Here is a 56,980-nt window from a genome sequence, read left to right on the forward strand (position 1 = left end):
CCATGCCAGGGCGAGCACAAACGCCAGCGCCAGTGCACTGCCCAGCACGCTTGCCAGAGGGCCAGAAGACATTGGGGTGCCTGCGTCTGGTGTCGATGTTGTCGCCGTGAGGGCCTGGGTGGGTGTGGAGGGGGCGACCGTGGCGTTTGCCACATCGCCTGCACCGTTGTTTGGGTTTTGGGGGGAGGCTGGGGATGCGTCGTGTCTTGGCGTTGTGGTCATGGCTGTGACGAGGATGGGTTGTGCTGCCGCCAGCGTCGAGGGACGTAGCGGGAGAAATGGTGTTTGCGCCAGCGCGCGCCTTTGGCGGTCTGGCTCTCGGTGTTTGCGGTTGCAGGGCCGTAGCGGGTGAGGTCTTCGCCGGGGGCGGGGCGCTTGGCTGCACGCGGGCCTGTATTCGGTGTCGCGTTGTTTGCGCGTTCTTGTGCCAGCTCCAGCTCGTGGCGCACGTCCTGTGCCCACAGGACCACGGTGGCGATGATGTCGAACAGCTCGGCTGGCACGATGTCACCGGTTTCTGTGTCTGCGAGCAGTTGCCTCGCCAGTTCGATGTTGCGCAGCACCGGCACGCCCGCTTCCTGTGCCGCCTCGCGCATGGCCAGGGCGTCGTCGTCCCGGGCCTTGGCCGTCACTGTGGGCACGGGGCAGCGATCGCGGTGGTAGTCAATCGCAATCGCCACGTGGGTGGGGTTGACGACCAACACGTGTGCGCCAGCGGCGGCCTTGTTGGCGCTTTGTTGGGCCCACTCTTGCTGCAACTGCTTGCGTTGGCCTTTGAGGTGGGGGTCGCCTTCGGCATCTTTCATTTCCTGGCGGATGTCCCGCATGCTCATGCGCATTTTTTTCGTGAAGGTGTAGCGCTGCCAGGCCAGGTCCAGCGCGGACACCAGCAGGAACGAACCGGTGGCCCACGCCAGGAGTGTCCAGCTGGCGTGCCAGAGCGCTGAGCCCACGGTTTCAGGTCGGCTGTTGGCGAGCAGGGGCAGGTCCGGTAGCAAGGTCTTCAGCGCCAGCCAGGCAATGGTGCCAACCAGGGCCGTCTTGAGGATGGACTTGAGCAGCTCGACGAGGTTGTCGAGAGAGAACATGCGCTTGAGCCCGCTGGCGGGGTTCAGGTGCTCTGCCTTGGGTTTGATTTTCTCCATCGTCAACACCGGGCCAGCTTGCAGAAACTCCACCAGCACTCCCACCACGGCAACCGGCACGATGACCAGCGCAACGATGGACAGCAGTGTGACCAGCGCCTGTTGCACTAGGCGGGGCATGGCGGTGGCAAAGGGTTCTCGCAGTGCGCTCAGGCTGATGTCGATGAGTGCAGTCAGCTGTTGGCCGATGAGCGGAAGTGCCACCGTGGCCAGCAAAAGCACGGTTAACAGGGTTGCCGTGGCAGTGAGGTCTTTGCTTTTTGAAACCTCTCCCTTTTTGCGTGCGTCCTGCAGCTTCTTGGGGGTGGGCTTTTCTGTCTTGTCGCCACTGTCGTCGGTACCTGCCATGGCTGTTGTGTCCTCTTGGAGGGTCGATGGGAAGGTTGATAAATCCGGTACATGAGGGGCTGCCTGCGCGCCAGCCAAGACCATGGGATGCCCCCCTGCGGCGATGCTTGCGTCGCGCGTTTTGGGGTCGATGACTCGGCGATGGTGTTCTGCGAGGCCCCTTCGCCGGAAGGTGTCCAGAAGTGTCGGGGAGTCTGACTGGAACGACGGGGATGTTGAAACAAGGTGCAAGCACAAATGCGACAGCACCATTGTGGTGCGAATGCATTTGTGTTTCGTTGCTGACAAATGGATACGGGATGCGGCACGTTTTGCCACAAATTCGACAAGTTGTACGCAAACACTTGCGTGTCTGTACCTATTTCAAAAAGAAATGCCTCCCGTGCGTCACCCTTTGTTTCATCACGTCTCCAGTGCCGCGCTGCGCATGGCTTGCCGACGCTGGGTGGCCCCCTGGGGTTTGCTGGGGGCGGCGTTCGCCAGCGTTGCCTGCGCCGGGGGCGCAGAGGCTGTCCTGGTGGCGCCAGCGGCATGTGCCGCAGGGTGGGACCAACTGCTCACCCCTGCTGAGCGTGAAGAGCAGGTGCGTTTACGGGGGTGCCAGGCGGCTTCGGGCAAGGCAGGTCGGCCTGTGCTGGCAGCGCAGATGGGGGTGTACAGACACTCTTCGTCTCGTCTGCTGAATGTGGGCATTGTGAGCACGCCGCGGCCTGGTGCGCGCGCTGCGCAGCAGCGCCCAGATTCCAAGTCGCAGCCTTCGGTGCGCGCCAGTGAGTCCCTGCAAGTGCGTACCCATGGGCCTGCAGGCCTTGCGCCACTGGTTGACCACGCAGCGCGCGAGCACGATATCGACCCGCTGCTGCTGCATTCGATTGCACGGGTTGAGTCACGGCACCAGCCTGACGCCGTATCACCCGCTGGTGCCCGAGGGCTGATGCAAGTGATCCTGCCGACAGCCCGCAGGTTTGGCGTAGAGGGGGCAGACCAATTGCATGACCCGCAGACCAATCTGCAGGTGAGCGCCAGATACCTCAAGACCCTGCAGCAACGGTTCGGCAATGACCTGGAACTGGTGCTGGCCGCCTACAACGCGGGCGAGGGGGCCGTTGAAAAGCACGGACGCCGTATCCCTCCGTATCGGGAAACACAGGAATACGTGCGCAAGGTGCTGGCGGAGTACGCTGTGTTGCGCAACGTCAGTCGCAGTCAGGTCGGGTTGGCTGCAGCGATCTCAGAGAAAGGCTCGCTGTGAGCCTTGCGAGCTATTTCAGGTCGGCTGCACGGGTCGATCACCGAGGGGGGGGCTTAGCGCGTTACACCGACATCGTTTTGGTGGCGGGCATTGTTGCCATCATCGCGCTGATGATCGTGCCCCTGCCTACCTGGGCGCTGGATACGCTGGTGGCTGTCAACATCTCTGGTGGCGTGTTGCTGCTGCTGCTGGCCATCTATGTGGCCAATCCGCTGGAGTTCTCGGTGTTTCCGAGCGTGCTCCTCATCAGCACCTTGTTTCGGCTGTCGCTGTCGATTGCGACGACGCGCATGATCTTGCTGCATGGCGAAGCGGGGCACATCATCGACACCTTCGGCAACATGGTGGCTGGTGGCAATCTGGTTGTGGGTCTCGTGGTCTTTCTGATCATCACGGTGGTGCAGTTCATCGTGATTGCCAAAGGCTCTGAGCGCGTAGCGGAGGTGGCCGCGCGGTTCTCTCTCGATGCCATGCCTGGCAAACAGATGTCGATCGATTCGGATCTGCGATCCGGCCTGATTGACAAAGATGAGGCGCGTCGCCGGCGGCGGCAGTTGGAAAGCGAAAGCAAGCTCAACGGCAGCCTGGATGGTGCGATGAAGTTCGTTAAGGGCGATGCCATCGCCGGCATCATCATCATCATCATCAATCTGCTCGGTGGTCTTGCTGTGGGCGTGTTGCAGCAAGGCATGCCCATGTCGGCGGCAGCCGTCAAGTACTGCATCTTGGCCATCGGTGATGGCATGGTGACGCAGATTCCTGCACTGTTGGGTGCCATGTCGGCAGGCTTGCTGGTGACGCGCACGACCGATGATGAGCACGACAAGCATTTGGGCGACGCCATTGGGCGGCAACTCACCGCCAAGCCACGCGTACTGTTGGTTGCGGGTGGCTTGTGTTTGCTGTTTGCTGCGGTGCCTGGGTTTCCTGCGGTGGTGTTTGGCTTACTGGGCATGGCCTTCTTTGTCACGGGGGCGATGCTGACCCCGGCCTTGCGTGAGCGCTGGGATCGCTGGGTTGGCCCGAAGGTGGTGGCGGTTCGCCGACGGGCGGCTGATGCTCCTGATTTGATGTCCACCGACGCCATTCCCGCACGCCCTAACGTGCCGCTGCTGCTGGAGTTGCCGTCTGGCCGCCTCACGGCAGAAGCCAGCCGCGAGCTTCTGCATGGACTGGAAGGTGTGTTGGATCACTTTCAACTGCACCTGGGGCTGCGATTGCCCCGCATTGACGTTCATGTCGTGCAAGGCCCCAACGGCCCAGGGACACCCTCTGGCGAGCAGGGCGCGCTGGCTTTGGAGAACCTGGGTGCGCAGGCTCCGTGGCGGCTGATGGTGCATGAGGTTCCCGTCGCCCAGGGCGCCATGGTGTCCGAGGGTGCGCCTGCTGCGCTGTCTATGGCCGTGCGCGAGGCGCTGCGTCGCAATGCATCGCTTTTTCTGGGAACCCAGGAAACCAACCATTTGCTCACACGCGCCAGTGTGGATCTCCCCGACGTGGTGAAGGAAACCTTGCGAGCCTTGCCGTTGGCCCGCGTCGCAGAGATTCTTCGGCGTTTGGTGGAGGAAGAGGTGGCCATTCGCAATCTGCGGGACATTCTCGAAACCCTTTCCGATGCTGCCCAGCGAGAAAAAGACGTCTTTGCATTGACCGAGTTGGTGCGTATTGGTCTCAAGCGCCAGCTGTGCTACCGGTATGCGCCTGCTGGACGGCTGAATGCCTTGCTGATCGATCCGTCTATCGAGGAAATGCTGCGCGGTGCCGTGCGTGTCAATGGCGGAGTGCAGCAGCTGGCGTTGGACCCTGCCCAGACCACGCAACTGATTCAGAAATTCACAGAGGCCGTTGGCCGTCACCAGCCTGCGGCCATCGTCACAGCGGTGGACATCCGGCGACATGTTCGCAAGCTGATTGAGGTGGAGTGCTTTGACACGCCAGTCCTCAGCTACCACGAGTTGATCCCGACCTTGCATTTGGGCGTGCTGGCCCATGTCGGAAAAGACGATGCGCCCATGCTGGAGGCCGCGTCACAAGAGAAGTAGCCAGCGATCCGCCGGCTGTGTGTTTTACCTTTCCATTGACATAAAAAAATGAGTTCTGATCTGGGAGTGAAAAAGAGTGCAGAAGTGCGAAAGCACTTGGCGCATGGCGCCGCCGTACCGCTTGAACGGGGCTGGCGCTTGTGGGTGGCCGGTTGTGCCTTGGGGTTGGCGCTGAGCGCTGGGGCCGTGCATGCCACCCCCATTCCTTTTGAAGACCGGCAGGTTGACATGACGGTGCGCGAGCAGCCGATCGCCGCATTCCTCCAGGACTTTTTCGGCACCATGGATGTGCCCGTCTCTGTCAGCTCCAACGTCAAAGGTGCCGTCAATGGCGTGTTTCGAGGGCCTACCGAGCGTGTTTTTTCCAACATCCAAAAATCCTTTGGCTTGATGGCTTACTACGATGGTTCGGTGGTGCACATCTACACACCCAACGAAGTCACCACGCGCACTTTTGCGATGCGCCAGGGCGATGCACGGCAGGTGATCAGCACTGCCCGAGACATGCAGGTCATGGACTCACGCAATACCCTGCGGGTCAGTCAGAGTGGTGGATTGATTGCCAGTGGCAACCGCCGGTTTGTCGAACTGGTGGGAGAGTTGGCCTCGGGCCAGCAAAGCCAGTCCACTACGCTGGCGCCCGTGGGCTTCAAGGTGTATTACCTGAAATACGCTTGGGCGCAGGATGTGAGTGCGCAGTACGGTGGCACTGTGACTGTGATTCCCGGCGTGGCCAGCATTTTGCGGTCGCTGTTGACCGCGCAGAGAGGCAATCCGTCGCCAGCGTTAACCCAGTACCGGGGCGCTTCAGAGCCTGGCCTGCGTGGGCAGGGCTTGGCGCGCCAGGGAACGCTGGGGGCCTCGGGCGCCAATCCCATGCTGGCCACCGCAGAAACGGTGCAGCAAGCCTGGGGTAACCGCCCTGGTGGCGTTCAGGTCGCTAGTGTGGATGCCTCCCTGCTCGAAGGTCTGGGCGCCTCGTCGGCTGCCAATCAGGCCCGAGTTGAGGCCGATATCCGTCTGAATGCGGTGATCGTGCGCGATCTGCCTGAGCGTTTGCCTTACTACGATGAGCTCATTAAGTCCCTGGACATCGAGCCTCAGGCGCTGGAGATCGAGGCCACCATCATCGATCTGAGTACCGACAAACTGCGTGAGCTGGGAATCAACTGGCGATTGACAGGCGATCGCTACTCCTTCTTGTTTGGCAATGGAACGAGCAGCGACAACAGCCTTCTGGGATCCACGCCGGTGCAAAACATCACTCCGGCAGGGCAGGGTGGCTTCATGTCGTTGGTGCTGGGTGGGCGCAATAACTTTGCAGCCCGCATCAATGCGCTGCAGAACAAAGGCGTGGCGCGTGTCGTCTCCAGCCCGCAGGTCATGACGCTGTCCAACGTCGAAGCTCTGTTCGACACCAACAAGAGCTTCTATGTGCGTGTGGCTGGTCGTGAACAGGTGGATCTGTACAAGGTCTCTGCCGGCACTTCGCTGCGTGTGACGCCCCATGTCTTCCAGGACGGCTCTGATGTCCGCATCAAGCTGCTCGTCCAGATCGAAGACGGTGGCATCAGCGGCGCTAGCCAAGTCGACTCGATCCCGATTGTCGAACGCTCTTCCATCAACACCCAAGCCCTGATTGTGGCGGGGGAGAGTTTGCTGATTGGCGGCATGGTCAAAGAGTCCACCAGCGAGGGCGTGTCAAAGGTCCCCTTCCTGGGCGACATTCCTTTGGCGGGTAGCTTGTTTCGCTCCAACACCGATCAGCATGAACGCGTGGAGCGATTGTTCCTGATCTCGCCGCGCCTGATCCCTGCGCGCCGATCGATGAGTGCCAGTGCTCCGATGGGCCCGCTGCGTCCGGGCGGTGCCGTTGCCGCACCGCCCGTCCCGGCCATGGAAGAGCCATCCTCGCCCGCCCGCCCCGTTGAGCCGGTCAATCCGAGCACGGGTCTGCAGCAGGGCTGGGGTGAGCAATCACAGTGATCACCGTCCGAAAGTATGGGTCCAGGAGTCCCGTGGAATGAACACAGAACCTTTGTACGAACTTCGTGTATTGAGTGGCGAGCAGCGAGGCGCTTCATCGGTAATGCAGCCGGGTCAGACGCTGCGTATCGGCCGCGATTGGTCTAGCGAAGTGGTACTGCAACAGGCGCAGGGCAGTGCCGTCCTCTCGTTCTCGGCTGAAGATGGCCTGGTGCTTCAGGCTGAGCAGGGCGACTGCACCGTGGCCGACCACGCTTTGCTGCCCGGAGGGCGTGATGGGTTGGCGCTGTATGTCCCCTTTTCGGTGGGCGGGGTGCGCATGGCCGTTGGGAAGATGGGAGCATCCCAATGGGCTGGCCTGTTCGACGGAAACGTTGCGCCCCAGGCGCAGGAGACGGCGCAAAACGAGAGCACCCATGCTGAAGAAGTCCAGCCCCCTGAGGCGGCCCCTGCCGCGGCCTCCTCAGGGGAAAAAATGGCACCACTGCCACGGCGCAGCTGGACGTCCCGTCTCATGCTGGCTGGAACCGCTCTGGTCGGCGTCTCTGTTTGTACCTTGACGCTGGCTTGGGCGATGGGGCCTTCTACGCTCAGCCCTCAAGAGCAGGCGGTGAACATTCGCCAGACCCTCTCGCACCTCGGCCTGACAGCCCTGAACGTGGAGTCGCGCAATGGGCAGCTTTTTGTGACCGGGCACCTGGAGTCCCAGGCAGAGCGCACAAGACTGGAAAAAGCCTTGACCGACCGTTCCCCTGCCAGGTTGTCTGTCTGGGTCAATGAACAGGTGGCGGCCAGCGTGGCCGAGGTGTATCGCCTCAACGGAGTCGCTGCTGAAGTCCGTGCCACCGGCCCCGGGGTCGTGCGTGTGCAAACCGCCATCAGCGACTCCAAACTGCTGGAGCACGTGCAGTCTGCGGCCCGGCGCGACGTTCCAGGCCTCAAACAACTGGTTGCCGCCAATGATGCGCCGCCAGCGCCTCCACCAGCGGCCTCTGGCATCAATGATCCAGGCAAGCGCGTAGCGGCCGTTGTTCCGGGGGAACCCGCTTACTTGGTCACTGTGGATGGAACCCGCTACTTTGAAGGTGCCATGTTGCCCAGTGGCCACCGCATTGTTTCCATCCTGCCAGACAAGGTCCAGATGGAGCGCGACGGTGTTGGCAGCGTGCTGGCCTTTTGAGTTGTTAGCGCCCTGCCGCATGTCTGTGCTGCAGCGCCATTTTTCCTGCATTTCAACGTTCCAAGCTGGCGATGTCCGCCAGCGTTTCCTTGAAGGAGTCAACGCATGAGCAATTCCATCAACCCACTGGCCATGATGGCCACCACCGGCATGACCGGCACCCAAAGCCGCAGCGGCAAGGGGTCAAGCTGGTACGAAGTCATGGCCGATGCCTGGGGCAAGACACTGGATGCAAAGGCCAGTGAAATTGAAGCCGCTGGCGATGCGCTGGCCGATGGCAACGACAAGCCTGCCCACATCACCCACATGACGATGCTGGCACAGCAAATGGGATTCATGTCCAACAGCGCGCACACCTCGCTGCAGTCTGTTGGCACGGCCCTGGAAACCATGGCGCGCAAGCAGTGATGTGGTGGTGAACTGATGAACTCCACCCTGTCCATGGGCCTTGGCGCCCCAGGTGCTGACACTTCCGCCTTGCTCGGCAGTGGCGGCGTCCACGCGGGCTACGGCATTTCGCTCACCGATATGTCCGGCTTTCATGAGGCCTTGGCGCGGGCCCAAGCCGGTGGCGTCAGCACCCTCAATGCCCAGCCTGTGTCTGCGCCGGGCGAGGGAATGCAAGCATTGTTCAAGCCGCTGGAGCACATCAATGCCGAGGCTGTCTCGCTGGAGGAGCATGCCCAGGCCGCCATGGCCGCAGGCAACGATATGACCCCCGGAGAAATGGTCATGCTGACCGTGCGGGCTCAAGAGTTCTTGTTCCACAGCCAGCTCACCGCCAACATTGCCAACCGTACATCGGATGGTCTGCAGCAATTGTTCAGGCAACAGGCTTGAGTGGCCAGAGGCCTTCGAATGAGACCGCTTTCCCCCGCAGGATCAAGTGTGAGAACTTTCCGCCTATGGCGTTCCGTCGCCCCTGTCTTGCTCATTTGCCTGAGCGCTTGTTCGCAGCAGGATCTCTATGGTCAATTGAGTGAGCGGCAGGCCAACGAAATGGTTGCCGTGCTGCGCAATGCCGGCCTCCAGGCCGACAAAGCGGCATCGCGTGACGGCAAAGCCTTTGTCGTGAGTACCCGTTCCAGCGACTTTTCCCGAGCGGTTGAAGTTTTGCAGGCAGGTGGCTTTCCCAAGGAGTCGTTTGACACCATTGGCCAGGTTTTCAAGAAAGAAGGCTTTGTGTCTTCGGCACTGGAAGAGCGCGCCCGCTTCACCCATGCTCTTTCGCAGGAGCTGTCGAATACGCTTTCCAATATCGACGGTGTGGTGCAAGCCCGAGTGCATGTGTCAGTGCCAGAGAAAAATCCGCTGTCTGACAAACCGCAACACTCGACAGCATCGGTGTTCATCAAGCATCGGCCTGGTGTGGACCTGAGCCAGCAGACGGGCAAGATCAAGGCGTTGGTTGTCAATGCCATGGAAGGGCTGCCTTATGACAACGTGACCGTGGCCTTGTTTCCCGCAGAACCCATTCCGCCTGCTGCGCCCCAATCGTTGGCATCTGCCCTCTGGTCCCAATATGGCAGCTTGCTGTTGTTCGTCACGGGCCTGGGTTTTCTGATTACCGGGGGCGTTGTTGTCGCCGCTTGGTGGCAACGCCGTGAGGCCGCAGTGCAGCCTTCGCCGCAGAGGGGCTTGGCATCGATGGTGGATGCCGCTGTAGCGCCATTGCGGCGTGCCAATGCCCCTGTGGTCGAGGCAGCACCGACGAGCATGGCCAGTGAGGCCTGAGCCTGAGTGGAAAGCATCGACCATTTGAGCGCAACCGCTATGGCGCACGCCCCCTCGTCTGCATCGACTGATAAGGGTGGGACTGCGTTCGCCCTCGCGCAGGCGGCTGGCAATCGCCGTGCGCGGGCCGTGCTGGCAAAGGAGTTGCGCGGCCTGCCATGGAGTTGGCAGCAATTGCATGAGTGCCCGCTGTGGGTTGTCTGGCCGATCGCTTCGCGCGAAGCCCTGTGTGCCCTGGCTGGCCTGGGTTGGCTCAAGTTGTCGCTGCGATCTTGCATTGATGGGCGGCAGTTGGCCCCCATCGTTGGGCTTGTGGGGCCTCAGGCGCTCAGTGCGGTCCTCAACACAGATACCCAAATTCCGGCGTTGGCTTTGGCCAGCGCCCCCAAACCCCTGCTGCCGCCGCAGCAGAGCATCGCCGCATATGTTGTGGCATGGGGGCGGGCGTTGCTGGTGTGGGGTTGCCCGCATGCGTGTCGTGACGCCTTGGCTGGCCATCTGTCATGGGCCGATGCGCCAGCGTTAGTGAATTCCATTGATGTTCACCCCGAGTGGGCACAGACTGCGCTGCGGCAAGCCCATGCGACCGCAGCGGCCGCTGGGTTGGCGCCTGTCCTGCCTCAGGACCACACCTACACGACAGACACGCCATGAGCTACCAACTCACGCTGCACCACGACGCTCTCTTGTCTGTGGTCACGACATCCCGTGTGGTGCCGCCGCAAGACGTGGCTCCTCTTCAGGACGCCTTGGCGCTGCTCACCACCCTGCGGCAATTGATGGACAGCAGCAGCCAGACGGTGGCCGCTGCAGAGCTTGAGGCCAAAGAGCGTGGCTATCTCGCCGGATATGAAGCAGGCAAGGCGATCGCACTTGAAGAGTCGACGCAAAAGTTATCCCAGTCACTGCACGATCTATCCCGGCAACTGCAAGACCAGCGCGATGAGCTGCGCGACGCATTGGTCAAATTGGCATCAGGGCTGGTGCGTTGCATGGCTGCAGAAATTGCCCCTGAGCAGGTGGTCACAGCCTTGGCCGTGCGGGCTTTGGAGCAGGTTGTTCCACCACAGCCGGTGCGGCTGAGATTGCCGCCGTCCCTGATGGAGGGTGTGCGTGCCCAACTGTCGCTGCGGGAATTGCCTCTGCCTGTGCAATGTCTGCCCGACCCGACTCTGGAGGGACTGACCTGCGTGGTGGAGTCACAAGCAGGCGCCTTGCTGGCGGGACTGGATGACATGCTGGCCTATGCCACTCAGCAGCTGGAAGTGGGTCAGCGGCAGGTGCTCCTGCGGACTGAATGACCGACGTTGCAACATTGCCCTGGATGCCATGACCCTGGATACTTCCCCTCGCCCATTGCTTGATCCAGCCGTGCTGGCATCCCTCAGGTCGCTGCAGCCCGTGGCTGCGCGCGGACGCGTAGTGCAAGCCTTCGGGACCACTTTGCGAGTGAGCGGTCTGCGGGTTTCCATTGGCCAGCAGTGCCTCATACGCGACCCTGCGCAACTGCATAGCCCACCCCTGCGGGCCGAAGTGGTGGGTTTGCGCGAGCACGATGCCATTCTGGTTCCTCTGGGGCACTTGCTCGGAGTGTCCATGGGGGCTGAGGTCGAGGCTTTGGACACTGGCACGTTCGTGCCTGTGGGGGATGCGTTGCTGGGGCGCGTGCTGGACGCATTTGGAAACCCCCTGGATGGACGGCCCCTTCCTGTGGGCTTGCCGCTGCGCTCGTTTCAGTCAGATCCGCCCAACCCCCTGACCCGGCGGCCTATTGACACCCCGTTCGTGACGGGCGTACGTGCTTTGGATGGGCTACTCACAGTAGGTGAGGGCCAGCGACTGGGCGTGTTTGCCATGGCCGGTGGGGGTAAATCAACGTTGCTCGGTATGCTGGCCAAGCTTGCCCAGAGCGATGTCAATGTCATTGCGCTCATTGGCGAACGTGGCCGAGAGGTCAGTGAGTTTTTGGAGGACAGCCTTGGTGCGAAGGGCTTGGAACGTTCGGTGATTGTGGTGTCCACCTCCGACCGCCCTGCCATGGAGCGCTTGCGGGCTGCGCAAACCGCGACGGCAATCGCCGAGCATTTTCGCGAGCAGGGCAAGCGTGTGCTGCTCATGATGGACTCTGTCACGCGGTATGCCCGGGCTCTGCGCGAGATCGGACTGTCCGTCGGAGAGCCCGCCGTGCGGCGGGGCTTTCCGCCCAGCGTGTTTGCTGAGTTACCGCGCCTTTTCGAGCGTGCGGGCAACGATGCGCATGGCTCCATCACCGCTTTTTATACCGTGCTGGCAGAGGATGAAGACGGCTCCGACCCTGTGGCGGAAGAAACCCGCTCTATTTTGGATGGGCACATCGTGCTCTCCCGCCAGCTGGGGCAGGCTGGGCATTACCCGGCGATAGATGTGCTGGCCAGTGCCAGCCGCGTTTTTAACCGCGTGACCGGTCAGCCGCAGCAAGAAGCCGCCCAGCGGGTGCGCTCTCTTATGGCCAAGCACGAAGAGATCCGGTTTCTGCTCCAGGTGGGTGAGTACGCTCCGGGTAGCGACCCTTTGGCCGACGATGCCATCGCGGCGCAGCCCGCACTGCAGGCACTGCTGCGCCAGCGCCCTGACGAAGGCACGGCCTTTCAAGAAACCCTCGCTGCGCTGCAGCAGTTCTTGCACTGAGAACTGCATGACTCTTGCCATGTCTTCTCCATCCTGCCGACCGCCCTCTTGGGCTCCCGGGCACTCTGGACGGCGGCCTGTGACCCTCACTGGGCCTCTGGCGTGCCCTGCGATCCGATGCTGCGGTGAACACGGGGAGGCCCGTGTATGACTGCGGTGAGCCATGCACAGCAATTGGCTGCAGCCAGGCAGCTGCAGCGCCTGCGCGAGCTGCGTGAGCGCAAAGCCCTGCAGGCCTACCAGCGTGCTGAACTGGACGTGCGCAATGCGCAGCAGTTGGTGCAAGAGCGTGAGGCCCAGATACGGGGGCTACAGGACCAGCGACTGGCCCTGCAGCGCAGCTTGATCGGCGAATACGCCGCCCGCCTGGGCACATTGGCCGCCTACGCCAGTGCGGCGCAAGAAGTCCTGGATGACCAACTTGAGCGCTCTGAGTACGCACTGATCGACGAGGAGGAAGAGTTGTTCAATGCCCAGAACCGGTCCGGTGCTGCCCGCGACGCGTGGCTGCACGCGGTGGCACAGCACCAGGCCTGCACCACGCTGCGGGACGATGCCCGCAAGGGCCTGCGGCGTGAGCAAGAGATGCGACTTGATCGCGAAGACCCACCCCTGCGACCAGAACCATGAGGAAACCAGGGCATGAGTGAAATCCGCCAAACCACCTCGTCCAAGGCACGAGAGGTCGCTCCATTGCAGAGTACGCCATCGGCGAACCCATGGGCACAGGCCCCAGTCCAGGCGAGACGTGACTTCGATGCTGCGATCCGACGTGTTCGCGACAGGGGGAATGATGAGCCAGAAGAGGCAGAAACGTCTGAGCAAACGCCCGCCGACGCTGGCCTGCCTTTGCCCGGCCTGATGCCGTATTTGCCGCCTTTGGTGGGGCACAGCGGGCAGACCTTGGGGGGCGATTCGGCTGGACTGGGAGGGCACACTGCCGTCGCACAGCCCGCGCTGCCCACCAGCCCATTGCCGGATGCCATACCTACGGTTTTGCAGACCAGTGCCCTGGGCGTGGGGCAGCCACTGCGCATGCAGGTGCCGCTGGGTGGGGCTGAGGCTGCCATGCTGGCGCTGCGTTTGGCTCAAACCGGCGCGGGCCAATGGCAGTTGCGAGTGGGAGGAGACGCCTCCACCCGGCAGCAACTGGCGCCCCACCTGGAACGGCTGCGTGACCGCCTGCGTGAGCGCAGTGCCGGGGGGCTGGAGGATGTCGGCTTTGACGATGACATCGAGTCCTGAGCCCACGGCCATGGCGCGAGATGCCACTCCATCAAAGGCTCTGCATTTCAAGGGACATCTGGGGGCTGCAGTGGCTGGCTTGCTGCTGCCCATGGATGCCTTGGCCCTTGCCCCTGGGCCATGGACGGGGCCGCAACTGATGTTGGAGATGGCCAAGGCCGAGCCTTTGGTCAGTGCCGTTGAGCAGTGGCAGCTAGCGCCCTGGGACTTGGCACCCGAACCACTGCCTTGCGATGCGTCTGACCCTGCCACCTGGTGCGAGGCTGTGGTGCGCGCGCCTGCGTTGGCTCCTGCAGGCACCAGGCTGAGGTTGCCTTGGTCGGCCTTGCGTACGGCCCCGCCCCCATGGCTACAGGCACCTCATGTGATCTGGCCCCAAGTGGAGGCGGAGGTCTGCATTGACCATTTGCATGGCGATGAACTGGATTGCCTCCCCATCGGCAGTTTGCTTTGGCTCGCCCCCTCATTCGGCACTGACTGGCCCATTACCGCACGCGACCCTCTCCATCGGCTGGCACCGCGCAGCGGTCAATGGAGACGTGGCCAAGTGTCATTGGAGCAGCTCACGCTGGACCCATTGTGTGCCGATACGGGGACGACGCGCGTGCCATGCACGGCGCCGCTGGACGCATCAGAGCAGGCTGATGTCGTGTTGGCAGCCCCTTTGTCTGTACCGCTGGAGCATTGGCTGGGATGGTCACCAACAGCTACGCGGTCGGCTGCGCTGCCATTGCATGCCCAGAACCTGGCAGTGCAGGTGCGCCAAGCCGGGGCCGTGCGCGCCTCGGGCTGCCTCCTGCCGTTAGGCAGAGGCCATGCTTTCAAGGTTGAAGCAGCAGCCCCTCACCCTTTCGAGCCGTCTGGCGAAACCCGCTGAAACCCAACAACAACCCGGGAGAACGGGGTGGCGGCACTGCCGCTGGCCCTCATAGAACGCATGGATCTCACACAATTTACCCCGTCATCGGCACTGATCACGGTGATCGTGGTCTCGCTGGCTCCATTCGTGGGCGTCATGGTGACATCGTTTACCAAAATCATTGTGGTGCTCAGCCTCTTGCGCAATGCCCTTGGGCTGCAACAGGTGCCGCCCAATGTCGTGCTCAACGGCATGGCGTTGGTGCTCACCATCTACGTCATGCTGCCGGTGGGCCTGGACATGGCTGAGCGTGCCCGCAGCGTCTCGAATGTGGGCAGTACCTCCGGCATGCTGGCTGTGGCCGATGCTGCCAAAGAGCCGCTGCGGGATTTCCTGATCAAGCATTCCTCGGCGCACGAACGCGCTTTTTTCCTCAAGACCGCACAGAAAAGCCTGAGCCCAGAACGTGCCGCACAACTGAGCGAACGTGACTTTGTCGTGGTCGTTCCTGCATTCACCGTGAGTGAGTTGTCGGCGGCCTTTCAGATCGGCTTTCTCATCTTCCTGCCCTTTCTCATCATTGACTTGGTCATTGCCAACATCCTCACGGCCATGGGCATGATGATGCTGTCCCCCACCACCATTTCCCTGCCGTTCAAGCTTTTGCTGTTCGTGCTGGTGGATGGTTGGGTCAAGCTCACCCATGGTCTCGTGCTGTCTTACTGACCGGTATGAGCACACCGCGCCTCTTCACCTTGCTGCAACAACGCCATGTTTGAAAGCCAGACCATCCAACTCATGTACCAGGCACTGTGGCTGGTGCTGCTGCTCTCCGCTCCCCCTGTGATGGTGGCGGCCTTGGTCGGCCTGCTTGTCGCTTTGGTGCAGGCAGCCACCCAGATTCAGGAGCAGACGCTGCAGTACGCACTCAAGTTTTTCGCCATCGTGCTCACCATCTTCATCACGGCCTCATTGCTGGGGGGCACCCTCTATCGGTTCACTGACCGTGTGATGACGGAGTTCCCCGCCCTCGTGAAGAAGTGACGCGCTCAAGCCATGGGAGACACCTTTGCCGCCATCCACAACGTCAGCGAACTCGCCATGCTGGCTGCGCTGGCCAGCGTCCGTTTTGCGATGGCGTTCTTGCTCCTGCCGGTCCTGTCGCAAGACACGGTTCCGCAGCTTGTGCGTGGCGCGGTGTTCCTGGCGTTCGGTGTCGTTACTCTGGCCATGCAGCCCGCCGTCAACGTTCTCGGCTGGAGCGTTTCCCATTGGATCGGCCTGTTCGCCAAGGAAGCCTTTCTCGGCTTGGCCTTGGGTATGCTGCTTGCTGCCGTGCTGTGGGCGTTCGCTGCTGCGGGCGAGATCGTCGATGGCGCCAGTGGGCTGTCGCAGGCGCAGGTGACCGATCCCCTCTCGGGTCGCCAGACGTCACTGTCTGGGGCATTCCTAGGCCGGTTGGCGGTCTACGTGTTCATGTTTTCCGGGGGCATGATGCTGTGGATTGGCGTTCTCATGGAGAGCTTCTTGCTCTGGCCCCTCGCGCAGCCAGGACTCTCCGTGCAGCGCGGCGGTGTGGCCTTGTTCGAAAGCGCGTTTGCCCAGCTTGCGGGGCTGAGCTTTATGCTTGCCGCGCCCGCCTTGGTGGTCCTGTATGCGATTGACCTGTCCCTTGGGCTGATGAATCGCTTTGCACCCCAGCTCAACCTGTATTCGCTGTCCACCTCGCTCAAAAGCGTGGCGGCCGTCATGGTCTGGCTCGCCATGCTCTCCACGCTCGTCAAGACGTTGCTGAACCATCTCGCGGCCCTGTTGCCCACGCTGCTACAAAAGGTCCAGGCATTGGGCGGCTGACGGAGGTGGTGGCTCAGGTGGGTTTGAAGCATTTTGTTGCAATCACCTCCGCAAAACTAGGAGCCTTCCCAATGGCGCCCAGCCGAGCACTTTTCTAAGATGGAGCCCACTGCCAACTTCAACCGTTCACAGACATGGTGACCCCGTCTTCCCTCTCGTTTCTGGCCGGCGCCTCTGGTGCGGCGCTGCGGACCCCTGAAGCGAATCTGCCTGCTTTGGGCGGGACTGACAGTGCCAGCCTGTTTGGCTTCACGGGGTCGCACAGCGAAGCCCGGGTGCTGTCGGTGCCGCCTGCCAGCGGCGAAAGTCCTGCGCAACTCCAAGCGCGCTTCGTCGACTGCCTTTTTACACGCGCCTGAGGCCGCGCTGCGGCCCATGTCGATTCAGATCCCCGACCTTGTCCTGAAAGACCAACCCGACTGGTCTGCTGCGGCGGAAGTGCTCATCGAAGGCTGTGCCTATCTGCCGTCACCGGAAGAGCGCGTACGTTGGATGGAACGCTTGTGCCTGTCCCTTGGTGATGCGCTGTACCCGGCCTTCCTGCAGGTGCTTTGCCGCATTGGCGAACATGGCAACCCCCAAGCCCAGAAAGTGGTGGCTGACACCCTTGTGCTGGCCTTGCAGAGCGGCCGCATGCCCTCGGGCCGCCATGCGGCCTGGGGTGCTCAGTGGGACCCCGCCAAGCGTGCTACCCGAACCATCGGGCCCATCGAATACCTGTGTGCCTGGTTCACCCAGCCGGATGGACGCGGCACCTTAGGCGCTGTGTCCTTCGATCAGGGTGCGCGTGCACTGGTGGGCCTCGTCTCGCACAGCGATGCCGCCCGTCGCCTCTATTGCGCCCAGCTGCTCAGCATTGCCGAGGACCCGCTCGAAGGCACGTGGTCCCGAAGCAGCCGCCAGGCCCTGCAGGCCATGGCCCGCAGTTGGGCCAGTGCCGATGCGGACCCTCGCCGGGCGGGTACCCAGGCGGTGGAGGCCTTTCTGGCGGCCACTCGGCAAACTGCTGGCAGCTTGGCCACCCCGCCAGCGCCCGGGGGCTGGATCCCGCCAACCTCTTGGCGTTGAGCTTGCGTGTCCAAAGCCAGCCGCCTATCTGTTGATTGCTTCGCGGTCATCCTTAGATGCCACAACGCTGCGCCATGACGGCCCCGATCCAGCCAGTCATATCGGTCGCAGCATCGGCCCCCATCGCCTGGGTTGCCCTGGCCGCAGTGGGAGACACCGCCTTTGATTTTCAGCGGGACCAACGTGAGGGGCTCGATGGAGTTCCCGAGGCCGAGGCCCTCACCATCCTGCAGCAACTGCGCGGGCAGTCTCCTGCGCAGCGCAATGCCTTGGTTTCTGCCTTGAGCGAGGGGCAACTGTGTGCGCTGCGTGGCCTAGGCCCTCAAGGGCTCTCCTTCGGGGAGCAATGCGAACTCTTTGACTTGCTAGCGAGCAGTCTGGACGGCCATAACCTGGCGCGCGTCAGCGCCGTCTACTTGCATTCGGCTGCTGCCAGGCTGTGGGGCGATAGCCTTTGCCGACGGGCCAGTGCAGATGCAACGCTGGCATTTTTGAAGACCTGGGCTCCGCGCATTGAAGCCGCACCGTCCAGCCTGGAGGTCGCCGCGATGGGTGGGGACACGGTCTCCTCCGCAGTCTCTTTGCTCGCAGCCAAAGCCTTGGCGGGCTTGGCGAACCACACCCGCCAGGTGGATGAGGCGCTGCAACTGCTCGCGCCCCACCCCAGCGAAGCGGGGCGCTTGCCGTCCGTGATCGGCGCGGCCCAGCAAATGCATGTCAGCGTGCCAGCCTTCCCGTGGGGCGGTGTCACCGCCGTCACTTGCGATCCAGAGCCTTTGCTCCGGCTCATCGATGCCAGCGCCTGCGCCACCAGTCCTTGTGCCAAAGCCAGCGTTTTCGAGTGGTCTGCCCAATTGCTCGGCAAGATGGCTGTGGGCCGCAGCGCAGTGCCCGGGCTGGTGGCCCGCCAAGGAATCAATGCCGCTTTGGCGCAGTCCCTGACCCGCCTGGTTTGCAGCGACACGGCAGGCATTCTGGGGGCGCTGGAAACCCACCACGGTGGCGGGCACGGCCTGGCCGCCTATGTGCGAGAGATGGTCCACCAGGGCCGTACCAACGAGTTGCGGGTCATGACCGAACAGCTGCGCTGTGGCCACGATGCTTGCGAAGACCCCGTCCGGCATTTCAACCAGCACGATGCACAGGGGCGATATCGCCACGCGGCTACTCTGGGCTACTACGTGGGTGCGGTGCAAGCCGCCTGCCAGGCATTCTCTTCAGAGATGGCGCCGTGGGCCCATCCTCTGGCTGCCATCTTTGCGGGGGGGCTGTCGGGTGGCCAAGGCATGGAGGGCAAGCTCTGGCTCTCCGGTGGCGCGGTCCGTGCGCTCCAACGCGTGGCAGCCTCCCCTCCCTTGGCGTTGGGTGCTCCAATCGTTGAACGGCTCACCCGTGCGTTGAAGGCAGGCCCTCAGGACGACGCCGTTACCGCACTGGTCTTGCCCCATGCTGCTGAAGGCGGCCCTGTGGAAAAGAAAGAGGCCGCGATCGCCTGCGTTGCAGCCATGCGTCGCGTGATCAATGCCCATGGGCTGTGAGCGAAATGCCGTTCACCCAGTCTCTCTGTGCTCTGCGATGACCGATTCGACCCCCTACCTGTACCAGGGCGCGCGGCTGCGTCTTCGCGAATTTGGCTGGCGCGATGTGCATGCGCTGGTCCAGATGCACCGCGATCCGCGTGTGCGTGCCCACCTGGCAGACGACGTTCCGCTCGATGACGCCCGTGTGGCTCACCAGTTTGTGGAGAACATGCAGCAGTTCTACCGCCAGCATGAAGGCACCGGCATCTGGTGCGCTGAGCGTGCCCACCCTCCCGAGGCCGAGGTGCTTGCCGATGCTCTGCGGGCCCACGCCTGTGGCGAGATCGATGCCGTATTTTTGGACGCCTTGGTGCAGCCTCGGTGGTCCTTTTGCGGATGGTTCAGCTTGGTGCACCTCAGCGATGACCTGCACACCTTGGAAATCGGCGCCCGGCTCACCCCTCAGGCTTGGGGTGGAACGCTCGCTATCGATGGGGGGGAGTGGCTGCTGGAGCACGCCTTTCGCACGTTGGGCCAATCCCATGTCCTGGGCCATTGCAGCCCTACCAATCGCTCCGCAGCCCATTGCCTGCAGGTGCTGGGGTTTCAGCCGCAGGGGCTCGCGCCGTACAACGGGGGGCAAGCCCTGCGCTTTGGCCTGTGCCAAAGCGGCTGGGCTGCCTGGCATGCCCAGCCGCGCCGTGAACGCCAGCGCGCTGTGCTGAGTGCTGGCCGGTGAGGCCCCGCCGCTGCGCGGTTGGCCGCTGGAGACAAGAAAGCCGTGTATTTACACGATGCGCATGCCCGATGATGTGATGCGCAGGCGACTGGCGTCCACCTTCAAAAATCCCTCGATCATCTGCCTGCCCAGTTGGCGCATCTGAGCCTCCAGCGCCGGGTCGGGCTGCCGCTGCAATTGCACCTGGGTCGTTGCCATCAGCATGCCCAGCATCACCATCACGTCGTACATGCGCTGCTTCTCGGAATCGCTCATGCGGGTGAAATCGCTTTGGCTCGCCAGTGCATGCCTGAACTGATCCGCCATGGGCCTCACGTAGCTGTTGCTCAGGTTGTGGTTGTTGTAGGCCATGTAGGCGCCCGCAAGAAACGAGGCAATCCCGGTGGCCACATCGTTCGTGGGTACCCCCAATTGGCGCGCCACCTGCGGGTAGCTGTTGTGCAAATCCAGAAAGCCTTGGCGCATTTGGGGGCGCTGAGAAGGTGGGTAAAAACCGACTAGTGTGTCCAGGCCTGCTGTGCTGTAAGAGCGCGTGAAACGCGTGCGTGCCAGGGCCGTCCTGGGGGCTGTGTTGTACATGCCCCCTCGGCTGGCCCGCGCGGCGCGCTGCACTTGCTCGTTGAGTATGTAGTGCCCCGCGCCAATGGACAGGTTCATTGCTCCATCCGCGCTCATCCAGGCGCTGGCGGGAGACATCGTGGAAAACACAACCGCCGCGGCGATACACAGGTGTTTGAAGGCTTTCATGGAGGTGGTGCTGTGAACGCTGGTAATTCAAACAGGGAATGAGGCATTGGCGAACCCGTGCGCTGGCCTCACAGTGCCGCCGCATCGTATCGGGCGTTTGCAATAAAAACGGGCCGCAGAACGGCCCGTTTCCATTGTTGCAACTGGCGATGATTGCCACGGAGTGGCTGGGGCGGGCTGCGTGGCTTGCCCCAGCCCGGCCCCCTGCTGCCCTTTACCTCCCCTTACTGCTTGCGCGCCATGCTGCTCATGCCTTCGCCCAGCGACTTCAGCGCCGTGTTGAACGCATCCGTCAGCAGCTTGAACTCCTGGCTCACCGCCTGGAACTCCGCATTCGTCGCCTGCATCTCCTTGGCCTGGTCTTGTTCGCTGCCGCCCGAGTTCTCCTTGAGCTTGTTGGACAGCTCTACCATCTTGGAGGCCTTGTTGCCCATGGCCTCTCCCATGGCCTGTGCAATCGCCTGCAACCAGCTCTTGGCACCCGTCTTGCCACCGCCGCCGCATTCCTTGCCCATGTCCGAGGTGCCTTCCGTCATCTGGCGGCGCACGCTGTCCACGATTTGCTTGGCAATGTCGTCCACTGCGCTTTGGATGCCCCCACCTGCGGCGTCCGAGATCGCTTCGTCTGCGCCTTCGCTGGGCTTGTGGCAGTCTTGCAGCACTTTCTCAATGGCCTGGCTGATGGCGTCCTGCAGGAATTTGGGCATGCCGTCTTCGCGCTGCAGGGTTTGCGTGGCCTGCTGGGCGCCGCCGCCCATGATGGTGCTCACCAAGTTGGTGGTGGCGTTGAGGATGTTCACGGGCGAAAAGCCTTCCAGTGTCTTGCCCATGTCCGAGCCGCCCAAGAGCCCGCTGACCATGCCGCCCAGGAACTGCGAGCCAATTCCGCCGAGCAAGCCGCCCATGCCGCCACCACCCATCAATGCGGAACCCACTACGCCTACTGCTGCACCCATGTTCAACTCCTTCAATTGGTTTGGCTCTGTGGCCGTGATCGGTTTCTGTCCTTGCCTGGACCCGCAGGACCCGGTGTTGCTCTGGGGCCTGGGGCCATTGCCAGAGAGCTCCGCAACGTGGATGCGCCCTCAAGCAATGGACGTGATTGAATCGGCTTTGCCCCACCAAAGCTATACAGGCGATTCCCAGCTAGGAATCGCCCTAGCTGGGAAGAACACCTATGCCGAGCGGTTCACAAGGAGCAGGTGTTGAACCAGGGCAATCGCATCTAAACCCTGATGCCCAGGACATGTGCCAGATAGCCCACATCCCAGCCAGCGCGCTTGCGCTTTGCCTGCACACCCACCTTCACCGACGTGTCACTCTTGAGCAACTGCAGCGCCATGCGCCGCAGCAGCGTCTGGTTGTGCTGTCCCTGGTCTTTATAGGACTGCGCCGCATCCTCGCGCATCGCCACATCCAGACTCCAGTGCAACTGGTTCTCCACCGCCCAGTGCGAACGGATACTGTGCGCCAGCACCCGTGCAGGCGTGTGCACTGGCAAGCTGCTCAGGTAGTAGCTGACTTCTTCGCTAGCCTCGCCTCCCGTTTGTTGGCGCTGGCGCGTGACTTGCACCACGCTGGCCAGCCCCGGCCAGTGCACTGCCGCTCGCTGCAATGCCTCGGGCACGGGGCTGAGCCGGTAGCTGCGCAGCTCCTGGCGCCCATGGCCGCTTGAGCGCTCGGTGTAGGTGTTCTCATCGGGCGGCTCTTGGCTCGCCTGCACTTCAAAGTGCTTTTGAACCACTGCGTGCATGTGCCGCTGGTTGCCTTTGAGGGACAGAACATAAGCCGCACCATGCTCGTGAAGCTGCTGGGCGATGCTCTTTTGGCAGCCGATGGCATCGATGGTGACGATGCAGCCTTTGAGGTGCAGCAGCCTGAGCAACTCGGGGATGGCGGTGATCTCGTTGCTCTTGCCGTCAACCTTGCACTGGCCCAGTAGCAATCCCATGTCTGCAGCCCAGGCGCTGACCATGTGCAGTGGCCTGCGAGCGTCCCCTTTGCTGCTGCCGCGCACGCTTTTACCGTCAATCGCCACTGTGCCGTATACCCGGCCCGCCACTTGGGCCAGCCACTGTTAGGCGAAACACTCGCGCGAAGGTGTCGTGCGAGGCAATGCCTGAGGGCAGCGGAATGAAACGAATGAACCAGTCGTGGTGCAACTCGCCGAACTCGGCTACTTCCACCCAGTTGTCTGCGCCTGCGATGGTTGCGCACAGCGCTATGGCCAGGATGGATTGGAGTTCATGGCGACGCGTGCGCTCTAGGCGCGGGTCTGGGATGACTTGCAGGTGCTGCAGCAGCGTCACGGGAGCGTTGGTTGAGTGATCACACGCTGCAGTTTCGCCGCAAATAGCTGCATCTATTTAGATGCGATTGCCCTGGGTGTTGAACTGTTTTGCTATCAAATAAATAGCTGCTTGCGCTTTTTAAATGCGCCTTAGGGCATGGTTTGCATCAATTTCCTCACCCGCCATCAGCTTGGGGCGCTGCTCCAGAACACCATGCACACCGGGCTTCCACAGCCCACCGCATGGCCTGTGGGTTGCGGCAGGCCGGTGGCCGCGTCCACGTGCCAGCATTCCAGCGTGTCGCTGTCTTCGCCCAGCACATACATCCACGGCCCTGCTTCTGAACCAAAGGGCGCAAGTGTGAAGAAGCGGGGCGTGCGGCCCTGGCTGGCGGTGGTGCCGCGCAGGGTGATGCGGCCAGTGCCGGGGTCGATGGCGAATGTGGCGATGCTGTCGTGCCCACGGTTGGATGCGTAGACATGCCGCCCATCGAGCGCCATCTGAATGCCTGCGGCGCGGCTGGGCCCCACATAGCTGTCGGGCAGGCTGGGCACGATCTGGAACGGGGTGAGGGCGCCATGGGTCGGGTTCAGCACGCAGGCGGTCACGGTGTTGTCCAGCTCGTTCACCACGTACACCCAGGGCTGGGTGGGGTGCAGTGCCAGGTGGCGTGGACCCGCGCCTTCACGGGCGGTGTACCAGGGCTGGGCTTCGGCCAGCGCGGCCTGGCCTGCATTCCAGCCCAGGCTGAAGACGCGGTCCAGCCCCTTGTCGGGCACCAGCACAAAGCGGCCGTCGGGCGTGAAGGCGTTGTAGTGCGGTTTGGAAAACGGCTGCTCCTTGCGATGCGGGCCGGGCTCGCCCGGAAAGTGCACGGTGTGGTTGACGGGCGCCAGCCTGCCGTCCGCCAGCACGGGCAGCACGGCCAACGCACCGCTGAGGTGGTTGGAGACGATGAGGTGCGTCTCGCCCGGTGCCAGCGCCAGATGCACCGGGTTGCGCCCGCCGCAGTCCATAGTCTGTAGCACGGTGAGGTGGCCGGTGGTGGCATCCACCGCCAGCACGCTCACCTCGCTTTGGTCGCCGTGCACGGTGTAGAGCCGGTCGCCGCGCTGGTTCAATACCTGGTACGAGGGGTTGACCAAGTCGCCCACCACCTGCTCCAGCGTGAGCTGGCCGGTGGCGGCATCGACCGCAAACACGCTGATGCCGTCGCCACGCGCATTGCGTTCGCGCGTGGTGCGGCTGCCCACGTAGGCCATCCACTTGGGGGACACGGCCGCTCTCTCAGAGGGCTGCAGCGGGTGCCACCGAGGCGCCCTGGATGCCATGGCGCGCCAGGGCTTCGGCCACAAAGCCGCTGGCCTTCATGTCTTCGACAAACTGGGCCAGCGCAGCCTGCGCGGCAGCGCCCCGGCCCTTGGGCGTGCCCATGGCTTGCTGGATGACCATGAAGCGCCCCGGCAGCAGGCGCAGGCCGCCTAAGCGCTGGGCGTCGGCTTTGAGCTGCTGCTTCACGCCTGCTGCCACATCGTGGCCGTGGGTGAGGAAGGTGTCGACCACGGCGGGCGAGGTGGGGGCGCGTTCGATGGTGGCGTGCTTCAGTTCCCGGCTCAGGAACAGGTCATACGCGCTGCCCTTGCCCACCGTCACGGTGCGGCCGCTCTGGTCCACCTCGTCATTGGTCTGCAGGGGCGAATCGGCCCGCACCAGGTAGCTGCCTTCGATCAGCACATAGGGCGCGGTGAACGCAATGCCTTCGCCCCGCAGCGGGTCGATGGCGAAGAAGCCGATGTCGGCCTGCTCGCCGCGCACGGCCTCGACGGACTTGCCTGCGGCGTCAAACACCACCAGCTCCAACCCCACACCCAGGCGCTGGGCAAACGCGCGGGCCAGGTCAATGGAAACGCCCTTGGGCGCACCTTGCGCGTCCACACCCGCCAGGATGGGGTTGCCCAGGTTGATGGAGGCGCGCAGCACGCCCTGGGGGGCCAATGCGCGGAGGGTTTCAGCAGACACAGTCATGGCAGTGATGAAAAAAGAAGTGACGCGCTAACGGGCGCGGGGCCGCCGGACGGGCCGGGGGGAAGGTGTGGGGCTGGCTGGCTGCGTGGTGGCCGCGCCTTGCAGGAGGCCCGAGATTTGCCCCAGGTTGCGCAGCGTGCTTTGCAGGTGGCTTCGCAGGGCCTCTGCCGCTTCGGCTTGGCGTTCGCGCTCCAGCAGATCGAGGATGGCCAGGTGCTGGTCGCAGTGCTCGCGGTAGCGCTGGCGGTTTTGCATCGATCGGTACGACAGCAGCCGCCGCACACGGTTTACGCGGCGGATGGTGTCGATGAAAAACGGGTTGCCCGAGGCCTCGACCAGCGATTCATGAAAGCGCACGCCGCGCTCGTGCAACTGGTCCGCGGTGTCGGTCTCGATGCCGCCGCTGAGCAAATGCTGCTCGGCCGCGCGGCAGCGGGCAATCACCTGCGGATCGAGTCGGTAGCCGGGCTCCAGCAGCGCGGCGGGTTCCAGCGCCAGGCGCAGGCGGTAGGACTGCAGCAGGCTGTCGGATGTGGTGAGCATGGACGAAAACGCCCACCCGTAGCCGGGGCGTTTCTCGATCCAGCCTGCGTTCGCCATGCGTGAGAGCAGGGTGTTGAGCTGCGCAGGCGTGAGGCCGTAGCGCTTTTTGATGGCGGTCTCGGTGAACTCGTCGGGCAGTTGGCCGCGCAGGCGGTCGTCTGCCAGCTGAAAGTACACGGCGGTGACCTGGTCTTCGGCTTCCAGGCCCAGCGATTCGGCCAGTGCCGCCACCGGCTTGTCCACAGGCCGCGCCAAAAAGTAGCCCCGGTTGGGCTCGCGCACCAGCACGCCCTTGTCGTGCAGCAGGGCCAGGGCGTCGTTGACGGGGGAGCGCGAGACGCGCAGCTGGTCGGCCAGCTTTTGCGCGCCCAGGTGGGTGCCCGCAGGCCATTGCTGGCTGTGGGCCATCTCCAGCAGTTGCAGGGGGATCGGTTTTTCCGGAGTCATCCCCAAAGTATGCATGGCGGGCCCCGTGGTGTGCGGTGGCTCAGGCCGCGACGGTCAGGCGCTCGCGCGTCTGGTGCAGGATGCGCGGCATCACGCCGCCCTGGCGCAGCAGCTCCACCTCCAGCCGCGTTTCCACCGCTGCGGTGCAGGGCAGGGCGTCCGTACGTCCATCGGCGCGCAGCACGCGCACCGTGATGGCGCCGCGTGGCTGCAGGCGGTCGGCGTCGGCGTGGACTTCCAGCCGGTCGCCCGCTTGCAGGGCCAGCGTGTCGGGGTGCACGCCCGCAGGCAGCTTCACGGGCAGGATGCCCATGCCGATCAGGTTGGAGCGGTGGATGCGCTCAAAGCTGCAGGCCACCACGGCGCGAATGCCCAGGAGGCGCTGGCCCTTGGCCGCCCAGTCGCGCGAAGAGCCCGTGCCGTAGCGCTCGCCCGCCACCACCACCACCGACTCACCCGCATCGCGATAGCGCTGTGCCACGTCCCAGATGGGTTGCACCTCGCCGCTGGGCACATGCAGCGTGTGGGCCACGGGCAGGTTCGGATGCAGGCGGTTGCCCACGGTCTTGCTGTGGAAGGCCGCGCGCACCATCACCTCCCAGTTGCCCCGGCGCGAGGCAAACACATTGAGGTCATTGCGCGACTCGCCGCGTGCCACTAAATAGTCGGCCACCAGGCTGTCGGGTGGGATGGCGCTGGCGGGCGAGAGGTGGTCGGTGGTGATGTCGTCGCCCAGCAGCATCAGCGACCAGGCCGTGTATGTGCCCAGTTGGCTGCCCTCGCTGAACGAGGCAAAGGGTGGGCGGCGCAGCGCGTTCGATGCCGCATCCCACGGAAAGCGTGGCGTGCGCGGGGCCTCCAGCGCGTGCCACAGGGGGTTCTGGCTGGCGATGGCGAAGTCACGCCGATAGTCGGCAGGCTCAGCCGACAGCGCCAGGTGCTGCGCCATCTCGGCATCGGTGGGCCACAGGTCGCGCAGGAACACGGCGCGGCCGTCGGGCGTGGTTTGCACGGGCTCCTCGCGCAGGTTCACATCGGCGCGGCCCGCCAGGGCAAAGGCGATGACCAGCGGCGGCGACATGATGAAGCTTAGCTCCAGATCGGGGTGCACGCGGCCAGGGAAGTTACGGTTGCCCGAGAGGATGGCCACGGGCAGGCTCTCGCCCGCCGCAATGGCCTCGCGCACCGGCGCGGTGAGCGGGCCGGGGTTGCCAATGCAGGTGGTGCAGCCAAAGCCCACAATGCCAAAGCCCACGGCGGCCAGGTCGTCTGCTAGGCCCGCGCGCTGCAGGTAGCTGGCAGCGGCGGGCGATCCGGGCGCCATCGAGGTCTTGACCCAGGCGGGCGCCTTCAGCCCCAGCGCGCGCGCCTTGCGCGCCAGCAGGCCTGCGGCAATCAGCAACTTGGGGTCAGACGTGTTGGTGCAGCTGGTGATGGCTGCAATGGCCACGGCGTGTTGGGGCAGGGCACCTTCGCGCACCGAGTGGGATAGGGCGCCTTCGCGCAATGTGCGGGGCACAAAGCCCACGGAGGCCAGCGCTTGGGCGGTGTCGCCATGGTCCATCTGGTCTTGCGGGCGGCGCGGGCCGGCCACATGGTGGCCGATGGTGGACAAATCCACCGTGATGCTGCGCGTGTAGCGTGGCGTGGCGGCAGGGTCTAACCACAGGCCCAGGGCGCGGGCACCGGCCTCGACCAGGGCCACCTGCCCGTCGCTGCGGCCCGTGGCGCGCAGGTAGTCCAGCGTGGTCGCGTCGATGGGGAAGAAACCGGTGGTGGCCCCGTACTCGGGCGCCATGTTGGCCACCACGGCGCGGTCACCGGCCGACAGCGTGGACGCGCCCGGGCCGTAGAACTCCACAAACTCACCCGAGACACCGATTTCGCGCAGGCGGCGCGTCACCGTCAAGGCCAGGTCGGTGGCCAGCACAGCCGGGGGCAGGGCGCCGGTGAGCTGCACGCCAATCACATCGGGGATGCGCAGCATGGTGGGCATGCCAAACATCACCGTCTGCGCCTCCAGCCCGCCCACGCCCCAGCCCAGCACGCCAATGCCGTTGATCATGGGGGTGTGGCTGTCGGTGCCGATTAGCGTGTCGGGCACCAGCCAGTCGCCATCGCTGCGCGCCTCGGTGGTGACCACGGTGGCCAGCTGCTCCAGGTTCAGCGTGTGCATGATGCCCGTGCCCGGCGGGTGGATGCGCACGCCCTCCAGCACCTGTGAGGCCCAGCGCAAGAAGCGGTAGCGCTCGCCATTGCGGCGAATCTCGTGTTGCATGTTCTGCTGCGGCGCATCGGGCGTGGCATAGACCTCCACCGCCAGCGAGTGGTCGACCGACACGTCCACGGGCAGGCCGGGGTTAAGCACCGTGGGGTCCAGCCCCGCCTCGGCCAGCGCGTCGCGCATGCCCGCAATGTCCACCAGCGCGGGCGTGCTGGTGGTGTCGTGCATCAACACCCGCCCGGGCTGGAAGGCCACCTCGGCCTCGCTGCGCCCACTCTCCAGCCAATCTGCCAAGGCCTTCGCAGCAGCCGCACGTTCATCGCCCTGCAGGTGGCGCAGTGCGTTTTCCAGCAGCAGGCGCAGCACCACGGGCCAACGCGGCAAGTCGGCCCCCAGCAGGGCGGGCAGGTTCACAAAACGGAGCGTGCGGCCCTGCAGCGTCAGCTGGCCGGTGGCGTGTTCGAGGTTCAAGCGGTGCGTAGAGGTGGGGGATTGCATGCTTGCATTATTGCATTTGTTGTTTATAAAATGCAATGCAAGTCGACATCGCAAGCCCCGCTCTTGGGGCGACAGATCGATGCGGGCCGGTGCCGTGCGCGGTGCTGGTGTTCCTCCACACACCCAGGCCCTGGCGGCCTATGGACGAGACAAATGACCATCACCTCACTGCATTCCCCCACCTTTGCCACGGGCGCCGCAAGCGCCTACGCCCCCCGCTCATCCCGTCGTACCTTGCTGGGCCTGGCATTGCTGGCTGCACTGGCCGTGCACGGCAGCCCAGCGCTGGCCCAAACCGGCGCAGCGGCCTACCCCAGCAAAGCCATCACCATCGTGGTGCCCTTCTCGGCCGGGGGCGGGGTCGATGCGGTGGCCCGCATGCTGGCCGACAAGCTGCGCGCCAGCCTGGGCCAGCCCGTGGTGGTGGACAACAAGCCCGGTGCCAGCGCCATGCTGGGCGCGCAAGCCGTGGTCAAGGCCGCGCCCGACGGGCACACGCTGCTACTGGGCACGGCGGGTGAGACGGCCATCAACCCCCATGTCTACAAAGAACGCATGGCCTACAAGCCCGAGCGCGACCTGACCCCCATCTCGCTGGTGGTGCGCGTGCCCAACGTACTGGTGGCCCAGCCCGGCCTGCCTGTGAAGAACGTGGAAGAGCTGGTGGCCTACGCCAAGAAGAACCCCGGCAAGCTCAGCTACGCCAGCAGCGGCGTGGGCAACCCGCAGCACCTCAACGGCGAGCTGCTGGGCCTGCTGGCGGGCGTGAATATGAACCACGTGCCCTACCGGGGCGCATCCAACCAGTTGGTGGACGTGGCCGCTGGCAATGTGGACCTGACCTTTGTGAGCCTGGCGGGCGCCCAGGCCTTCATGAAAGCCGGGCGCGTGAAGGCGCTGGGCATCACATCGGCCAAGCGCATGCCGTTTGCGCCTGACCTGCCAGCGCTGGCCGAAACCCCCGCGCTGGCCAGCTACACGCTGGAGAACTGGTTTGGCCTGTTTGCCCCCGCCGCCACCCCCGAGCCTGTGGTGCGCAAGTTGTATGACGCGGTGAACGCTGCCCTCAAAGACCCGACGCTGCAGGCCCGCCTGCGCGAGCAAGGCGCTGAGCCATCGCCCATGGAGCCCGCAGCCTTCCGCGACTTTGTGCGCGCCGAATCGGCCCGATTTGCCAAGATCGTCGAAACCGCAGGCATCACGCCCGACAACTGATCGGGCCTTGGCTCAGCACTCACCAACACACCACAACGAGAGACAAACATGAACCAACGTCGCCATCTTCTGGCCAGCGCTGCAGCGCTCGTGGCCGCCCTGTGTGCCCCACTGGCAGTGCAGGCCCAGGCAACCGACTACCCCTCCAAGCCCATCACCATCGTGGTGCCGTTTGCCGCAGGCGGCAACACCGATGTGAAGACCCGCCTGGTGGCATTGCAGCTGGGCAAGCTGCTGGGCCAGCCCGTCATCATCGACAACAAGCCCGGCGCCAGCGGCAACATTGGCATGGAACTGCTGGCCAAGGCCCCGGCCGATGGCTACACCATTGGCATGGGCAGCTTCGGCCCGCTGGCGGTCAACCCGTCGATCTACCCCAAGGTCAACTTCGACCCCAAGGCCCTGGTGCCCATTTACCTGCTGGAGAAAAGCCCACTGGTGTTGGTGACGCCCACTGACCGGCCCTTCAAGACCGTGAAAGACGTGGTGACGGCGGCCCAACAAAAGCCCGGCGTGCTCAGCATTGCCAACGCAGGCCCCGGGGGCGCGCACCACCTGTCGGCCGAGCTGTTTGAGCAAGCTGCAGCCGTCGAACTGCTGGGCGTGCCCTACAAGGGCGGCGGCCCGGCTTCCACCGCACTGCTGGCGGGGCAGGTGGACCTGATGTTTGAGCAGACCGGGGCGGCGTTGCCGTCCATCCAGGCGGGCAAAGTGCGGCCCTTGGCCGTCACCTCGCCCAAGCGCTTGAGCAGCCTGCCCGATGTGCCCACCTTCAGCGAGCTGGGCCACCCCCAGGTGCAGGTGTCCAACTGGATGGGCTACGTGGCCCCCAAGGGCACGCCCAAGCCCATCATCGACAAACTGAGTGCCGCCTTTGCCAAGGCCGCAGACCATGCCGAAGTCAGGGAGCGCATCCTTGCGCAAAGCAACGAAATCGGTGGCGGCACGCCCGCCGACTTTGCCGCCTTCATCGAGGCCGAAAGCCAGAAATGGTCGCGCCTGGTGAAGGAGCGGGGGATTCGCATCGAGTGATGCCTGGGGATTGCCCCGCGCCGGCCTCAAGGCCCAGTGGCCGATGGAAGCAGTGCCGCCTGGGCCGGTGCGGTGGCAGAGGACGGCGGTGTTAGATTGGCTTGGGCCTGCTCACGCAGCCAGGCGCAAAAGGTGTCCAAACGGGGTATGGGCTGGAGGGCGCCGCGCCGCAGCACATAGTGGTAGCCCGAGGCAGCGAACCCCAAGGGGGCCACCAGCCTTCCCGCCTGCACGTCGTCCATCACCAGATGCCATGGCGCCACCGCAATGCCCAAGCCACGCACGGCGGCCTCCAGCGTGAAGTAATAGTGCTCAAACTCCGGGCCGTCGTGATCGGGGGCGGGGGGCGCCAGTGGCTGACCGGTGTGTACCGCCGTCCACCACATCGCCCACGCATTGCTGCGGGTGCGGGTGCGCAGCAGCATGCTGCGCCATGCCGGGGCAAGCAGGTCGGCAGTGGTGTGCAGCGGCCCGCCTGAGCGGAGGGCCAGCTGGGGGCTCATCACCGGCCCCAGGTGCTCTGCAAAAAAGTGCTCCGGCGTGGGCGGGGTGGGGCTGCCTGCTGCGGGCATGGCCTCTGCCGTGATGGTCAAGTCGCTGCGCTGGGGGCTGTGGCCTGGGGGCGCTTCACTGGTGCGCAGCCGGATCTCAATGTCCGGGTGGCGTGCCTGAAAGTCAAACAGGCGCGGCAGCAGCCATTTCACGGTGAAGGTGCTGAAACACGCCACGTCCAAAGGGCCCCGGCTGGGGGCGCTGACTTCATGCAAGGCCTCCGCCATTTGCCGAAAAGCGTTACTGATCACGGGCTGCAGTGCCTGCGCAGCTGGGGTCAGCGTGGGGCGCACCTTGGTGCCGTCAAACAGTGCAATGCCCAGGTGGTCTTCGAGCAACCGGACCTGGCGACTGACGGCACCAGGCGTGACACAGAGTTCTTGCGCGGCAGCCGTCATGCGGCCGAGCCGAGCGGCGGCCTCAAACGCGCGCAGCGTCCCCAGTGGGGGCAGTCGGTGGTTCATTTATTTGAGTTTGGCGCACATAGATCGTGCGCAATCATCGCTTTTCTAAGCACGGGTGTCTGCACAAAATTGCCTTCTTTGTTTGAGCTCTGGTCGCACTTGCCGTGCCGCCATCTCAGGCAACTTATGTGCGTTTAGAGAACATAAAAGGATCTTTCATGCCGTTCATCCGTACCAACGTCCCCCACCACATGCCAGCAACAACCCGCCAGGCCGTCGTCCAAGGCATTCACGATGCGCTGGTGCAGAGCATTGGCATGCCCGTGGATGAGCTGTTCAACATGGTGGCCAGCTACCAGCCTGAGGACTTTGCTTGCAGCCGCACTTTCAATGGGGTGAACCGATCTGCGGACGTGGTGGTCGTGGAGATCACGCTGCGCCGGGGGCGCAGCGACGCCATGAAACGGGCGCTTTACGAACTGATTGCCCGCAACCTGCATACCGGCGCGGGGTGAGCCCTTCAGACGTGCTGATCTTCATGCACGAAAACGACTACTCGGACTGGTCGGTGGGCGAGGGCCGGTTCGCTATGGAGCTGGCCCAGAACCGAGGCACGGCCGCCCGTTAACGCGCGGCGACCGCGCTGCCATCGCTATACACGCGGCGGAACTCCCACAGTGCCACGCAAAGGCAGGCCGCGCCCCAGAAGATGGGGTATTCATAACCACCCGTGTTCCACAGCCAGCCAAAGCCCTTGACCGTGTGCAGTGCATACACCGCAATCGCCAGCGCACTGGCAGCGCCCAGTGCCGCATAGCGGGTGCACAGGCCCAGCACCAGCGCAATGCCGCAACCGGCTTCGGTGAGTACCGCCATCCAGACCCACAGTTCTGGTGGATGGAATCCGGCCTTGCCAAAGAAGCCGAGCGTGCCTGCGGACAACACGCCAAACGATGCGAACTTGCTCAGTGCATGCGGAAACATGAAGGCGCCGCAGATGATGCGCAGCAGATTTTCTGCGCGCGTGAGGTTGAATTTGGATGCGTGGATCCGGAAATCGTCGCGTGTGAGCAGTTGCATGATTTTTTACTCCTTGGTGAGTCTTCATGCTACGGCTGGATCTGAGGCGGCCCGATTGACATACATCAAGATGAAGAATGTTGCGCGAATGTTGCGCAAACACGCCTTTTCGCCCTGCACGGCCGCATGCGGGGTTGTGCCAACGGGTCTCAGCGCGGCCGGTGCATCTTGAACAACTGCTCGGGCCCCACCGTGAAGTAGTCGGCCGGGCCCCCTGCGCGCAGGATGTGGCCCGCGCTGGCGGTGTCGTACACGCCATCCTTGAGCAGCGCGGTGTCGATGTGCACCGCCACCACCTCGCCCAGCACCAGCCAGGTGGGCACCTGCACGCCATCGGCGCCCTGCAGCTGCAGGACCTGGGTGCAGCGGCACTCCATAGTCACCGGGCTTTCGGCCACGCGGGGCGGCTGCACCTGGGTGCTGGGCAGGGGGGTGAGGCCAGCCAGCGCAAATTCGCTCATCTCCGGCGCCACGGCGGCGCAGGTCTGGTTCATGGCCTCGGCCAGGTCGCGCGTGGCCAGGTTCCACACAAACTCGCCCGTCTCCTGCACGTTGCGCAGCGTGTCCTTGGCGCCAATGCTGGCAAAGCCCACGATGGGCGGTACGTAGTTGAAGGCGTTGAAAAAGCTGTAGGGCGCCAGGTTCAGCGCGCCCTGTGCACTGCGGGTCGAAATCCAGCCAATCGGGCGCGGCCCCACGATGGCGTTGAACGGGTCGTGCGGCAGGCCATGGCCCTTGCGGGGCTCGTAGCTGTGCAGGGTGCATGCAGTCATGGGTCCATCCTTGCGTAGCAAACAGTTTGCTATTAAAAATATAGCTGCTTGCGCTTGTATTGCAAGCGCTGGAGGGGTATTTTGCTTGAAATGGGGCCTTCCCGCTTGGCCTCGCCTTCATGCCCGACGGCAGGGCTGGCGGCGCGGGCCACCGGCCCTGCAGCACCCGGCAGGTTTTACAATCCCGCTCCTTCCCAGCCACGGGCCAGCCCACGCCACGCCCCCAGCCGTCCATGCCCATCAGGCGCACCCGTGCGCGCCAGGGCCCCACCGACAGGCTGTGTGCCCGTGCTTTCCCACTACTACCAAGAACTGCTGAACTACTTTGCGCGCGCGGTGCGCAGCCGCGACCGGGCTTCGGACCTGGTGCACGAGGCGTACACCCGCGTGCTGGCGCTGGAGCAATCAGGCCAGGTGGTGGAGCAGCCCCGGGCCCTGCTGTACCGCACGGCGCGCAACCTGCTCATCGACCAGCACCGCCGCCAGGCCGTGCGCGCGCCGCACGCAGCAGGCGATGTGGCCTATGGCGCGCAGGGTGACGGGCCCGTGCCCGATGTGGCCGAGCTGCCCGCGCCCGCTGCGCTGGGCCCCGAGGCCCAGGCCGCCTCGGCCCAGGGCATGGCGGCGCTGCTGGCCACCATTGATGCGCTGCCGCTGCGTTGCCGCGAGGCCTTCATCCTGCACAAGTTCGACGGCCTGCCACAGGCCGAGGTGGCCGCGCACATGGGCATCTCGCGCAAGATGGTGGAACAGCACATCCAGCGCGCCATGCTGGCCTGCCGCCAGTGCCGCGAGGCGCTGGAGCAGGGGCGCACCTTGGGGGCGGCCGCCCCCGGTGCGTCTTCACCCAAGAAGGCCCCCAAGCCACCAACGCTCCCTGCGCGCCCCAACCCGATCACTCAGCCTGAGCCCGACCCCCATGGACCTCTCTGAAGACGACACCCACCTGCCCCTGCCGGAGCAGGCACTGCGCTGGTGGGTGCGCAGCCAGCACGGGCTGAGCGCGCAAGAGCAGCATGCGCTAGACCACTGGCAAGCCCAAAGCCCCGCCCACCAGCAGGCCTACGCCGCCTGGCAGGCCGACTGGCAGGCGCTGGACCAGTTGGGCGCCCCGGCCGTGCAGCACCTGCGCGACCAACTGGCGCACGACCTGGCGGCCGAGGCCAGCCGCCATGTCAGCCCGCCACGTCACCAAGCTCATCAACGCCTCTTGGGCGGTTTGCGCACGGGCGCGCAAGCCTTCCCCCAATGGCTGGGCGCGGCATCCACTCGCTGGGCGCAAGGTGCCGTCGCAGCAGCGCTGGTGTTGGGCACCGTGTTTGGCGTGATGGAAGTGGTGGGCTGGTCGCCCTGGCAAAGCCCGCCGCAGTTTGCCCAGGCCTTTGCCGCGCCCCAGGGGCAGCAAACCCAGGTGCAACTGCCCGACGGCAGCCTGCTGCGGCTGGACACCAGCACTCAACTGAACGTGGCGCTGTACGCCCAGCGCCGCGAGGTGCGCCTGGCGCAGGGGCAGGCCATGTTCCAGGTGCAGGGCGATGCGGCACGCCCCTTTGATGTGCTGGCCGGGCCGGTGCGCATCTCCGTGGTGGGTACCCGGTTTGCGGTGCGCTACACCCCCGGCATGGCGGGCTACGACGGCGTGCGCGTGGCGGTGGAAGAGGGCCGGGTGCAGGTGGCCGCCCCCGGTGCAGCCCCGGTGCTGCTGACGGCCGGGCAGCAGGTGGTGACGGACGCCGCAGGCACCCTGGGGCCCGTGGCGGCCGTGCCGCCCTCAGGCATCGCCCCCTGGCGCGCCCACCGCGTGAGCTTTGACGACACCCCCCTGGCCCAGGCCCTGGCCGAGCTGGGCCGCTACGGCCCCACAGGCATCACCCTGCAAGACCCGCAGCTGGGCGCGCTGCGCCTGACGGGTACCTTCGACCCGCGCCACCTCGATAACTTTGTGCGTGCACTACCGCGTGTGCTGCCTGTGCGGGCGGTGGCTTGTGGTGAGGGCGAGGGCGGTAAGGAGGCCACGTGCATTGACGCGGCAGAGGTGGCGGGCGTGGGGCGGTGAATGTCTCAGAAACTGTGGACGATCCGCTTCGTGCCCGGAGCCGCTTTGAGAGCCACCACCCGGAGGCTGCCATGGAATTGCTGCCCATTGGCCCACAGTCCCAAACGTGCTGATGGCAATCCCGCTCTCCGCCCACATAGTTTGTTGAGTTGAAGCGTGTCGGGTTTCGCGGAATTTTTATACCTAGATTTTTGAACAGACCATCTCCTGCAAACTTAGGCTGCAAGCTCCTTTCAGGAGTAGTCCGTGTCCAGAATATTCCGTACCACCCAATTTATGCCGCAGGTTTTTCGGGAAACCTTACGTTGCGCAGCGAGAGGCCAGTCCATCGCTCGGGAGCAGCCCGGTAGTCGGAGTGCGAGCCTCTTTTACGATGAACACCCCTCGTTATGAATGACTACATCCTCTTCATGTTGAACGATCCCGCTGACGCGGATATGGCCGAAAACCAGGAACTTTGGGGGCGCTACATCAACGCCTTGCGCCAGAGCGGTCGCTTCGATGGTGGCAGTTCTATTGGCTCTGGTATTCGCGTGAGCAAGTCGGGAACTGTCACGATTTCGTCCAGTGAACTGACTGGTTTCATTCGCGTCCGTGCCGAAAGCGCCGAGGATGCGAAGCAGTTCTTGACCGGCAATCCTCTGTTTGAAGCCGGTGGTACGGTCGAGATTCGCGAGCTTCCTCGTGAGTAATTTGCCAGTCGTTTTCGAGTTGACAGCGTCGTTGCGCAACTTTTTGTTGCAGCGGATTGCTACGCCGCCCACTGAGCGCGGACGTTATGCCGCTTAATTTCCTGTGCCGCTCAGCCGTTGGCTTGGTTGCCGTCCAAGCCGCGCCTGTTCTCATGCTGTACGCCTTGGCTCTGTATTTCCAGGCTGCAACAGCCTCTTTGTCCAATACCTATCAGCCCGGCATCAAGCTACTTCAGGCCGTGATTAGCCCCTCAGGTTTGCTTCTACTGGTTTTCTTGGTTGCTTGCCTTCGCAAGTCTTATGCCGCCGCCCGCGTGGCAATGGCTACCAGTGCTGGTGCCATCCTTGTTTCCGCACTCATGCTGGCGTTCATCGCAGGCCATGGCGACAGCCCCAAAACGTGGCAGTTTCCCGGGGCCAGGTCGCTTTCCAGCACGGTTCAGGTGGCCCTCTTTCAACCATCCTTTTCCAATCGCTCTATAGGTTCTGTTGTCGGCAACGGCCTCCTCGCTTTATTGGTTCTTGGCGGGTCAGTCTATTTTTCGCGTCGGCTGCGCATCAATCCGGTCCAGAGGACCGGCCCCCACGGGCCATCGACTGACCTCGATCGTTGAACGTCCGCTTTCATCTGTCACCACAACCCGTTCCTTGCTCCGAGCTTTGGCCTTGCCCCAGGTGCCTTGAGCCAGCTGAGCCATCCCGAGTGATGTCAAACAGGCCCTCAGAAGCAGGGGGCAACTGCGCAGAAATCCCCGCCTGAAAAAATTTTTCCCCACCGACCTAGGGGGCTCGCAAAGTGCCGCGTCTACATGAGAACACTTCTTGTTCTCAATGTTCACCATGCACTCACACCCGAGGGAATTTCCGTCCATGCGCAGCCTTTGCCCCCGCCCTGCACCCCTGGCCCTGGCGGCCTGGTTGGCCCTGAATGCTTTGGCTGCGCAGGCCCAGACCCCTGCGCCTAATCCAGCACCCGCGTCCAACGCCGCCACCACGGCGGCGCTGCCGGTGCAGATTGCGGCGCAGCCTCTGGCCCATGCCTTGAACGACCTGGCCCGCCAGGCGCGGCTGGAATTGGTGGTGCAGCCTGCGTTGGTGCAGGGCCGCCAGGCGCCTGCGGTGCAGGGCACGTTCACGGCGCGGCAGGCGCTGGACAGGCTACTGGCAGGCACCGGGCTGGTGGCGGTGATCGAGGGCAGCCTGGCCACGGTGCAGCGCGACCCGGCCGCCGGGGCAGCAGGCGCAGCCAGCGCTGGCATTGCGCTGGCTGAGGTGCGCGTGCAGGCGCAGGCCGAGCGGGGGCCGCTGACGGAGCACACCGGCTCGTACACCACCGCCCAATCGGGCACGGCCACGCCGCTGGGCTTGAGCCTGCGCGAGACGCCGCAGTCCGTCAGCGTCATCACGCGCCAGCGCATGGAAGACCAGGGCTTGACGCAACTGGCCGATGTGGCCGCGCAGACCGCCGGGCTGGTGGTGAGCCAGGCGGGCAATGCGGGGTCGGACTCATCGCCCATCTACTCGCGCGGCTTTGAGGTGGACACCTACATGGTCGATGGCGTGCGCCAGCTTGACTCCAACTACAGCTCCATCTTCCAGACCAACGACATGGCCATGTTTGACCGGGTGGAAGTGGTGCGCGGTGCCTCGGGCCTGATGAACGGGCTGGGCACACCGGGGGCCGCTATCAACCTGATCCGCAAGCGGCCCACGCAAGACTTTCAGGCCCAGGTGAAGGCCGAGGCGGGCTCGTGGAACCTGCGCCGCCTGGAGGCTGATGTGGGCGGCCCGCTGAACGAGGCGGGCACGCTGCGCGGGCGGCTGGTGGCTGCGGCGCAAGACAACGACTCGTACATCGACCGCTTGAACGAGCGCAAGCAGTTGCTGTACGGCGTGCTGGAGGCCGACCTGGCACCCGGCACGCTGCTGCGTGCGGGCGCATCGTTGCAAAACCACGATGCCACGGTCCACGCGCGCGGGGGGCTGCCCGCCTACTACGCCGATGGCACGCGCGCGCAGTGGAGCCGCTCGGCCTCGGCCGCGCCCAGCTGGGCATATTCCGAGCGGCACAACAACAGCGTGTTTGCCACGCTGGAGCACCGCCTGGCGGGTGACTGGCAACTGCGCGCAACGGCCAGCCGCACGCAAAGCCACTACGACGAATTGGTGGGCTACGCCAGCGGCGGCAACCCCGACCGGGCCACCGGCACTGGCGTCACCATCTGGGCGGGCCGCTGGACGGCCAAGCCCACCCAAGACAGCCTGGACGTGCAGGCCACCGGCACCTACACGCTGCTGGGCCGCACGCACGACCTGGCCCTGGGCGCGCAGATGAGCCGCACCACCTTCAGCGACCCCACGTACACCAACTGGTGGCACGACAACTGGAGCAGCGCCGTGCCCAACATCTACACATGGGACGGCAACAGCCCCGCTGCGCCCAACAACCCCAGCGTGGGCCACTACCAATCGGACGAGCGCATGAACAGCGCCTTTGCCACCACCCGCCTCAAGCCCATGGACGGCGTGGCCGTGCTGGCCGGGGCGCGCGTGACGGACTGGAGCCGCTACAAGACCGACCTGACCTACAGCACGGGCAGCATCGACGTCACCGACCGGTCCGAGTCGGGCGAGGTCACGCCCTACCTGGGGCTGGTGGTGGACCTGGGCGCGCACTGGTCGGCCTATGCCAACTACACCAGCATCTTCAAGCCGCAAAGCAACCGCACCGTGAGCGGTGCCTACCTGGACCCGCAAACGGGCGACAGCTTTGAGCTGGGGGCCAAGGGCGCGTTCTGGGGCGACAAGCTGAATCTGGGGGCCTCGGTGTACAAGGCGCGGCAAGACAACCTGGCCGTGGCCATTCCCAACGCATTTGCGCCCGATGGCTCGCAGGCCTACGAGGCGGTGTCCGGCACCAGCACGCGCGGGGTGGAGGTGGAGGCCTCGGGCGCGCTGCGCCCCGGCTGGCAACTGGCCGCCAGCGTGGCCCGCAACATCACGCACGACCGGCTGCGCAACCGGCTGTTGACCAACGTGCCGCAAACCACCGCCAAGCTGTTCACCAGCTACCGCATTGCAGGCGTGGGCAAGGGCCTGACGGTGGGCGGTGGTCTGCGCTGGCAAAGCGCAATTTATGCGGAGAACCAGGGCCCGCTCAAGGTGCGCAACACCCAGCCCGCCTACGCCGTGGTGGACCTGATGGTGCGCTACGCCGTCACCTCCAGCGTCACGCTCAGCGCCAACCTCTACAACGCGTTCGACAAGAGCTACTACGCCACCACCGGCAACTCGTACTACGGCGCTCCGCGCAACCTGCGCCTGGGCGTGGACGTGCGGTTCTGATGGCGCGCAGGAGCTTGACTGCCATGACCCACTGGATCACCCGCGCCGTGGCCGCGCGAGCGGCTTGGTGCCTGACAGGCTGGGTGTGCCTGACACCCTTGGCCGCCCAGGCCGATGCCCTGTGGCTGCAACCCCATGCCGATGGCGCGCAAGCCCTGGCAGGCACCGTGGCGCAGCCCGCCGCCAGCCTGCCGCCGCTGCAAGCCGTGCGCGCTGTGCAAGGCGATGCGCAGCCTCAGCAGGCGTCGGTGCAAGCCGCCTCAATCCACGTGCCACGCCCTCAGGGCCGCGTGGGTGCGGCGCTGCCTGACCTGCGCCTGCAAGCGCGCCACGTCGATCCCAAGGGTGTGCTCACCTACTACCAGGCCAAGCTGGGCCGCCAGGACACCAAGGCCCAGAGCGATTTGGAACTGGTGCCCACCACCCCGGGCGGCAACACCTTCAAGCTGGTGTGGAAGGGCCAGACCGTGCCCGCCACGCGTGTGAATGTGGACACCAGCGCAGGCTGGAGCCGCACGCTCACCCCCGCAGCCGATGGCACCGTGCAGCTGGAGACCCCGTTTGCGGGCCTGTACGTGCTGGAGGTCTCGGCCCGCATCAACGGATCGGCCATGGTGGATGGCACCAAGTACGAGGAGGTGCGCCACACCGCCACGCTCAGCTTTGAGGTGGTGCGCTGATGGGTGAACAGAGCAAGACCCGGCCCTGGGTGCGCCGCACCGTGCTGGGGCTGACCGCCGCAGCCCTGCTGGGCAGCGCTGCGGCATGGTGGGTGCAGCAGCCCGATGTGCTGTACGACACCACCCCCGTGGCGCGTGCCGACATTGAAGCCAGCGTGGCCGCCATTGGCACGCTGCAGCCGCAGCGCTACGTGGACGTGGGCGCACAGGTGTCGGGCCAGGTGCTGCGCCTGCTGGTGCAGCCGGGGGCGGAGGTGAAGAAGGGCCAGTTGCTGGTGGAGATTGACCCCAGCGTGCAGCAGGCCACGGTGGATGGTGGCCGCGCTGCGCTGGCCGGGCTGCGTGCCCAGCTGGCCGAGCAGCAGGCCCAGCACCTGCTGGCCCAGCGCCAGCACGCCCGCCAGCAGGCGCTGCAGCCGCTGGGGGCCACCACGCTCAACGACCTGCAGGCCGCAGAGGCCACGCTGGCATCGGCCGCTGCGCGCATCGACCACCTCAAGGCGCAGATCGAGCAGACCCAGGCCAGCCTGAAGGCCGACGAGGCGCGGCTGGGCTACACCCGCATCTACGCGCCCATGGCGGGCACCGTGGTGGCGCTGGAGGCACGCGAGGGCCAGACGCTGAACGCCACCTACCAGACGCCCAACATCCTGCGCATTGCCGACCTGAGCACCATGACGGTGTGGACCGAGGTGTCGGAGGCCGACATCCGCCGCCTGAAGGTGGGCATGCCGGTGTACTTCACCACCCTGGGCGGCCAGGCCGACGCCACGGCCCGGCGCTGGCACAGCCGCGTGCGCCAGTTGCTGCCCGCCCCCCCCACGCCCGAGGCCAAGGCCGCTGGCGGAGCAGGGGCACAGGCGGCGGCGAGCAAGGCGGTGTCGTACACCGTGCTGTTTGATGTGGACAACGCCGACGGCGAGCTGATGCCGCAGATGACGGCGCAGACCAGCTTCATCACCGCCCAGGCGCAGGGCGTGCTGGCCGTGCCGCTGGCCGCGCTGCAGCCCCTGCCTGCGGGGGCAAAGCCTGCTGCTGATGACGACCCCAAGGACGGCCCCACGCACAGCGCGCGCGTGCTGCGCGCGGATGGACAGACAGAAACCCGCCCCGTGCGGGTGGCCGTGAAGAACCGCCACCTGGCCGAGGTGCGCAGCGGCCTGCAAGAAGGCGAGCGGCTGGTGACGGGCGAGCGCCCGGCGCGCAGCGGGCAGCAAAGGTTCAAGCTGTGAGTGGGCCCGTGGATGCCACCCACAGCGCTGCCCCGCTGATCGAGCTGCGCAGCGTGCGCCGCCGCTACGGCGGGGGCGAGCAGCCCGAGGTGGAGGTGCTGCGCGGCGTGTCGCTGCGCATCCACGCGGGCGAGTTCGTGGCCATTGTGGGGGCGTCGGGCTCGGGCAAGTCCACGCTCATGAACCTGCTGGGCTGCCTGGACCGGCCCAGCAGCGGGCAGTACCTCTTCCAGGGGCAAGACGTGGCGGGCTTCGGCCCCGACGCACTGGCCTGGCTGCGGCGCGAGGCGTTTGGCTTTGTCTTCCAGGGCTACCACCTCATCCGCTCTGAATCGGCCCGCGAAAACGTGGAGGTGCCCGCCGTGTACGCCGGCCTGCCGCGCAGCGAGCGGGCCGAACGCGCCGCCGCGCTGCTTGCCCGCCTGGGCCTGGCAGGCAAGCAGCACCTGCGACCCACGCAGCTGTCAGGCGGGCAGCAGCAGCGCGTGTCGATTGCGCGGGCGCTGATGAACGGCGGGCGCATCATCCTGGCCGACGAACCCACGGGCGCGTTGGACACCCACAGCGGCGCCGAGGTGATGGCGCTGCTGCACGAGCTGGCCGACGCAGGCCACACCATCGTGCTCATCACCCACGACCGCGAGGTGGCGGCCCAGGCGCGCCGCGTCATCGAGATCCGCGACGGGCAGATCGTGGCCGACAGTGGTGCGGCGGGCCCAGTGCTGGGGTTTGAAGCCAAATTGGCCTCTAGCGCCCAAGGAATAAGCGCTATAAGCTATCAAAATAATAGTGAATCCGCCGGGGCAGGCGCGCTGTGGGCCGAGCTGGCCGAGGCCACCCGAGGCGCCTGGCGCGGCATGCGCATCCACCGCACGCGCACGGCGCTCACGCTGCTGGGCATCGTCATTGGGGTGGCTTCGGTCATTGTGATGATGGCGGTGGGCGAGGGCGCCAGGCAGCGCGTGGTGGAGCAGATGGGCGCTATGGGCACCACCATCATGTACCTGGGCACCACCCACCCGCGCGAGGGCGGGCCGCAGGGCGAGATCACCGCGCAAGACCTGGAGGCGCTGGCGCAGCTGCCTGACATCGGCACCGTCATGCCCGTCATTGGCGACCCCACGCCCGTGCGCTATGCCAACGTGGAGCGCCAGCTGTATGTGTTTGCCGCCAGCGAAGACATGCCCCGCGTGCACCACTGGCAGGTGGCCCAAGGCCGCTATTACACCGCCGCGGAAGACCGCGACATGGCCCCGCTGGTGGTGCTGGGGCACAAGGCCAGTGGGCAGTTCTTCCCCGACACGCCCAGTCCTCTGGGCCGCCATCTGCTCATCGGCAATGCGCCGTTTGAGGTGATTGGCGTGATGGCCGAGCGCGGAGCCGATTCGGGAGCGCAGGACTATGACGACATGGTGTTCATCCCCTTCCAGTCGGGCCGCGCCCGCGTGTACCGCGCCCAGACCCAGCCCGACTACACCGTGGTGGCCGCCGCATCGGTGGCCCAGGTGCAGGCGGCCGAGCAGGCCATGCGCGCCTTGCTGCTGCAGCGCCACGGGCGCGAGGACTTCGCCATTGGCAACCCCGCCGCCAAGCTGCAGGCCGAGGCGCAGACGCGCAATGCCATGACGCTGATGCTGGGGCTCATTGCTGCCGTCTCGCTGGTGGTGGGCGGCATTGGCGTGATGAACGTGATGCTGATGACTGTGCGCGAACGCACGCGCGAAATCGGCATCCGCATGGCCACGGGCGCGCGCCAGGGCGACATCCTGCGCCAGTTCCTGACCGAGGCGGTGCTCGTCACGCTGGTGGGTGGGGGCTCGGGCGTGGCCATGGGGCTTCTGGTGGGGGCGGCCCTCATGGTGGCGGGTGTGCCCGCCATCTTCTCGGTCACGGCCATGGCGGGGGCGTTTGCCTGCGCCGTGGCCACGGGCCTGGTGTTTGGCTACATGCCCGCCCGCCGCGCTGCCGCGCTGGACCCGGTGGTCGCCCTGGCATCGGAGTGATGCAGGTGTCGCACAGCGTCTTGCAACTCCTGCGCCGGGCCGGGCAGCGGCCCACCGTGGCGCGCATCGCCATCCTGCAGGTGGTGCAGGCCGCGCCAGCGCCCGGCATCGGGGCGGACGATGCCTACCTGCGCCTGCTGGAGCGCGGCACCCGGGTGAGTCTGAGCACGGTGTACCGCACCTTCGCCCAACTGCAGTTGGCCGGGCTGCTGCAGGCGGTGCCCGCGCCAGCGCAGCACGGGGCCTCTGCCCCGGGGCGGGTGCGCGCCCTGTACCGGCTGGCCGAGGCGCTGGACGGCCGCCGCAGGCCGGGCAGCCCAGCCACAGAATGCCAGCCCCAGGTGTGACACATTGCCCGCCGGTTGCGCTGCCCGGCCCAGGCGAAAAGCAGAGGCGGAGCCCAGGAGCGCATCCCGTTCGTAATAAAAACAGTTTCTTACAACTCTGACGCAAGGCTTGCGGCGATGGGCTGCAAGCCCTGGCCATGCGGGTAAAACTGGTGCGCCAGCGCAACGTTGTGCCGTGTTGCGGGGCAGCCAGGGGCCCGTTTGCCAATCCGCCCCCTCGGCTTGGGCAACAATGTGCGGATACCGCCCGCCATGAACGACACGCGCTTCCCGCTTCCAGACTCTGAGGAGACCTCCAGCGAACTGGAGCGTCTGCGTGCCGCAGTACACCGGGCCGAACAGGCCGAGCGCCTGCAGCGCGCCCTGTTTGCCATCTCCGAGCTGTCCAGCTCCGACCTGGAAATGCCCCACATGCTGCAGCAGTTGCATGCCATCGTGGGCTCGCTCATGTACGCGCGCAACCTGTTCATGGCGTTGTACGACGAGGCCAGCGACAGCCTGGACTTTATCTACATGGTGGACGAAGCCACCCCCGACCTGCACCAAAGCGGCCAGCGCATCGCCATGGCCGACTACGCCCAGGCCCTGACCTGGTACCTGGTGCGCGACGGCCTGCCCCGGCGCGGCTCCATGCAGGCCCTGGCACAGCAGGTGCCCGGCCCCTTGCGGGCGCGCGGCGCCAATGCGCAGGACTGGCTGGGCGTGCCCCTGCGCGAGGGCAGCCACGTGCGCGGCGCCCTGGTGGTGCAAAGCTACGACGAGCCCGACCGCTACGGCCCCGAGGAGCAGGCGCTGCTGGAGTTCGTGGCCAGCCACGTGCTCACCGCCGTGCAGCGCAAGCAAAGCCAGCAGGCCCTGGAGCAGGCCGTGCAGGCGGGCACCGCCGAGCTGGCCCAGGCCAACCAGGCCCTGCTGGCCGAGGTGGCCCGCCGCCAGCGCGGCGAGCGGCTGCAGGCCGCCCTCTACCGCATTGCCGAGCGCGCCAACGACATGGGCAGCATGGACGATTTCTACCGCGCCGTGCATGACACCGTGGGCGACCTCATCAACGCCCGCAACTGCTACATCGCCCTGGTGTCTGAGGACGGGCAGCAGCTGCACTTTCCCTACTACGTGGACGAGCAGGGCGGCAAAGGCATCACCCGGCACATGGGCCGGGGGCTGACCGAATACGTGCTGCGCACCCGCAAGCCGCTGCTGGTGAGCCGGGCCGAGGCCGATGAACTCATCGCCCAGGGCATCTTCCAGACGGCCGGGCCGCGTGCCAACTCCTGGCTGGGCGTGCCGCTGGTGTGCGATGGGCGGGCGCTGGGCGTGATTGCCGTGCAAAGCTACCTGGCCGACGTGGCGTATTCCGACCGCGACCGGCTGCTGCTGAGCTTTGTCTCGCACCAGATCGCCAGCAGCCTGGTGCGCCGGCGCACCACCGAATCGCTGCAGCGGGCCAATGCCGAGCTGGCGCAGCGTGTGGCCGAGCGCACGGGCGAGCTGCAAGAGCAGATTGCTGTGCGCGAGCGGGTCGAGGCCCAGCTGCAGCACCAGGGGCTGCACGACGCGCTCACCGGCCTGCCGAACCGCAGCTATCTGCTGGAGCGCCTCACATGGCTGCAGGCACGCCTGCAGCGCCACGGGCACCGCCGCTTTGCGGTGATGTTTGTGGACGTGGACCGTTTCAAGCTCATCAACGAAAGCATGGGTCACCATGCGGGCGACGCGGTGCTGCAAGAAATTGGGCGGCGCCTGCTGGCCACGCTGGGCGACTCGGACATGATCGCCCGCGTGGGGGGCGACGAGTTCGCCGTGCTGTTGAGCGACGCCCAAACGCTGGAAGCCGCCATGCGCCTGGCGCGCCGCATGCTGCAGGTGCTGGACGAGCCCATGGTGGTGGAGGGCAAGCAGCTGTTTGCGTCCGTCAGCATCGGCATCATGATGTGCGACCAGCCCGCGGCCACCCCCACCGATTTGCTGCGCAATGCCGACACCGCCATGTACCGCGCGAAGGTCAATGGTCGGCGCCGGTTTGAGCTGTACGACGCGCACCTGCACAGCGATGCCCTGCGCGTGCTGACCATCGAGAACGCCCTGTGGTCGGCCCTCAAGCAGCACCAGTTTGTGCCGTACTTCCAGCCCATCGTGTCGCTCAAGGACGGGCAGGTGCTGGGCTATGAAGCCCTGGTGCGCTGGCAGCACCCGAGCGAGGGCCTGCTGGCCCCGGCCGACTTCTTGCAGGTGGCCGAAGACAGCGGCAGCATGGAAGCCATCGACTGGCAGATTTTTGCCGCCGCCAGCCAGGCCATTGCCGCCCAGACCGACTTCACCGGCTACCTGGGCCTGAACGTGGCACCGCGCCACTTCCGCAACCCGCACTTTTGCCAGCAGCTACTGGACATGCTGAAAGCTGCGGGCCTGCCGCCCTCGCGCCTGTGCCTGGAGATCACCGAAGGCGCACTCATCGACGACCCCGAGCGCACCTGCGACCTGCTCAACGAGCTGCGCAGCCACGGCATGTCGCTGGCGCTGGACGACTTTGGCACCGGCTACTCGTCGTTGGGGTACCTGCACCGTTTTCCGCTGCTCACGCTCAAGATCGACCGCAGCTTTGTCGCCCCCCTCACAGCCCCCCTCGCCAACCAGGGCAGCGCCAGTGCCGCCGTGGTGCGCGCCGTGGTGGCGCTGGCGGGCTCGCTGGGCCTGAGCGTGGTGGCCGAAGGCATCGAAACCCAGGCCCAGGCCGATGCCCTGTGCGCCCTGGGCTGCCACCTGGGCCAGGGCTTTTTGTTTGCCACGCCAGGGCCGTTGCCTGCTCCCTGAGCCCGTTGACTGGCGGATGGGGCAAACCCACCGGGCCCCTCGGCACTTGCAAAACCGTTCATGCTGAGCTTGTCGAAGCACAGTACCAGGCTTCGACAAGCTCAGCCCGAACGGTTTAGGGGCTATGAAGCGGAGACAAACCCGCTTCCTTGGGTTTGCATGAATCCCCCGGGCAGTCCACGCTGAGCCTGTCGAAGCGCTGCGCAAGGGCTCTGCCAGGCTCAGTCCGACCGGTTCTCGTTCATCACCGCTGCCCTAAAAACTGCCCCGGCGGCTGCCCCACCGACTTGCGCACCATCGCGCTGAAGGCGCTGGGGCTGTAGCCCAGCTCCGCCGCGATCTGGCCCATGGGCATGCGGCCCGCGGCCAGCGACACCGCCTTGGCCAAGATCACCTGCTGGCGCCACTGGGTGAAGGTGCTGCCCAGCTCGGTGCGAAACAGCCGCGCCACGGTGCGCAGGCTGGCGCCGGTGTCTTGCGCCCAGGCTTCCAGCGTGGTGTGGCGGGTGGGGTCGGCCAGCACCGCCTCACACAGTTGGCGCAGGCGCTTGTCGTGCGGCAGGTCCACGCCCAGCCGCACCGGGGCTGCGCGGGCCAGTTCGTCGCACAGCAGGGCGCTCATGTGGCGCTCGCGCAGCAGCGTGGCGGCATCGGGCGCGGGCCCATCGTCAGGGGTGGTGGGCATCTCACGCACCACGGCGCGCAGCAGGTCTGAGGCTTCCAGCACCCGGCACTGGCGCCACGCAGCCTGCCCGTGTGGCGCAGTGCGCTCGCCCAAGGCCGCTGGGCCGCAGCGCCCGCGCGGTTGGTGAAAGTACAGCGTGCGCATTTCGGCGTCTTCCACCATCGTCACGGCATGCTCCATGCCCGGCGGTATCCACAGCGCGCGCGATGGCGGCACGATGTAGGTGCCCCGGTCCACCGTGAGCTGGATCACCCCGGTGGTGGAGATGGCCACCTGTGCCCACGGGTGGCTGTGCGGCATCACCCGCGTGTCGGCCCGCAACTGGCGCACCTTGGCGCGCACCGGGCGCTGGGCCGTGGGCACAAACAGGTGCGGGGTCAGCGAATCGACATACGCCACCGGGCGCCGGGCGCGTGGGGCCCCTGTGGAGGCCGCGGTCACTGGCGGTGCCGCGGCGGATGCGGGGGCAGCAATGGCTTCCATGGACGGCATTGGCATATTGGCGATAGAAGTTGACCGACTATCGTAAACCTGCCGAGCCCGGCTTGCCTAAGATCAATCCCCATGACTTCTGCATCTCCTGGCATCTCCTCCCCCAACGCCGTGCCGCTGCGGCAAGACGCGCGCACCATCGGCCTTGTCGGGCTGGCCCACGGCAGCTCGCACTTCTTTCACATGCTGCTGCCGCCGTTGTTCCCCTGGCTCATTGCCGAGTTCGGTTTCAGCTATTCCGAGCTGGGGCTGCTGGTGTCGGTGTTCTTCGTCATCTCGGGTGTGGGCCAGGCACTGTCGGGCTTCCTGGTCGATCGCATCGGCGCGCGGCCCATCATGTTCTTTGCGCTGTCCAGCTTTGCAGCCGCAGGGCTGGTGGCGGGCACGGCCCAGGGCTATGTGGGGCTGGTGGTTGCGGCAGCCTTGGCCGGGCTGGGCAATGCGCCCTTCCACCCGGTGGACTTCACCATCTTGAACAAGCGCGTGTCCCCCCAGCGCCTGGGCCACGGGTTTGCCGTGCACGGCATCAGCGGTAACCTGGGTTGGGCCCTGGCGCCGGTGTTCATGGCGGGGATTGCCACGGCCACCGGCTCGTGGCGCACGGCCAGCCTGAGCGGTGCCGTGTTCGCGCTGCTGGTGCTGACCATCATGGTCATCAACCGTGAAGCGCTGGACGACCGCAAGGGCGAATGGGCCCACCAGGCCAAGGGCGCGGGCGCCCAGGCCGCCAAGCCCGAGCACCCCATGGCTTTTCTGAAGCTGCCCTCGGTGTGGCTGTGCTTCTCGTTCTTCTTCTGGAGCACCTGCGCGCTCAGCGCCATCCAAAGCTTCGCCAGCCCCGCGCTGCAGTCCATGTACGGCCTGCCCCTGAGCCTCACGGCCATGGTGGTCACCGGCTACATGCTGTGTGGCGCTGGCGGCATGGTGGTGGGCGGCTTTCTGGTGGGCCGCGTGCAGCGGCTGGAGAAGGTGATCTCGGTCTGCCTGCTGGGCTCTGCCGTGCTGCTGGCGCTGGTGGGCACAGGGCTGTTGCCCGGCATCGCCGCACTGGCAGTGGCCTCCATTGCCGGCCTGGGCACCGGCCTGGCCGGACCCTCGCGCGACATGCTCATCAAACGCGCCGCCCCTCCTGGAGCCACCGGCCGTGTCTACGGCACCGTGTACTCGGGCCTGGACCTGGGCTTTTGCCTGTCCGCCCCCGTGTTCGGCGCCATGCTGGACCACGGCATGACATCGGGCATCTTCTTCGGCTCTGCCGCTACGCTGGCGCTGAGCGTGGTGTCTGCGGCGTTTGTGGGGGTGGGGCTGGCAGCACGGTTGGCGCGGCCTGCGGCGGTAGCGGCGGGGTGAGGGTGTGATTTGGGGCGCTTGGATGGGGCCCCTCCGGCACCTTCGCTGCGGAGGCTCTCGTTATATTTTCGACGCCAATTTCGGCCAGTGCCGGACGGACGTTCCGCTCGGCTGTTTTCCATTTTTTTGATGATTTCCGCGACTTCTGGCATACCAAACAGCCATGACTTTTAGGCGCCAGGTAGCCGGGCGAACGCCCGCAGCCCTCGGCGACAATGGGTGCCCTTGTTCGATTACAAGCCATGTCCAAACCACCACTCATCACGGGTCTTGACCATGTCGTTCTTACGGTAGTGAGCATTCCGCGCACCATCGCCTTCTATGAACGGGCGCTCGGCTTCCTGGCGCACGAGTTCAAGCAGGGCAGGTATGCGCTGCACTTTGGACGGCAGAAGATCAATCTGCATGAGGTGGGTACGGTGGTTGATCCAAATGTGCGCCACGCAACGCCAGGCTCGGCCGATCTGTGTTTTTTGACCGAAGCGCGTCTGGATGACGTCATGGCCCATCTGGCTGAAGTGGGCGTGGACGTCGTGCAAGGCCCGGTGAACGCCACAGGTGCTCGCGCCCGTTTGCGGTCAATCTATTTCTATGACCCCGATGAGAACCTGATCGAGGTGGCGAACGAAGTTGCCGATGGGGCCGCCGGCCAAACTGTCTGATCTGGCGATAGCTTGCATAGCCTCGGCGCACTGGCGGCCAGCCAGGCACCGAGACACTCCATCCATTGATCCGGCCACGTTGCGAGGAATGTAAGGAGAAGCGGATGCTGCCGCTGTCGGTCCGCTAGACGCCTGTCGTCTACTTCTGCTTTGGGCTCAACGCCCTCTGCTCATAAAAAAGGGCCTCATTCGAGGCCCTTGCATCCCATCAATTCTCGTCCCGCGCCCGTGATTCGCGGGCCTTGCGGGCCCAGTAGCGGGACTTGGCGGCGTCGCGGGGCACGCCTTCGCCCTTGGCGTACATGACCGACAGGTTTTGCTGCGCATCGGCATCGCCTTGTTCGGCGGCCTTGGTGTACCAGTGCACGGCCTGCTTCTTGTCCTGGGCAACGCCTTCGCCGTCGTCGTAAGACACAGCCAGGTTGAATTGCGCGCGTGAGTGGCCTTGCGCTGCGGCTTTGCGGTACCAGGTTACGGCCTGCTTGTGGTCTTGTTCGACGCCTTCGCCGTCGTCGTAGGCTACGCCCAGGTTGTATTGGGCGTCAGAGTCGCCCTGGTCTGCGGCCTTGCGGTACCACTGCGCGGCGATCTTGTGGTCCTTGGCCACGCCTTCGCCCTTGTCGTATGAGACGCCCAGGTTGTACTGGGCCTTAGCCAGCCCTTGGTTGGCGGCCTTGGTGTACCAGAAGACGGCCTGTTTGTAGTCTTGCGGCACGCCTTCGCCGTCGTCGTAAGACACGGCCAGGTGGTATTGCGCATCCGCGTGGCCTTGGTCTGCGGCCTTGCGGTACAGGGCTGCAGCCTTGACATGGTCTACCGGCACAGCGCGGCCAAAGTCGTACATCAGGCCCAGGTGGAATTGGGCTTCGGCGTCGCCCGCTTGGGCGGCAGGCTGCAGTTCTTTCAGAGCCTGGGTGAACTGGCCCTTTTCGTAGGCGCGCACGCCCTCGGCGGTGCCAGCCCAGGCTGCGCCGGTGAGCAAGGCAGTGCCCAGGAAGGCGGCGCTGATCCAGCGAGACATGCGTGCGATGCGTGACGGTTGGTGTGTCATGGTGGTGGGCGGCGTGGCGCTCCTCGCGCGGCCGCTGGGTTGAATAAAAACAGATGGGTGGGAGTTTGCCTGCGTTGACTGCCTGTAACACCCAGGTTGCCAATGGTTACATGCCGGGCATGTGCATTTTTTGGCCGTTTGGCGATCTGGTCATTGGGCGCTCAGTGGGGTGGTGGCGTGCCTTTGGTGGGTGAGGTTGGGCTATGCGAGGCCAGGGTGTTGAGCAGCCGGGTGAAGGTGGCCGTGGCGCCCACGTTGTCTTCGGCGCGGTACACCAGGGTCAGGGGCACATCGAGCTGGCTGCCCACGTCCAGCGGGCGGTAGGCGATGGCGTGGCGGTGCACGCCCAGCATGGACGATGGCACGACCGAAACCCCCGTGCCTGCGGCCACCAGGTTCAGGTTGGTGAGCATGCGCGGCACCTCGGCCACCACGCGGGGCTGTACGCCCTGGGCGGCGCACAGAGCCAGCAGGTTGGCGTACAGGCCGGGTGCCCCCGTGCGGCGCACCAGGATCAGGGGCTCGTCTTGCAGGTCGGCCAGGCGCACGGGCGTGGGCTGGCCGCGTCGCTGGCGCAGCGCCAAGGGGTGGTCGATGGGCAGGGCGACCATGGCGGGCTCGTGCTGCAGGGTGTCGAATACCAGGCCGGGGGGCCGGTCTACCGGCACGCGCAGCAGGCCGCAGTGCAGGCGGCCCTGGGCCACGGCCTCGGTGATTTCGGCGGCGTTGGCTTCGCCAATGTCCAGCACTAGGCCGGGGTGGCGCGCGCGGCATTCGCGCAGTGCATAAGGCGTGAACTCGTGCGCAGCGGCCGAGCTGGTAAAGGCAATGTCCAGCCGCCCGGTCTTGCCCTCGGCCAGCAGCTGCATGCGGCTTTGCAGGGCATCAAAGTCGTGCAGCAGCCGGGTGGCATCGGCCTGCAGGGTGCGCCCCGCCTCGGTCAGCGTCACACCTTTGGCATGGCGTTTGAACAGGGGCAGGCCGATCTGGGTCTCCAGGCCCTTGATCTGCTGGCTCAGCGGGGGCTGGGCCATGCCCAGCGCTTCGGCCGCGCGGGTCATGTGGCCGGTCTGCGCCACGGCCAGGAAGTACCGCAGTTGGCGCAGGTCCATCAGTGCCGCTCCTGGTTGGCGCGGCGGCAGTGGGAGCGGGGCTGTGGTGTCTTCGTCATATCAAAATCGTATCAGCTGCGGTGGTGTGGCCTATTTGACGTATGGATTGGCGCTTTCTACGATGCGTGGGCATCCAGCATCGGCACCCATACCTACAGGAGACACCACCATGCGCCACCCCTTTTTGACCCCGTCTTTGCCCGGGCGGCTGGCCCTGGCGGGGCTGGCTGTGCTGGCAGCGGCATGCGCGCCGCTGCCGCCGCAGGCCCCGGCAGCCCAGGCCAAGCTTCAAGCCCAGGCCCCTGAGGCCGCCCCCACGCCCACCGCGTGCCCCAAAGCCGTGGCATCGATTGCCCGCTGCCTTTCGGGCCAGGACTCTGAGGGGGCTTACTACCTGATCGCCCTGCCCAACCAGTGGAATGGGCACTTGGTGCTGCACGCCCACGGCGGCCCGGCGCTGGGCGCGCCCAAGCTGGAGCGGTCGGTGGAAGACCTGGAGCGCTGGGCCATCATGGTCAAGGCGGGCTATGCGTGGGCGGGCAGCACCTTCCGCCAGGGCGGTGTGGAAGTGCGTGCTGCTGCCGAGGACACCGAACGCCTGCGCCAGATCTTTGTGAGCCAGGTGGCGCAGCCCCAGCGCACCATCCTGCACGGGCAATCGTGGGGGGCCAGCGTGGCGGCGCGCGGGGCAGAGAGGTTCACCACCACGGCCGACGGCAAGCGCCCCTACGACGCGGTGCTGCTCACCAGCGGCGTGCTGGCCGGGGGCTCGCGCTCGTACGACTTCCGCACCGATTTGCGCGTGGTGTACCAGTACCTGTGTGGCAACCACCCCCGCCCCACGGAGGCCGCTTACCCGCTCAACATCGGCCTGCCTGCCGATGCCCACATGGCCCAGACCGACCTGCAGGCGCGCGTCAACGAGTGCCTGGGGCTGGACAAGCCGCAGGCCGAGCGCACCGCCGAGCAGCAGCGCAAGGTGAAGCTCATCACCGACGTGGTCCGTATCCCGGCCAGCTCCATCCACAGCCACATGAACTGGGCCACCTTCCACTACCGCGATGTGGTGCAGCACCGCACCGGCGGCGCCAGCCCGTTTGGCAACCAGGGCGTGCGCTACAGCGGCTCGGGCGATGCCGCTGCGGACGCGGCCCTGAACGCGGGCGTGCTGCGCTACCGCGCCGACCCGGCCGCCGTCGCCCGCTTTGCGCAAGACACCGACCCCACCGGCCGCATCCCCGTGCCGGTGCTCACCGTCAAAGGCGTGAACGACCCCACCGCGTTTGTCGAGTTGGACTCGGTGTTCAAGGCCACCATGGACAAGGCGGGTACCAGTGGGCATCTGGTGCAAACCTTCACCCAGCACAGCGGCCACAGCTACCTGAGCGATCCGACCTATCCCACCCTGGTGGCAGCCTTGCTGCGCTGGGTGGATGACGGCAACCAGCCCACCCCCGCCAGCATTGCCAGCCAGTGCCCGGCCTTCGAGGCGACCTTTGGCAAAGGCTGCGCTTTCTTGCCCGACTACCGCCCCGCCGCGCTGAACACCCGCGTGCCAGACCGCGAACGGCCCTGAAGGCTGGGTGTGGCTGCGCGCGCGCGTGGGGCGTGGCGAATGAACCCGTCGCCTAGTCGTAGTGCATCACGCTGAACGTGACCTTGCGTGAAGCGCCATCGGTAGGCGCAGTGGGGTGGGCGGGCACCACCTGCCGCAGCACCACCACCTCGGTGCGCTGCGGGTTGGCGTATTCCCAGTCTTGCAGCGTGGCGGTGTCGGTCGCCTCGTACTTGAACGGCCCGGTGGGTTGCAGGCCCTTGGTCTGCAGATAGGCCTGCAGCCGGGCCAGGGTGGCGCTGGCTTGCTCGGGTGGCACTTGCAGTGTCACCATGCTCACCGGCTGCTTGGGTCCGTCGCCGGTGGATCCGTAGTACTCCGGCGCATCTCCATCCGCTGGCAGGGGCACGCCCCGCACCAGGGACGACAGGCCCAGGTAATAGTCCAGCGTCCCGGGCTCAGGGTGGTAGTCCTCATGCGACAACACCCACAGCATGCCCAGCGGCCATGCCAGCAGCGCCAGCAACAAGGCCGCGCCAAAACAACGAGAGACAGTCAACCAGCGCATATGGGTTTGAATAAAAATGGCCGCTAGCGCACGCAGTAAAAGCGCTAGCAGCTATTGAATGTATAGCATTTGCGCTCTGCGCCCAGGGCGATCGCATCTAAACGGCGATGCCCAAGAGGAGTTCCAAATAACCCAGACTCCACCCCGCGCGCTTGCGCTTGGCCTGCAGGCCGATCTTCACCGAGGTGTCATTCTTGAGCACCTGCAGCGCCATGCGTCGCAGCACCGTTTGGTTGTGCGGACTTTGATCCTTGTATGACTGCGCTGCATCCTCGCGCATCGCTACATCCAAACTCCAGTGCAACTGGTTCTCTACGCTCCAGTGCGCGCGAATGCTATGCGCCAGCACATGCGCCTGCGTGTGTGCTGGCAAACTGCTGATGTAGTAGCTCACCTCTTCGCTGTCCGGCTGGCCCGCCTGCTGGCGCTGGCGCACGACCTGCACCACGCTGGCCAGCCCCGGTCAGTGGGCTGCCGCTCGTTGCAACGCCTCGGGCACAGGGCTGAGCCGGTAGCTGCGTAGTTCCTGACGCCCGTGCCCGCTGCAGCTCTCGGTATAGGTGTTCTCATCGAACCGCTCTTGGCTACCCTGCACTTCAAAGTGCTTTTGCACCACTTGGTGCATGTGCCGCTGATTGCCCTTGAGACTCAGCACATAGTCCGCGCCATGCTCGTGAAGCTGCTGGGCGATGCTCTTTTGGCAGCCGATGGCATCAATGGTGACGATGCAGCCTTGCAGGTGCAGCAAGCGCAGCAACTTGGGGATGGCCGTGATCTCGTTGCTCTTGCCATCGACCTTGCACTGGCCCAGCAGCAACCCCATGTCAGCCGCCCAGGCGCTGACCATGTGCAGTGGCCTGCGAGCATCTCCTTTGCTGCTGCCGCGCACGCTTTTACCGTCAATGGCCACCGTGCCGTGCACCCTGCCTGCCACCTGGGCGAGCCATTGTTGACAGGCCAGCTCCAACTCGTTGGCATCGAGCAGGCGAAACACCCGTGCAAAGGTATCGTGCGAGGCAATGCCTGAGGGCAGTGGCACCAAGCGCTCAAACCAGTCTTGGTGCTGTTGGCCGAACTCGGCCATCTCTACGCAGTTGTCTGCGCCTGCAATGGTGGCGCACAGCGCTACTACCAAGATCGATTGCAGTTCGTGGCGGCGTGTGCGCTGCACGCGGGGATCGGGAATGTTTTGCAGGTATTGCAGCAGGCTCATCTCAACAGCGTTTGGCAAATGACTCAAGCGCTGCAGTGTCGCCGGGTTTAAGGCTCACTTTTAGATGCGATTGCCCTGGCTCTGCGCCAGGGCCTGTACGCCCACCATCGCACCCTGCAAGAGTGCAATCCCCCAAGGGCGTGGCACGCGATGTGCTGCATAGTGCCCGGCACCGCCGTTCGCCGTACTACCCGCGGTACACCTTGCATTCATCCAGGGAGTTTTCCATGCCATTGCAGCGTTCTCTGAGGGCCGTCGCCGCCACCATCACGGCCACGCTGTGGCTGTGCGCCACCCCCAGCGCTTGGGCCAAGCCGTTCAAATGGGCGGGCTCCAGCGATATCCAGACCATGGACATCCACTCGCAAAACAGCGCCCTGGGCAACGGCATCCACGCGGCGGTGTACGAGTCGCTGGTCATGTTCAACAGCCGCACCCTCAAGATCGAGCCCGTGCTCGCGCTGTCGTGGAAGGAAGTGACCCCCACGCAAGTGCGCTTCAAGCTGCGCCAGGGCGTGAAGTTCAGCGACGGCTCGGCCCTTACGGCCGAAGACGTGGTCTATTCGCTGCAACGCGCCATGGCCAAAACATCCACCTACGCCATCTACACCCAGGGCATGGACCGCGTGGCCAAGGTCGACGCCGACACCATCGACATCTTCTTGAAGAACCCCAACCCCGTGCTGCTCAACCAGCTGACCGAGCTGCGCGTGATGAGCAAAGCCTGGGCCGAAAAGCACCAGTCGCTCGAGCCCAAGGACATCAAGGGCAAAGAAGAGACGTACTCGCACCGCAACGCCATGGGCACCGGGCCCTTCACCCTCAAGGAATGGGTGCCCGACCAGCGCATCGTCTTCACCACCAACCCCCACTGGTGGGGCACTGGCAAGGCCGAAGGCAACGTCACCGAAATCACCTACACCCCCATCAAATCCGAAGCCACGCGCATTGCCGCGCTGCTCTCGGGCGAGGTGGACATGGTGCGCGACACCAGCATTCAGGACCTGGCCCGCGTCAAGGCCCACCCGAACCTCAAGGTCATGGAGATGGTGGAAAACCGCACCGTGTACCTGGCCCTGGACCAGTTCCGCGACGAGCTGCCCGGCAGCAACATCAAAGGCAAAAACCCGCTCAAAGACCTGCGTGTGCGCAAGGCCCTGTACCAGGCCATCGACAGCGCCACACTGCAGCGCGTGACCATGCGCGGCATGGCCAAGCCCACGGGGGCCATCGTCTCGCCCCTGGTCAACGGCTGGGCTGAAGCCGTGGACAAGCGCCTGCCCTTTGATGCCGCTGCTGCCAAAGACCTGCTGGCCCAGGCGGGCTACAAAGACGGCTTTGAGGTGGACTTTGCCTGCAGCAACAACGCCATCGTGCAAGACGAGGAGCTGTGCCAGGCCATCACCTCCATGTGGGCGCGCGTGGGGGTTAAGGCCAAGCTGCGCACGCTGCCCGCCGTCACCTACTACCCCATGGCGCAGCGGCACGAGGCCAGCATTGCCATGCTCAGCTGGGGCGTGCCCACGTTCGACGCGCTCTACACCCTGCAGTCCCTCGCCCGCACCAAAACCACCGGGGGCGACGGCAACTACAACCTGGGCCGCTACAGCAACGAGCGCATGGACTACATCGTGGACCGCGTGAAGACCGAAACCG

General features: G+C 65.2%; 52 protein-coding genes and 2 pseudogenes (2 of these 54 cut by a window edge). 36 read left to right on the forward strand and 18 right to left on the reverse strand.

Translation table 11 applies throughout. The features are described from left to right. Both fliO and sctU read right to left on the reverse strand, forming a co-directional pair. Window positions 1-72: the 5' portion of a flagellar biosynthetic protein FliO gene (gene fliO / locus CLU86_RS18075; RefSeq protein WP_158236345.1), read on the reverse strand. Its footprint begins 219 nt before the window's first position; 72 of the gene's 291 nt are visible here — the first part of the coding sequence; its start codon is at window positions 70-72; its stop codon lies beyond the left edge, outside the window. A gap of 146 nt (window positions 73-218) precedes the next feature. After that, entirely contained in the window at window positions 219-1,493 is a 1,275-nt protein-coding gene (gene sctU / locus CLU86_RS18080) for a type III secretion system export apparatus subunit SctU (protein ID WP_099742594.1), read from the reverse strand. 382 nt (window positions 1,494-1,875) lie between these two features. Here sctU and CLU86_RS18085 point away from each other — a divergent pair, with 382 nt between their 5' ends. The 19 genes from CLU86_RS18085 to CLU86_RS18175 all read left to right on the forward strand — a co-directional run bounded on the left by CLU86_RS18085 (window position 1,876) and on the right by CLU86_RS18175 (window position 19,639). Further along, window positions 1,876-2,745 carry a lytic transglycosylase domain-containing protein gene (locus tag CLU86_RS18085; RefSeq protein WP_233195087.1) on the forward strand — a complete coding sequence of 290 codons (870 nt, stop codon included), beginning with the start codon at window positions 1,876-1,878 and terminating at the stop codon, window positions 2,743-2,745. An 80-nt stretch (window positions 2,746-2,825) separates the two neighbouring features. Beyond that, a complete protein-coding gene (locus CLU86_RS18090) occupies window positions 2,826-4,787 on the forward strand; it encodes an FHIPEP family type III secretion protein (protein ID WP_233195089.1) in 1,962 nt (653 codons plus the stop codon). Between the two features lie 48 nt (window positions 4,788-4,835). Continuing rightward, entirely contained in the window at window positions 4,836-6,773 is a 1,938-nt protein-coding gene (gene sctC, locus CLU86_RS18095) for a type III secretion system outer membrane ring subunit SctC (RefSeq protein ID WP_099742596.1), read from the forward strand. Window positions 6,774-6,810: 37 nt separating this feature from the next. Then, the gene (locus tag CLU86_RS18100) at window positions 6,811-7,953 is read left to right on the forward strand and encodes a hypothetical protein (RefSeq protein ID WP_143226733.1); all 1,143 of its coding nucleotides are present in this window, start codon (window positions 6,811-6,813) and stop codon (window positions 7,951-7,953) included. 105 nt (window positions 7,954-8,058) lie between these two features. Next, window positions 8,059-8,361 (forward strand): hypothetical protein, encoded by a 303-nt coding sequence (locus CLU86_RS18105; RefSeq protein ID WP_099657321.1) that lies wholly within the window; start codon window positions 8,059-8,061, stop codon window positions 8,359-8,361. Between the two features lie 15 nt (window positions 8,362-8,376). Further along, entirely contained in the window at window positions 8,377-8,793 is a 417-nt protein-coding gene (locus CLU86_RS18110) for a hypothetical protein (RefSeq protein WP_233195091.1), read from the forward strand. Next, the gene (sctJ, locus tag CLU86_RS18115; protein ID WP_233195095.1) at window positions 8,794-9,687 is read left to right on the forward strand and encodes a type III secretion system inner membrane ring lipoprotein SctJ; all 894 of its coding nucleotides are present in this window, start codon (window positions 8,794-8,796) and stop codon (window positions 9,685-9,687) included. A 6-nt stretch (window positions 9,688-9,693) separates the two neighbouring features. Continuing rightward, window positions 9,694-10,341 carry a hypothetical protein gene (locus CLU86_RS18120; protein ID WP_143226734.1) on the forward strand — a complete coding sequence of 216 codons (648 nt, stop codon included), beginning with the start codon at window positions 9,694-9,696 and terminating at the stop codon, window positions 10,339-10,341. Continuing rightward, window positions 10,338-10,988 carry a FliH/SctL family protein gene (locus tag CLU86_RS18125; RefSeq protein ID WP_099742600.1) on the forward strand — a complete coding sequence of 217 codons (651 nt, stop codon included), beginning with the start codon at window positions 10,338-10,340 and terminating at the stop codon, window positions 10,986-10,988. Before CLU86_RS18120 ends, CLU86_RS18125 begins: the two co-directional genes overlap by 4 nt. Window positions 10,989-11,016: 28 nt before the next feature. Then, window positions 11,017-12,354, forward strand: coding sequence for a FliI/YscN family ATPase (locus CLU86_RS18130; RefSeq protein ID WP_099742601.1), 1,338 nt, complete (start codon window positions 11,017-11,019; stop codon window positions 12,352-12,354). 147 nt (window positions 12,355-12,501) lie between these two features. Then, entirely contained in the window at window positions 12,502-12,984 is a 483-nt protein-coding gene (locus tag CLU86_RS18135) for a hypothetical protein (protein ID WP_099742602.1), read from the forward strand. Window positions 12,985-12,996: 12 nt separating this feature from the next. Next, the gene (locus CLU86_RS22690; RefSeq protein ID WP_143226735.1) at window positions 12,997-13,599 is read left to right on the forward strand and encodes a hypothetical protein; all 603 of its coding nucleotides are present in this window, start codon (window positions 12,997-12,999) and stop codon (window positions 13,597-13,599) included. A gap of 937 nt (window positions 13,600-14,536) precedes the next feature. Continuing rightward, a complete protein-coding gene (gene sctR, locus CLU86_RS18145; protein ID WP_099657329.1) occupies window positions 14,537-15,184 on the forward strand; it encodes a type III secretion system export apparatus subunit SctR in 648 nt (215 codons plus the stop codon). Between the two features lie 45 nt (window positions 15,185-15,229). Beyond that, window positions 15,230-15,502 carry a type III secretion system export apparatus subunit SctS gene (gene sctS / locus CLU86_RS18150; RefSeq protein ID WP_099742604.1) on the forward strand — a complete coding sequence of 91 codons (273 nt, stop codon included), beginning with the start codon at window positions 15,230-15,232 and terminating at the stop codon, window positions 15,500-15,502. A 12-nt stretch (window positions 15,503-15,514) separates the two neighbouring features. After that, entirely contained in the window at window positions 15,515-16,312 is a 798-nt protein-coding gene (gene sctT, locus CLU86_RS18155) for a type III secretion system export apparatus subunit SctT (RefSeq protein WP_099742605.1), read from the forward strand. A gap of 134 nt (window positions 16,313-16,446) precedes the next feature. Next, window positions 16,447-16,671: a hypothetical protein gene (locus CLU86_RS18160; RefSeq protein ID WP_099657332.1), complete on the forward strand. Its 225-nt coding sequence runs from the start codon at window positions 16,447-16,449 to the stop codon at window positions 16,669-16,671. A 16-nt stretch (window positions 16,672-16,687) separates the two neighbouring features. Beyond that, window positions 16,688-17,380, forward strand: a complete 693-nt coding sequence (locus tag CLU86_RS18165; RefSeq protein ID WP_099742606.1) for a hypothetical protein — start codon at window positions 16,688-16,690, stop codon at window positions 17,378-17,380. Between the two features lie 74 nt (window positions 17,381-17,454). Further along, the gene (locus CLU86_RS18170) at window positions 17,455-18,918 is read left to right on the forward strand and encodes a hypothetical protein (RefSeq protein WP_099742607.1); all 1,464 of its coding nucleotides are present in this window, start codon (window positions 17,455-17,457) and stop codon (window positions 18,916-18,918) included. A 37-nt stretch (window positions 18,919-18,955) separates the two neighbouring features. Further along, window positions 18,956-19,639, forward strand: coding sequence for a GNAT family N-acetyltransferase (locus CLU86_RS18175; protein ID WP_158236347.1), 684 nt, complete (start codon window positions 18,956-18,958; stop codon window positions 19,637-19,639). Window positions 19,640-19,687: 48 nt separating this feature from the next. On the opposite strand, the gene CLU86_RS18180 is transcribed toward CLU86_RS18175, so the two are convergent. From CLU86_RS18180 to acnA, 8 genes are all read right to left on the reverse strand, one after another. Then, window positions 19,688-20,386 carry a DUF6683 family protein gene (locus CLU86_RS18180; RefSeq protein ID WP_143226016.1) on the reverse strand — a complete coding sequence of 233 codons (699 nt, stop codon included), beginning with the start codon at window positions 20,384-20,386 and terminating at the stop codon, window positions 19,688-19,690. Between the two features lie 224 nt (window positions 20,387-20,610). Continuing rightward, complete coding sequence (locus tag CLU86_RS18185; protein WP_143226017.1) at window positions 20,611-21,342, reverse strand: hypothetical protein; 732 nt, start codon at window positions 21,340-21,342, stop codon at window positions 20,611-20,613. Window positions 21,343-21,611: 269 nt separating this feature from the next. Beyond that, on the reverse strand, window positions 21,612-22,448 hold the full coding sequence (locus tag CLU86_RS18190) for an ISAs1 family transposase (RefSeq protein WP_158236348.1): 837 nt from the start codon (window positions 22,446-22,448) through the stop codon (window positions 21,612-21,614). Next, window positions 22,414-22,695, reverse strand: coding sequence for a transposase family protein (locus CLU86_RS18195; protein ID WP_158236349.1), 282 nt, complete (start codon window positions 22,693-22,695; stop codon window positions 22,414-22,416). The genes CLU86_RS18190 and CLU86_RS18195 overlap by 35 nt, the downstream gene beginning before the upstream one ends. 167 nt (window positions 22,696-22,862) lie before the next feature. Continuing rightward, entirely contained in the window at window positions 22,863-23,954 is a 1,092-nt protein-coding gene (locus tag CLU86_RS18200) for a lactonase family protein (RefSeq protein ID WP_369803838.1), read from the reverse strand. Window positions 23,955-23,964: 10 nt separating this feature from the next. After that, entirely contained in the window at window positions 23,965-24,702 is a 738-nt protein-coding gene (locus CLU86_RS18205) for an ABC transporter substrate-binding protein (protein WP_099742613.1), read from the reverse strand. 27 nt (window positions 24,703-24,729) lie between these two features. Continuing rightward, entirely contained in the window at window positions 24,730-25,692 is a 963-nt protein-coding gene (locus CLU86_RS18210) for a GntR family transcriptional regulator (protein WP_099742614.1), read from the reverse strand. A gap of 40 nt (window positions 25,693-25,732) precedes the next feature. After that, window positions 25,733-28,414 (reverse strand): aconitate hydratase AcnA, encoded by a 2,682-nt coding sequence (gene acnA, locus CLU86_RS18215; protein WP_099742615.1) that lies wholly within the window; start codon window positions 28,412-28,414, stop codon window positions 25,733-25,735. A 153-nt stretch (window positions 28,415-28,567) separates the two neighbouring features. Between acnA and CLU86_RS18220 the strand changes: the two genes are divergently transcribed. Both CLU86_RS18220 and CLU86_RS18225 read left to right on the forward strand, forming a co-directional pair. Next, window positions 28,568-29,629, forward strand: coding sequence for a tripartite tricarboxylate transporter substrate binding protein (locus CLU86_RS18220; protein ID WP_099742616.1), 1,062 nt, complete (start codon window positions 28,568-28,570; stop codon window positions 29,627-29,629). A gap of 48 nt (window positions 29,630-29,677) precedes the next feature. Next, window positions 29,678-30,661, forward strand: a complete 984-nt coding sequence (locus CLU86_RS18225; protein ID WP_099742617.1) for a tripartite tricarboxylate transporter substrate binding protein — start codon at window positions 29,678-29,680, stop codon at window positions 30,659-30,661. Between the two features lie 26 nt (window positions 30,662-30,687). Here the strand turns inward: CLU86_RS18225 and CLU86_RS18230 are convergent, their stop codons facing one another. Continuing rightward, window positions 30,688-31,677 (reverse strand): LysR substrate-binding domain-containing protein, encoded by a 990-nt coding sequence (locus CLU86_RS18230; protein ID WP_099742618.1) that lies wholly within the window; start codon window positions 31,675-31,677, stop codon window positions 30,688-30,690. A 158-nt stretch (window positions 31,678-31,835) separates the two neighbouring features. Between CLU86_RS18230 and CLU86_RS18235 the strand changes: the two are divergent. Further along, a pseudogene (locus CLU86_RS18235) lies at window positions 31,836-32,245 on the forward strand (tautomerase family protein). On the opposite strand, the gene CLU86_RS18240 reads toward CLU86_RS18235, so the two are convergent. Continuing rightward, a complete protein-coding gene (locus CLU86_RS18240; RefSeq protein WP_099742619.1) occupies window positions 32,242-32,697 on the reverse strand; it encodes a DoxX family protein in 456 nt (151 codons plus the stop codon). The pseudogene CLU86_RS18235 and the gene CLU86_RS18240 overlap by 4 nt on opposite strands. 149 nt (window positions 32,698-32,846) lie before the next feature. Next, window positions 32,847-33,470 (reverse strand): flavin reductase family protein, encoded by a 624-nt coding sequence (locus CLU86_RS18245; RefSeq protein ID WP_099742620.1) that lies wholly within the window; start codon window positions 33,468-33,470, stop codon window positions 32,847-32,849. 282 nt (window positions 33,471-33,752) lie between these two features. On the opposite strand from CLU86_RS18245, the gene CLU86_RS23145 reads away from it, so the two are divergent. From CLU86_RS23145 to CLU86_RS18295, 10 genes are all read left to right on the forward strand, one after another. Next, complete coding sequence (locus tag CLU86_RS23145; protein ID WP_369803839.1) at window positions 33,753-34,403, forward strand: RNA polymerase sigma factor; 651 nt, start codon at window positions 33,753-33,755, stop codon at window positions 34,401-34,403. Beyond that, window positions 34,390-35,526 carry a FecR domain-containing protein gene (locus CLU86_RS18255; protein WP_099742622.1) on the forward strand — a complete coding sequence of 379 codons (1,137 nt, stop codon included), beginning with the start codon at window positions 34,390-34,392 and terminating at the stop codon, window positions 35,524-35,526. The genes CLU86_RS23145 and CLU86_RS18255 overlap by 14 nt, the downstream gene beginning before the upstream one ends. A 389-nt stretch (window positions 35,527-35,915) precedes the next feature. Continuing rightward, window positions 35,916-36,218 carry a YciI family protein gene (locus CLU86_RS18260; RefSeq protein ID WP_099657346.1) on the forward strand — a complete coding sequence of 101 codons (303 nt, stop codon included), beginning with the start codon at window positions 35,916-35,918 and terminating at the stop codon, window positions 36,216-36,218. An 86-nt stretch (window positions 36,219-36,304) separates the two neighbouring features. Next, complete coding sequence (locus tag CLU86_RS18265) at window positions 36,305-36,832, forward strand: hypothetical protein (protein ID WP_143226736.1); 528 nt, start codon at window positions 36,305-36,307, stop codon at window positions 36,830-36,832. Between the two features lie 256 nt (window positions 36,833-37,088). After that, window positions 37,089-39,563 carry a TonB-dependent receptor gene (locus CLU86_RS18270; protein WP_099742624.1) on the forward strand — a complete coding sequence of 825 codons (2,475 nt, stop codon included), beginning with the start codon at window positions 37,089-37,091 and terminating at the stop codon, window positions 39,561-39,563. A gap of 23 nt (window positions 39,564-39,586) precedes the next feature. Continuing rightward, on the forward strand, window positions 39,587-40,243 hold the full coding sequence (locus CLU86_RS18275) for a hypothetical protein (protein WP_199175147.1): 657 nt from the start codon (window positions 39,587-39,589) through the stop codon (window positions 40,241-40,243). Then, window positions 40,243-41,475 carry an efflux RND transporter periplasmic adaptor subunit gene (locus tag CLU86_RS18280; RefSeq protein WP_099742625.1) on the forward strand — a complete coding sequence of 411 codons (1,233 nt, stop codon included), beginning with the start codon at window positions 40,243-40,245 and terminating at the stop codon, window positions 41,473-41,475. The genes CLU86_RS18275 and CLU86_RS18280 overlap by 1 nt, the downstream gene beginning before the upstream one ends. A gap of 8 nt (window positions 41,476-41,483) precedes the next feature. Beyond that, entirely contained in the window at window positions 41,484-43,478 is a 1,995-nt protein-coding gene (locus CLU86_RS18285) for a MacB family efflux pump subunit (RefSeq protein WP_099742626.1), read from the forward strand. A gap of 5 nt (window positions 43,479-43,483) precedes the next feature. Then, window positions 43,484-43,825 carry a Fur family transcriptional regulator gene (locus tag CLU86_RS18290; protein WP_158236350.1) on the forward strand — a complete coding sequence of 114 codons (342 nt, stop codon included), beginning with the start codon at window positions 43,484-43,486 and terminating at the stop codon, window positions 43,823-43,825. A 252-nt stretch (window positions 43,826-44,077) separates the two neighbouring features. Further along, window positions 44,078-46,636: an EAL domain-containing protein gene (locus CLU86_RS18295; protein WP_099742628.1), complete on the forward strand. Its 2,559-nt coding sequence runs from the start codon at window positions 44,078-44,080 to the stop codon at window positions 46,634-46,636. Between the two features lie 244 nt (window positions 46,637-46,880). Here CLU86_RS18295 and CLU86_RS18300 read toward each other — a convergent pair whose 3' ends face one another. Then, a complete protein-coding gene (locus CLU86_RS18300) occupies window positions 46,881-47,813 on the reverse strand; it encodes a helix-turn-helix domain-containing protein (RefSeq protein WP_369803840.1) in 933 nt (310 codons plus the stop codon). A gap of 72 nt (window positions 47,814-47,885) precedes the next feature. Here CLU86_RS18300 and CLU86_RS18305 point away from each other — a divergent pair, with 72 nt between their 5' ends. Together CLU86_RS18305 and CLU86_RS18310 are read left to right on the forward strand one after the other, a co-directional pair. Beyond that, window positions 47,886-49,163, forward strand: a complete 1,278-nt coding sequence (locus CLU86_RS18305) for an MFS transporter (protein WP_199175148.1) — start codon at window positions 47,886-47,888, stop codon at window positions 49,161-49,163. Window positions 49,164-49,405: 242 nt separating this feature from the next. Continuing rightward, complete coding sequence (locus CLU86_RS18310; protein ID WP_099742631.1) at window positions 49,406-49,825, forward strand: VOC family protein; 420 nt, start codon at window positions 49,406-49,408, stop codon at window positions 49,823-49,825. Between the two features lie 208 nt (window positions 49,826-50,033). Here CLU86_RS18310 and CLU86_RS18315 read toward each other — a convergent pair whose 3' ends face one another. Beyond that, a complete protein-coding gene (locus CLU86_RS18315; RefSeq protein ID WP_121730086.1) occupies window positions 50,034-50,876 on the reverse strand; it encodes a tetratricopeptide repeat protein in 843 nt (280 codons plus the stop codon). A 161-nt stretch (window positions 50,877-51,037) separates the two neighbouring features. Beyond that, window positions 51,038-51,988: a LysR family transcriptional regulator gene (locus CLU86_RS18320; RefSeq protein ID WP_099742633.1), complete on the reverse strand. Its 951-nt coding sequence runs from the start codon at window positions 51,986-51,988 to the stop codon at window positions 51,038-51,040. A 169-nt stretch (window positions 51,989-52,157) separates the two neighbouring features. On the opposite strand from CLU86_RS18320, the gene CLU86_RS18325 reads away from it, so the two are divergent. Next, on the forward strand, window positions 52,158-53,564 hold the full coding sequence (locus CLU86_RS18325) for a hypothetical protein (RefSeq protein WP_369803841.1): 1,407 nt from the start codon (window positions 52,158-52,160) through the stop codon (window positions 53,562-53,564). A gap of 52 nt (window positions 53,565-53,616) precedes the next feature. Here CLU86_RS18325 and CLU86_RS18330 read toward each other — a convergent pair whose 3' ends face one another. Both CLU86_RS18330 and CLU86_RS18340 read right to left on the reverse strand, forming a co-directional pair. Next, a complete protein-coding gene (locus CLU86_RS18330) occupies window positions 53,617-54,102 on the reverse strand; it encodes a hypothetical protein (protein ID WP_143226737.1) in 486 nt (161 codons plus the stop codon). A 106-nt stretch (window positions 54,103-54,208) separates the two neighbouring features. Then, window positions 54,209-55,324: pseudogene (locus CLU86_RS18340) on the reverse strand (ISAs1 family transposase). A gap of 227 nt (window positions 55,325-55,551) precedes the next feature. Between CLU86_RS18340 and CLU86_RS18345 the strand changes: the two are divergent. After that, window positions 55,552-56,980 carry the 5' portion of an ABC transporter substrate-binding protein gene (locus CLU86_RS18345; protein WP_099742635.1) on the forward strand. The gene runs 170 nt beyond the window's last position, so 1,429 of the gene's 1,599 nt are visible here — the first part of the coding sequence; its start codon is at window positions 55,552-55,554; its stop codon lies off the right edge, out of view.

It is taken from the genome of Acidovorax sp. 62, from assembly GCF_002754495.1.
Taxonomy (GTDB): Bacteria; Pseudomonadota; Gammaproteobacteria; order Burkholderiales; family Burkholderiaceae_C; genus Acidovorax.

Bases quoted from the DNA above. Each gene is read 5' to 3' on its own strand.
- sctU (WP_099742594.1), bottom strand. From the start codon at position 1,493: ATGGCAGGTACCGACGACAGTGGCGACAAGACAGAAAAGCCCACCCCC.
- sctC (WP_099742596.1), top strand. From the start codon at position 4,836: ATGAGTTCTGATCTGGGAGTGAAAAAGAGTGCAGAAGTGCGAAAGCAC.
- CLU86_RS18100 (WP_143226733.1), top strand. From the start codon at position 6,811: ATGAACACAGAACCTTTGTACGAACTTCGTGTATTGAGTGGCGAGCAG.
- CLU86_RS18105 (WP_099657321.1), top strand. From the start codon at position 8,059: ATGAGCAATTCCATCAACCCACTGGCCATGATGGCCACCACCGGCATG.
- CLU86_RS18110 (WP_233195091.1), top strand. From the start codon at position 8,377: ATGAACTCCACCCTGTCCATGGGCCTTGGCGCCCCAGGTGCTGACACT.
- CLU86_RS18125 (WP_099742600.1), top strand. From the start codon at position 10,338: ATGAGCTACCAACTCACGCTGCACCACGACGCTCTCTTGTCTGTGGTC.
- CLU86_RS18130 (WP_099742601.1), top strand. From the start codon at position 11,017: ATGACCCTGGATACTTCCCCTCGCCCATTGCTTGATCCAGCCGTGCTG.
- CLU86_RS18135 (WP_099742602.1), top strand. From the start codon at position 12,502: ATGACTGCGGTGAGCCATGCACAGCAATTGGCTGCAGCCAGGCAGCTG.
- CLU86_RS22690 (WP_143226735.1), top strand. From the start codon at position 12,997: ATGAGTGAAATCCGCCAAACCACCTCGTCCAAGGCACGAGAGGTCGCT.
- sctR (WP_099657329.1), top strand. From the start codon at position 14,537: ATGGATCTCACACAATTTACCCCGTCATCGGCACTGATCACGGTGATC.
- sctS (WP_099742604.1), top strand. From the start codon at position 15,230: ATGTTTGAAAGCCAGACCATCCAACTCATGTACCAGGCACTGTGGCTG.
- sctT (WP_099742605.1), top strand. From the start codon at position 15,515: ATGGGAGACACCTTTGCCGCCATCCACAACGTCAGCGAACTCGCCATG.
- CLU86_RS18160 (WP_099657332.1), top strand. From the start codon at position 16,447: ATGGTGACCCCGTCTTCCCTCTCGTTTCTGGCCGGCGCCTCTGGTGCG.
- CLU86_RS18165 (WP_099742606.1), top strand. From the start codon at position 16,688: ATGTCGATTCAGATCCCCGACCTTGTCCTGAAAGACCAACCCGACTGG.
- CLU86_RS18170 (WP_099742607.1), top strand. From the start codon at position 17,455: ATGACGGCCCCGATCCAGCCAGTCATATCGGTCGCAGCATCGGCCCCC.
- CLU86_RS18175 (WP_158236347.1), top strand. From the start codon at position 18,956: ATGACCGATTCGACCCCCTACCTGTACCAGGGCGCGCGGCTGCGTCTT.
- CLU86_RS18180 (WP_143226016.1), bottom strand. From the start codon at position 20,386: ATGAAAGCCTTCAAACACCTGTGTATCGCCGCGGCGGTTGTGTTTTCC.
- CLU86_RS18185 (WP_143226017.1), bottom strand. From the start codon at position 21,342: ATGGGTGCAGCAGTAGGCGTAGTGGGTTCCGCATTGATGGGTGGTGGC.
- CLU86_RS18205 (WP_099742613.1), bottom strand. From the start codon at position 24,702: ATGACTGTGTCTGCTGAAACCCTCCGCGCATTGGCCCCCCAGGGCGTG.
- CLU86_RS18210 (WP_099742614.1), bottom strand. From the start codon at position 25,692: ATGACTCCGGAAAAACCGATCCCCCTGCAACTGCTGGAGATGGCCCAC.
- acnA (WP_099742615.1), bottom strand. From the start codon at position 28,414: ATGCAATCCCCCACCTCTACGCACCGCTTGAACCTCGAACACGCCACC.
- CLU86_RS18220 (WP_099742616.1), top strand. From the start codon at position 28,568: ATGACCATCACCTCACTGCATTCCCCCACCTTTGCCACGGGCGCCGCA.
- CLU86_RS18225 (WP_099742617.1), top strand. From the start codon at position 29,678: ATGAACCAACGTCGCCATCTTCTGGCCAGCGCTGCAGCGCTCGTGGCC.
- CLU86_RS18230 (WP_099742618.1), bottom strand. From the start codon at position 31,677: ATGAACCACCGACTGCCCCCACTGGGGACGCTGCGCGCGTTTGAGGCC.
- CLU86_RS18240 (WP_099742619.1), bottom strand. From the start codon at position 32,697: ATGCAACTGCTCACACGCGACGATTTCCGGATCCACGCATCCAAATTC.
- CLU86_RS18245 (WP_099742620.1), bottom strand. From the start codon at position 33,470: ATGACTGCATGCACCCTGCACAGCTACGAGCCCCGCAAGGGCCATGGC.
- CLU86_RS18255 (WP_099742622.1), top strand. From the start codon at position 34,390: ATGGACCTCTCTGAAGACGACACCCACCTGCCCCTGCCGGAGCAGGCA.
- CLU86_RS18260 (WP_099657346.1), top strand. From the start codon at position 35,916: ATGAATGACTACATCCTCTTCATGTTGAACGATCCCGCTGACGCGGAT.
- CLU86_RS18265 (WP_143226736.1), top strand. From the start codon at position 36,305: ATGCCGCTTAATTTCCTGTGCCGCTCAGCCGTTGGCTTGGTTGCCGTC.
- CLU86_RS18270 (WP_099742624.1), top strand. From the start codon at position 37,089: ATGCGCAGCCTTTGCCCCCGCCCTGCACCCCTGGCCCTGGCGGCCTGG.
- CLU86_RS18275 (WP_199175147.1), top strand. From the start codon at position 39,587: ATGACCCACTGGATCACCCGCGCCGTGGCCGCGCGAGCGGCTTGGTGC.
- CLU86_RS18280 (WP_099742625.1), top strand. From the start codon at position 40,243: ATGGGTGAACAGAGCAAGACCCGGCCCTGGGTGCGCCGCACCGTGCTG.
- CLU86_RS18295 (WP_099742628.1), top strand. From the start codon at position 44,078: ATGAACGACACGCGCTTCCCGCTTCCAGACTCTGAGGAGACCTCCAGC.
- CLU86_RS18300 (WP_369803840.1), bottom strand. From the start codon at position 47,813: ATGCCGTCCATGGAAGCCATTGCTGCCCCCGCATCCGCCGCGGCACCG.
- CLU86_RS18305 (WP_199175148.1), top strand. From the start codon at position 47,886: ATGACTTCTGCATCTCCTGGCATCTCCTCCCCCAACGCCGTGCCGCTG.
- CLU86_RS18310 (WP_099742631.1), top strand. From the start codon at position 49,406: ATGTCCAAACCACCACTCATCACGGGTCTTGACCATGTCGTTCTTACG.
- CLU86_RS18315 (WP_121730086.1), bottom strand. From the start codon at position 50,876: ATGACACACCAACCGTCACGCATCGCACGCATGTCTCGCTGGATCAGC.
- CLU86_RS18320 (WP_099742633.1), bottom strand. From the start codon at position 51,988: ATGGACCTGCGCCAACTGCGGTACTTCCTGGCCGTGGCGCAGACCGGC.
- CLU86_RS18325 (WP_369803841.1), top strand. From the start codon at position 52,158: ATGCGCCACCCCTTTTTGACCCCGTCTTTGCCCGGGCGGCTGGCCCTG.